Here is a 54986-nt window from a genome sequence, read left to right on the forward strand (position 1 = left end):
CCTGGCTCTGGCGCTTCTGGCGCAATGTGCCGGAGCGCGGCAAGTTCACCATCTTCGACCGCTCCTGGTACGGTCGCGTGCTGGTTGAGCGGGTAGAAGGGTTCTGCACGCCGGAGGAGTGGCTGCGGGCCTATTCGGAGATCAACGACTTCGAGGAGCAGCTCGTCGATGCGGACATCGTGCTGGTGAAGTTCTGGCTGAGCATCGACAAGAAGACCCAGCTCAAGCGCTTCAAGGAGCGCGAGGATACCGCCTTCAAGCGCTTCAAGATCACCGACGAGGATTGGCGCAACCGCGAGCGCTGGGACGATTATGGTCACGCGGTGGCTGATATGGTCGACCGCACCAGTACGGAGATCGCGCCTTGGACGCTGGTGGAGGCTAACGACAAGCGTTTCGCCAGGGTGAAGGTGTTGCGGACGCTGAACGAGGCGCTGGAGGCCGCGATCGAGAAGGGGCGTTAACCAGGATCGGCTCGCCAAGTGCCTGGGAGCGGACTTGTAACTGCAGCGAGGCGCCAGCTAGACGCTGCAACCACCTGCAAGATTGCTCAAAAGCCTGCCCCGGGCGTGTCTGACCCGTGAGGCAATGGCCGTGCATATGCTTGCTGAATGGTCATCGCCACGCTGGCGAGGGCGGAACTATGCTCGGATCACCGTCCACCCTGCGGTCGTGGAACAATCCGTGCGCGCTGCGCCGCCATAACATTCCCGCGACCGCGCCTAGTCTCCGAGGTATGTCATGCGTGAAGTAGTGATCGTCGATAGCGTGCGGACCGGCCTGGCCAAGTCCTTCCGCGGCAAGTTCAACATGACCCGTCCCGACGACATGGCAGCGCATTGCGTCGATGCGCTGCTGTCGCGCAACGATGTCGATCCGGCGCTGGTCGAGGATTGCATCGTCGGGGCCGGTTCCAACGAGGGCGCGCAGGGCTACAACATCGGCCGCAACGTCGCCGTGTTGTCGCGCCTGGGCATCGCCTGTTCCGGCATGACGCTGAACCGCTACTGTTCGTCCGGCCTGCAGGCCATCGCCGTCGCGGCCAACCAGATTGCCTCGGGCTGCAGTGACGTCATCGTCGCCGGCGGGGTGGAGTCCATCACCCTGACGCTCAAGAGCCGCAACACCGATCATCTGTTCAACCCGATCATCCAGGAACGCGTGCCGGGCATCTACCACACCATGGGGCAGACCGCCGAACTCGTGGCGCGGCGCTACAACGTCACCCGCGAGCAGCAGGACCTCTACTCACTGCAGAGCCAGCAGCGCACCGCGCGTGCCCAGGCCGAAGGGCTGTTCAGCGACGAAATCGTGCCGATGAACGTGCAGTATTTCACCGAGGACAAGAATACCGGCGAGCGCACCCTGCATCAGGGTGTGGTCGACCGTGACGACTGCAACCGTCCGGACACTACCCTGGAAAGCCTCGCCGGACTCAAGCCGGCTTTCGCCGAGGACGGTTCGGTGACCGCCGGCAACGCGTCGCAGCTGTCCGACGGCGCCTCGATGACGCTGGTGATGAGCCTAGACAAGGCCATCGAGCTCGGCCTCAAGCCGCGTGCGTTCTTCCGTGGCTTCACCGTGGCCGGTTGTGAACCGGAAGAGATGGGCATCGGTCCCGTCTACGCCGTACCGCGCCTGCTCAAGGCAAAAGGGCTGCAGATCACCGATATCGACCTGTGGGAGCTCAACGAAGCCTTCGCCTCGCAGTGCCTGTATTGCCGCGACACACTGGGTATCGATAACGAGAAGTACAACGTCAACGGCGGCTCGATCTCCATCGGTCACCCGTTCGGCATGACCGGCTCGCGTACTGCCGGTCATATCGTGCGCGAACTGCAGCGCCGCAATCTGCGTTACGGCGTGGTGACCATGTGCGTGGGCGGCGGCATGGGCGCGGCCGGGTTGTTCGAAGCGGTGCGCTGACGCCCTCGAAGCTGCTCACAGAAACGGGCCTGCTACCAAGCTGTAGCAGGCCCGTTTTTTTGCCTGGCTGCGTTCTCCGGGGTACTCGCCGAACCACTTCTGACCGATGCTGCGTGGAGCGCCGTCGCCGACGGCGGTTCGGTTCCGCTGGAGGCATTTGCACGCACGGCGCAATGGCAGGTGCCAAGATACGAAAAAGCCGCAGAGCATCGGTGATGACTCTGCGGCTTTTCTACCCGATCCGGCGATCAGGCCGTGGCGCGCTTAGCGAGACAGGTTGTACTCGGCAGCGGCACCGGTGCCCACGATGCTGGCGGACGGCAGCAGCTGGCTGATGAAGCGGTTCCAGCGGGTGATGTTGGCCGGCCCCACGAACACCACATCCTGCGGCTGCAGCGGGAAGTGCTTGGCCAGAGCGAAGGCGGTCGGCGACTTGGCGTTCAGCTGGAACACCTTGGCCTGACCTTCGGCCATGTTTTCCGCACCGCGGATCACGTACAGCGCCTCGCCATCGGCAGTTTCCTGGCGAATGCCGCCGGCGGTGCCGACCGCGTCCATCAGGTTCATGCTGGTGGCCTTGAAGGTCATGGCTTGCGGCGACATTACCTCACCCAGCACGTAGACCTTGCGCTGGTCGTTGTACGGAAGGTGCAGCTGGTCGCCGTCCTTCAGGTAGACCTGGTGCAGCCAGGAATCCGGGCGGTTGAGGGAGTCCACGTCCAGCATGTACTCGCGACCATCACGCTTGAGGGTCAGACCGGTGAGGTCGGCGGTATCGGTATCGACGCCAGCCTGGCCGATGGCCTGGGTGATGGTCATCGGGGCGGTGGTGATCGGTACTTCGCCGGCAGTATTGAACGCACCGGAGACGACCACGCGCTGGCTACCGAAGCGCAGGATGGAAACGTCCACCTGCGGACTGTCGATGTAGTTGGTCAGACGGCGGGCAATGGTGGCACGCAGCTCTTCGATGGTCTTGCCGGCCGCTTCGACGTTGCCGATGTACGGGTAGAACAGCGTGCCGTCAGGGCGAACCAGGCGTCCGTTGGCATCCAGCTGCTGCTGCGGGCCAGACGGCGCGGTCAGTTCAGGGTGGTCCCAGACGGTGATGTAGAGCAGGTCGTTGGCACCGATGCGGTAGGCGCTCGGCTTGTAGCTGAGCAGTTCCTGCTTGCTCGAGGTGCCCTGGTCGGAAGCCAGCTCACCCCGGAGCATTTCCGGCGTGATACGGACCAGCTGCACCGTGCCGTGTTCGGCTTCGGCGCCTTCCTTGAACTCGTCGGGGTCAAGATACTGGCCGGGGGCGAAAGCACAGCCCTGCAGTGTCAGAGCGGAAGTAAAAGCGAGTGCAATGAATGGTTTCATGGTTTGTTCATCCTTGACGGAGTGGTTGTTGTTCAAAGAGTGAGACGGCTTGATTCACTTTTTTGCCTGAGGCGTTTGAATTGTTCTTTCGCCTTTTCAAGAGGACCGGAGTCATCACTCCACACTCCTCAGCGACCAAATCGGATCGGTAGCCAAAGTTTCTCTCCTTCCTGAATGTTCATCTCCAGCGGCTTTTATATTCAGCTACGCGGAAGCGTTTAGTTCCCTCCTGGTTGTAAAACGGCAGCGGTCGGCTTGGCAGGTTTAATCCCTTACTTGTTTATGCGTGGCTGCTGCATTACGGCCGAGGCGGGACGGCGCTTAATGTTTAGTTCGATGTTGAAATGCCATCCTGTCACGCTCACACAGAAGGGATAGACCGTCTCGATCTGGCTGGGTTCACCGCGGTTCCGTGCAATTCCAGCCATTTTTTCGATGAATGCGTCAGCTGTCCTGTTTTGCTGGCTTGGCCTTGTCCATGCGGTAGTTCTTCTCCCGCCAAAATGCCGGAACAATGAACAGCGCATCATGGACATAGCGTTTGACCAGGCGTTTTGGCTCGGAGAGCATGCGATGCAGCCATTCCAGTTTGCAGTTCTGCATCCATACCGGAGCACGCTTAATACTGCCGGTGGCGAATGAAATCGACGCGCCGATACAAAAGCCCATTCCGGTCCGCTCGTGACTTTCGATCGAACTGGCCAATATTTCCTGGCGCGGTGCACCCACCGCGTAGAACACCAGTTCCGAGGGGTGTTCACGAACGAACTGCAATGCCTTTTGCACTTCATCCGGTCGATTGATGAAGCCCATCGGCGGATTGTGGTGGTAGACCGTGATGCCCGGATAAAGCGCGCGCAACTTGCTGCATTCCTGTTCGGTAGCGCCGATCAGCACGATGCGCAGATGCTCGCGGTTGGCCCAGTCGAGCAGGTCCATGGTCAGGTCGCTGCCGGGAATGACTTCCTCGATCTGCACGCCGAGACGCTGCAGCAGCGGCTGCAGGATCCGGCTGTCGCACAGGCGCAGCCGGGCCTTGGCGTATGCCTCGCGCAGGGCAGGGTTGTCCTGCAGCTGCGCGAGGTGATCGACGTTGGGTGTCACGACGAACGAGTAGGGCTGCTTGACCCCCTCGCGAATGCAGTTCAGCAGCGACGCCTTGCTGCCGGTGTAGAAATTCACACCGAACGCGTGGTTAGTCTCGTTAGACACTCATCGTTACTCCCTTGAAGGCGCCCTTGATGCCGGACCAGGCAAGGCTGGGGTGGTTGAACTCCTTGATGACGGTGATCGCCGATAGGAAACAGGCCGAAGCCAGCGCAAACCCCTGGCCGTAGAAGCGCTTGTTGAAACGGGTGGCCGCACGGTTGCGGTAGTAGTGGTAGAAAGCCGAACGACCGCCCGAGCTGAGCGAGCCGTAGTGGAACAGGCGGCTTTCGGGCACGACGCGGATCGACACGCCTTTCTTCTTTGCCTGGAACTGCCAGTCGACTTCTTCGGAATACATGAAGTACGCCTCGTCCATCATGCCGATGCGGTCGATCAGCTTGGCCGAGAACGCCAGGCTGCAGCCCATCAGGTAATCCGGTTGCTCGCTGGTCTGGGCCATGGCTTCGAGGGTCTGGTCCTTGCCCAGCAGCTTCGCCTTGCCCAGCAGCGGGTACAGCTTGCCGCCGCCATAGCACTCAAGGCGGCCGGTATCGGCGCTGAGGATCACCGAGCCGACGAACTGGCGATCGTTCTGCGCGAGGGCATCGAGCAGCGGGGTGAGGGCGTCGCTGTCGACGTAGGTGTCGTTGTTGACGATCCAGAAGTTGGTCACCGGCAGGTTGTCCAGCGCCCAGCGCAGCCCGTAGTTGTTGCCACCGGCGTAGCCGTTGTTCTCCGGGTTGGCGAGCACGGTGACGTTGTGCCGCGGCTGGGCTTCCAGCCACTGGTTGAATGCCACGACGGAGCCGTCCTGGGAATCGTTGTCGATGACCACCACATGGTTGAGAGCCGGGCAATGAGCGAGCAGGCTCTCAACGCAACTGATGGTTTCAGTAGCTGCCTTGTAGTTGAGGATAAGCGCGACGTTCATGGATAGGTTCCTGGCTGCGGAGGTAACGGGCCCGTAGGGCATGAATGACGAACAACATGGCGATGACCGGCTGGCCGTATTCGAACAGGCCGTTGAGCGGCCAGATGACGAAGAGGGCCAGCATGGTCGCGTAGATGAAGCTCATGTCGCTGGCGATGTTCTTGGCGATGCGGTGATAGACGAACAGCGTCATCGGCACGATCAGGAAGGTCAGGAAGCCGAAGCGGAACAGCGTGCCGATGATGCCGACGTCGGAGAGGAAGAAGTGTTCGCCGAAATAGGGGATGAAGCCGTCCTGCCACATCAGCGAGAGCGAACCGCTGGGTAGCCAGTTGACCTGCTTCAAGTGGTCGAAGATCAGGGCGATGGTGACCGAACGGGCGCCGTCTTCCACGCCTTCCAGGGTGCTGTCGTAGAACTCGACGTTCAGTCCGAGAATTTCCAGCAGGCTCGGATAGAAGTAGAACGGCGACAGCAGAATCGACAGCGAGGCGGCCCAGATGATGGCCTTGGCGCGCAGGCAGAACAGGGTGAAGGCCAGGCACAGCACGATCAGCTGGCGCGTCTGGGTAGCGAACACCAGGGTCAGCAGCAGCACCGCGGCGATCACCAGATAGAAGGTCTTGCTGCGCGCCGCACCGCTGATCGGCGACGCCCCCTTCGACCAGATCTGGATGCAGTAGAAGTACGCCAGGCAGATCAGGAAGGGGCCGATGGAGGATCGGTCCGGGCGGTCATCGGAGCGCACTTCCGGGCGCATGTCCGGAATCACGCCGAACTTGAAGCACCAGGAGAAGAACGCGGCAATCAGCGCGGCATAGAGGAATGCCCGCTCGAACTGCAGGGTGCTGACGCGCTTGCCGAGGAACAGCAGCGGCGCGAAGCCCAGAGCCGCCAGTACCCGGCGTTCCTCGATCAGCCCGAAGACGATCGGCTGTCCGTACGTGTAGTAGGCGAAGATCGCCGGGAGCACCAGAAACACCACGGTGGTGTAGGCGCAGTAGTACATGATGATGCGAAACTCACGCGGAGCGTTTTCCGCCGAAGCCAGCAGCAGCAGGATGGTGAAGATGATGCAGATGGCGAGGTACAGCTCGTTCAGACCCTTGATGCCGTAAGGGTTGTGCGGGCTGTCCCCGAACACGGCGAAGTGCAGCACGATCGCCATGATCAGCAACGGAAAAAAGAAGAAGCGTGAACTGAAATTCGTCATCAACCTGAGTCCTTAGGTATTGGTTCCTTGAGCGCCACAGCCCATCAGGCTGTTTCCAGCGCCCGCTTCTTGATCTTCTTGCGCCGCACCAGCAGACCGGTGAACGCCTTGAAGCTCTGGTAGAACCCGATCTCCTTGGCCCCTTTGCCAAGCTCGAAGCCTTTGTACGAAGGGGTTTTGAGCAACAGCAGCTTCATGGCCAGCAGCCGCGGAAGAATCGTCGTGCGGCGGTAGTACTGGAACGGCTGGATGGCGAAGATGCTGCCCGTATCGAACGCCTCCGCTTTGACAACACCATCGGCCTCCGCGTTGCGAAAAAGTTCGCGGCCTTTTGCGGTGCGTACCAGAATCAGCGAGTTGCCCTCGCGCTCTTCGAACGAGGGGTAGCCTTTTTCATCGCCTTCCCAGCCGTCGGCACAGACGATATCGGCGAACTCGCCGATGCCGTCCGGGCAGATCTTGCAGCGGGTCTGCAGGTGACGGTTGAGCACCTTTCCCCAGGAGTCGTTGTAGGTCATGGTGCGTTCGTCGCCGTTCTTCAGCGTCGCCTTGGTCAGACCCGGCCAGCCGTCGCCGCGGTAGCGGAAGGCGGTGACGTCCTTGCGTTCGACCTCCAGCTTGTCCAGCACCTGCTCGGTACCCTGCAGGCTCGGGGTGCCGGCGCACATGAAGGAGACGATGTAGGGAATGTTTTCCTTCAGGCGGGGATCGTGCTGCTGCATCTGGCGCACCGCTGCGACGTCGCAGGGTTTGCCGATGAACAGGTACTTCTCGGTGGACATGGCCACCCATTTCAGTGCCTCACCGGGGCTTGCCGGCGCGTAGCGCGAGCCGGAGGAGGCGATGATGTTCTGCCGCGAGCGGCTGATGGTGGCGACGTTCTCCAGAGGGTCGGTGTGTGAGGCCTGGATCTGGATGACACCGTCGACCAGGTTCTTCTCCAGGCAATACTGCGCCAGCGCGGAGATCACACCGCCGGAGGAGCCGGCCTGGCGGATCTCGTTATCGGTGGCATAGCCCTTGAGCGTATCGAGGATCTCGCCCCAGATGGGGTGGTAGTTGGCCGACTTGTACGGTCGAATGTCCAGGTTCAGCGCCGGGCAGGACTTGGCGAAGGCGGCGCTGGTCTGCTCGTTGGCAACCGGCTTGTTCTGGTACTGCGCATTGAGCACCGGGCGGTGATAGCCATCGCCGGTCAGACGGATCTTGATGGCATCGTCATCGGCCACCGAGCTGCACATGCCGCAGCCACTGCACAGGTCGTTGTTGAGCACGCGATTGAGTAGAGCTTTCATACCTGCCTTCCCTTGAGCGGCCGGTCGGGCGCGATGCGCGACCGGCAGTATTTAACGAGTTCGGTCATGCGGGCTGGCGCCGCTTGCGGTAGATGGCGAGCACCGCATAACCGTAAATGGCTGTCAGGACGACCATGCCGAGAGTGGACACCCAGGGGGCCGCCTGTATTCCGTGGGACGGAATGAAAATCCAGTAACAGAGCACGGTGATCACGCCCGAGGCGATGATTCCGAAGGTGCGCAAGAAGCCCGTTCCCATGGCCATCAGCTGTACGCCAAGCCCGGCGGCGATGAAGCGCGCGGCGGTGAAGCAGGCGAACGCCAGCCAGAGGGTGTTCAGCTCCGCGTACTCGGCGCCGAGGAAGTAATCGGTAAACAGCGGGCCGATAAAGAAGAACGCCAGCGCGAAGATCAGCCCCATCCCCGTGTATTCGCCGAGGATGCGCAGGCCGTAGCGGGCCAGCCCGGCGGTCTTGTTGTGCAGCTGATAGGCGAAGCGCGGGATATGCACGCTGGCCAGCAGCACGCTGAACGGCACCGCGCCCTGGATCAGCCGCGAGCCGGCGAAGTAGATGCCAGCGGCCTCGCGGCCGGCGAGGTGGTTGACCAGGATGACGTCCAGTTGGGCGAAGATGTTGGTTGCGCCACTGTCCACCGCGAAGCTCGTGGAAGACTTGAAGCGTTCGCCCAGCACCTTCCAGGAATTGCGCAGGATGCCGCCCAGTTCGAGGATCCTCGACAGGGCGCGAAGGGCGAAGGTGGCGTAGATCAGTCGCGACAGGAGAAACGCCACGCCGATGGCCAGGACGTCGTTGCGCAGCAGAATCGCGGCACCGATCAGGACGAAATGCACCAGCGCCGTCGCCACCACGATTCGGGTTTCGCGGTGGAACTGGCCGATGCTGCGAAACACTGTCAGACCCAGGTCGCCGTAGGACGAAGCGAGCGTGCCGAGCAGGAACAGCACCGCGGCGAAACGTTCGATGAGGTGCAGATCGAGCACGAACAGAATCACCGGCAGCAGCACGATGCAGGCCGGCAGCACCAGCACCGACTTCGCCGCCAGGCTGGCCGACATGATCTCGCCGGCCCGCTCGCGTTCGGCACCGATGTCGCGCAGGGCGCGCATGCCGAAGCCATAGTCGGTCACCAGGGCGACGATGGTCGACCAGGTGATGACGATGGAAATGAAGCCGAAGTCGCTCGGCCCCAGCGTGCGCGCGAGGATCAGCAGGGTGCCCAGCTGCACGGCGGTCCGAGCCGCCGTGGTGACCCCCATCAGGGCGTGGTCGCGCATGGTTATCTCTGATACGCGGCCTGAGGCTGGTGCAGCGTCGCCAGGATCTGTTCCAGCGCGGCGCTGTAGGCGTCCAGCTTGCGACGGATGATCGCGCCGCTGGCGGCGACCTCGGCCTTGAGCTGTTCACGGTTGTCCAGGTGCGCCAGTACCAGCTCCAGCGCGCTGTCGGTGTCCTCGGTCTTGAGGTCGACCACGCGGTGGTAGTCCAGCGACTGGTAGAGCCCGGCGAACTTGCGGCTGTAGGCCAGTGGCACGACCGGTACGCCCGCGGAAAAGGCACCAATGGTGGCGTGCATGCGCGCGCCGACGAAGAAGTCCATGCCGCTGATATAGGACTTGGCTTCGATCGGCCCCTTGAAGCGCGGCGCCAGCTTGAGCTCCGGATACTGCTGCTGGAGCTGCTGGGAGACGGTGTAGTCGTCTTCGGCGGGGAACCCGATCGGGATCACGTGGGGCACCAGGTGCACCTCGTGGCCGCGCTCGAGCAGGGTACGGATCAGCCGGTCGGTCAGGGCCTTGTAGTCGGCGCGCAGGCCGAACTGGTTGGCCGTGCCTTCGTAGCCGCCATGATGCAGCAGCGCGGAGACACTCAGGCCCACGGCGAGCTTGCTCGGGTCGCGCTGTTCGCTCTGGCGCTCGAAGGGCAGGGCGAAGGCGACGTCGATCACCTCGTCGCGATTGGGGATGTTCAGCTGCTTGAGCACATCGAAGGACTGGTGATCGCGGGCGAAGACCATGGTGCTCTTCTTCATCGCCCAGGCCGAGGCCTTGGTGCCCCAATCGGACTTGAACGGGCCGATGGTCTGCGGCGACAGGATCAGCGGCACGCGGCCACCCAGTGCCATGCCCTTGCTGACCAGCAGCTTGATCAGGCGCTTGGCGCCATAGATGTCGGAAAAGCTGTCGCCCTCGCCGATGTCGAAGATCGCGTCGCAGGAGGCGATCGCCCGATACAGGCCGTGCGGGTTCTTCAGCAGGGCCTTCTCGTTGAACTCGATGAATTCGTAGTTGAAGCGTTCGGTGGACGGCGGGTAATCACAGGGGCCGGAGGAGCCGATGATCAGGAACTCCGGGGTGATGCCACATTTGCGGGCGGCTTCGTCGATCAGCAGCATGTTGGAAATGCTCAGCGCGCCAACCCCGAGGTTGCCGGATGAGAACGAATGCCACAGCAGTCCGAATTTCATGTTCGAGTCACTCCAGAATCAATCAGCAATTTGCGCAGGTGTAGGGCCGATGGCCGTGCAGTCGTTGGCCAGGTGCTTGCGCATGAGCTCCATCTGCGGACGGTCTTTGCCGTTGCGCGGCTCGATCGCAAGCTTGTAGGTGCCCCAGCCGGGGCCGCCGGCCCAGTACGCGCTGGGCACGCAGTTGTCGTTCAGGTAGGCGAGCAGGTTGTCCATCGCTTGCGCCGCTTCGGGCAGGTCGTCGGGTATGCCGTACTCGCCAAGGAACCCTTTCTGGCCATGCTTCTGCAGCCACTCGATGAATGGCCGCGCGCGTTCGACGCCGATCATCGGATCGATGTTTCGGCTGGTCTGGGCCATGTACTTGCCGGAGAAGTCGTCGTCGAAGTACAGGTGCGCCTCGTAGATGAGGCGGTCGGCCGGGTCGTTGATCAGGAAATTGGCGTTCACCAGCGGCCAGTGATAGGCGCTCGACCAGCGCTCGCCCTCGATGAAGATCAGCGTCTGGTCGTCGACTTCGCGGATCGCATCGACCGCCGCCTGGGCTGCGCCCGGCCAGAGCCCCACGGTGCTGTGCGGCTCGTTCATGATGTCGTAGCCGAGCAGGCCCGGGTGACCTTTGAAGCGCTCGGCCAGCTTGCGCCACACCGAGGCATAGGCTTCGTAGGGCACCTTGCTCGAGCCGATGAGTTCGCCGTGGTAACGACCATAGTTGTGCATGTCCAGAATGACCTTCTGGCCGTTCTGTGCGGCCAGATCCAGGGTCTTCTTCAACAACCGGATCTGGTCGAAGTTCAATCCGGAATCGAGCGAGTGCTGCACGCGCTCCCAGATGAACGGAAAGCGGATCAGGCGGATGCCCTGATCGGCGTAGTACTTGAAGTGTTTCTTCTCGGGGTAGAAGTAGTGAGTGCCGTTCTTGCCCGGCGTGATGTGCGGGGCGAAGCCGGCACCGGAGATGTTGACCCCGTGCAGGGCCAGGCCTCCTTCGTCATTGACAGGCCAGTCGGCGGCGCACACGCCGACAGCCGACAGCGCGGCGGCCAGGGCCACTGCCAGTCGGGTCGAGCGCATTGCAGGCCGGTTGGAGTGTCTGGTCATCGCTAAACACCTATCTTCAAGCAAAAAAAATGTCCGCTGACGCTCGCAAGGTCAGTGTCGGGCAGATACGAAAAAAAATGGGGCGGCGTTCGGCATGGCGACGGGGTTGACCCCGCCGCCGTGCGAATCACTTACTTATTGGTGCTGGCGTATTCGTACTGGTAGTAGCCGTACTCGCCATAGGTGGATGCCTTGCGGACCACGGCGTTGAAGATCACGCCCTTGACCAGCAGGCCGTTCTGCTCGAGGCGCCGCTTGGCCGCTTCGATTTCCTTCAGGCCGTTCAGGCCGTAGCGGGTGACCATCAGCGTGGTACCTGCCTGGCTGCCGACCAGCGCGGCGTCGGTGACCGCCAGGATCGGCGGGGTATCGAAGATCACCAGGTCGTACATGTGGCTGATCTCCTTGACGAAGCGCGAGAAGTTCTCGTGCATCAGCAGTTCCGACGGGTTCGGCGGCAACTGGCCATGGGTGATCACGTGCAGGTTGTTCAGCTGGGTCTTCTGGATGGCATCGAACAGGGTGATGCGACCGGAGAGGATATCGGACAGACCCTTGTCGCCATCGCAACGCATGACCTTGTGCAGGTAACCCTTGCGCATGTCGGCGTCGATCAGCAGTACACGCTTGCCGGACTGAGCGACAACGGCGGCCAGGTTGGTGGTGACGAAGGACTTGCCGACTGCTGGGCTCGGGCCGGTGATCATCAGGACGTTGTTCTTGGCCTCGATCATCGCGAAGTGCAGGCTGGTGCGCAGGCTGCGCATGGCCTCGGTGGCGAGGTCGGCCGGGTCGTTGATGGTCAGCAGGTAGGATGCAGTGCTCTTGTCGCGCTTGAAGTTGGCCAGGCGCTTCTCCAGCGTGGCCTGCTTCTCGGTGAAGGGAATCGAGGCGTAGACCGGAGTGCCGGTGCGTTCGATGTCCTCCGGGTTCTCCACGCCGCGCTTGAGTGCTTCACGCACATAGACGAAGGCGGTGGCGAGCAGGGCGCCGAGCAGGGTGGCGACGATGACGACCAGCGGCTTGTTCGGCTTGACCGGGTTTTCCAGGTCTGCCGCGGCGTGGTCGATGATGCGCACGTTACCCACGGTGCCGGCGCGGATGATGTCCAGCTCCTGGGTCTTGTTTAGCAGCATGGAGTAGGTTTCCGAGGAAACTTCCACGTCGCGGGTCAGGCGCAGCAGTTCCTGCTGGGTCGACGGCAGGGTGTCGATCTGCTTCTCCAGCTGGTCCTTCTGCATCTGCAGCTGGTTGATCTGGTTCATCAGCGCCTGGAAGTTCGGGTGCTGACGAGTGAAGCGACGTTCCATCTCGGTGCGCTTGAGGTTCTGCTCGGAGATCTGCTTTTCCAGGTCGACGATGCGATCGAGCACCGACTGGGTTTCTGCGGTGATATCCACCGAGCGGGAGCCGGTCTGGTACTTGTTCAGCGCGGTCTGGGCAGCCTCGAGGTTGCGGCGTACGGCCGGAACCTGCTCGTTGAGGAATTCCAGGCTCTGGGTCGCTTCCGCAGCGTTACGGGCAACGTTCTGATCGACGTAGCGGTTGGCCACTTCCTCCAGCACGCGGATGGCGTGTTGCGGATCCGGGTCTTCCAGGGTCACGTTGACGATGCCCGACTGCTTGCCGCGCTCGGCGGCGGACAGGCGCTGCTGATAGCTCTCCGTGGTGTTGTAGGTGCGATTCTTGATCACGGTGAAGGTGGTGCCGGGGCGAGCGTTCAGCTCGGCCACGGTGACGCGGTAGCCTTCGTTCTCTACCGGCTCGCCGGTGACGCCCTGTACCACGACTTCACCGTCTTCATCGCGCAGGATGAAGCCGTTGTTCTCGGCGGCTTCCAGCGTCAGCTCCTTGCCATGCACCTTGTCCGGTACTTCCAGCTGGGTGACCTTCAGCACTTCGCCACCCCAGGCGTAAGCGCCGAGGCCGGTCGGGTACCAGCCCAGCTCGCCTTCTTCGGTCGGCTCGAAGCGCCGGGCCATGAAGCCGCCGATGATCGGGAAGTGGTGGGGCTTGATGATGATGTCGAGGTTCAGGTTGCTGACCGCGCCACCCACCACCGAGCGCGACTTGAGCAGCGCGATCTCGGTCTGTGCCGGCGATACCGGCGGGTTGTTGTTGACCACGTCGGTCAGGCTCGGCAAGCCGCTCTTGGGTTCGATCTGGATCATCGCGCTGGCGAGATAGACCGGTGTTGCGAGCAGCGCATAGGCGATGCCCAGGGCCGCGAAGAAGCCGGTGATGCCCAGAATGAGCATGCGGTTGTTGATGAAGGTGTCAAAGAGGTGGGCCAGGTCGATGTCCTTGTCCTCTTTGGTTTCATAGATTGGGCGGGGCATGGTTGTCATCGAAGTTCCTTCTTCATTTCAGGTAAGGAAGCCAGCTCTCGACGGATTTCGTCAGGAGATTGTGGACATGTTCAAACGCGGGTTTGGATTGGCGGTAGGGATCCGGAATTTCCAGGTTGTCCTGCCATTTGCCGATGAGAAACGTCTTGCCGTGGACCTCGGGTGCAATCTGGCGAATGTGTTGAATGTGGCTGTTCTCCATCGCCAGGATCAGGTCAGCCTGGTGCAGCATGTGACTGTCGACCTGGCGCGCACAGTGGGCGGGGAGTTCCAGCCCGTGGTCCTGCAGTACTTCATGGGCGGTTTTGTCCATGGGGTTACCTACTAGTGCGCCAATGCCCGCCGAACTGATCGTCAGGCCCTGGCCGCTGAGTCTGTGCGCGAACAATGCTTCGGCGGTTGGGCTCCGGCAGATGTTCCCGACACAGACGATCAAAATGTTCTTGAACATGGGTTCAACCTCGTGGCTGCAAGGTCGCAGCCGCCGGGATTCGGCCCGTGATGAACGAATGTGAGATTTTGGGCAGTGTCATTAGTTCCTTCCTGTCACGCCTTTGTGCGGCGTGACTTTTTCCAGTCTTTTCGGCGGCGCGCGGAGCGTGCGTCGATCAGTACACGTCCTTGTTCAGCAGCAGCGCCGGCGGGGTGCGTACGAGGATGTAGAGGTCGAACCAGACCGACCAACGCTCGATATAGTCGAGGTCGAACTCGACGCGTTTCTCGATCTTCTCCAGCGTGTCGGTCTCGCCGCGGTAGCCGTTGATCTGCGCCCAGCCGGTGATGCCGGGTTTGACGCGATGACGTGCCGAGTACTCGGCCACGGCGTCCTCGAACAGCACGCCGGCAGCCTTGGTGGCGGTGGCATGTGGGCGCGGACCGACCATGGACATGCTGCCGAGGAAGACGTTCAGCAGCTGTGGCAACTCATCGAGGCTGGTCTTGCGGATGAAGCGGCCGACACGGGTGATGCGATCGTCGCCACGGGTGGTCTGCCGATCGGCGTTGGCGTCGGACTTCTCGTGGTACATCGAGCGGAACTTGAAGACCTCGATCAGCCGGTTGTTGTAGCCGTAGCGCTTTTGCTTGAAGAGCACCGGACCCGGCGAGTCGAGCTTGATCGCCAGCGCGATGAGCAGCATCACCGGCGCGGCAGCGAGCAGGGCGATGCTGGAGATGACGATGTCTTCCAGCCGCTTGAAGAAGGGGGACCAGCCACGCAGCGGCAGGTCCGACGCGATCAGGGTGGGCAGGCCGCCGACTTCGGTGATGCGCTTGTCGGCGTGGCGGAAGGCGACCATGTCCGGTACCAGCAGGACGTTGACCGGCAGCTTGCGCAGTTCGTTGATCAGCTGGCCGATGCGGCTGTCGGCGAACCAGGGCAGGGCGACCAGCACCTGGGTGACCTTTTCCTCGCGGATCATGCGTTCCAGATCGCGGGTGTTGCCGAGCAGGGGCAGGTTGGCCAGTTCCTTCGGCAACCGCTCGAGGCGGTCATCGATGAAGCCCAGCACGCCGGTGCGAATGTCGCGATGGTTCTGCAGGTGTTCGGCCACGCGCAGGCCGTTCTCGGTACCGCCGAGGATTACTGCGTTCTGCAGGAACATGCCCCGCGCCATCAGGCGGCGGAACAGCGCGAGCATGGCCAGGCGCTCGGCGCCGAACAGGACGGCGCTGGTGAAGAACCAGAACACCAGGTGTTTGGTTTCCAGGTAACTGAACAGGCCCATGCCTTGATGCATGAAGATCAGGAAGCTGAACGCTGCGGCCCAGGCCACGAGCATGACGCGGAAGCGCAACAGGGTGCTGAACACTTCTTCGCTATAGATGCCGACGGTCTGGAAGATGATGACGCTGAGTACCGCGAAGAAGCCGAGGAATGCGCTGAACGGGCCGCTGGCGGGAAGTTCCATGAACGCCAGCAGGAGTAGCCCGGGCAGGATCGACGTGAGGCCGTGGATCAGGCGAATGCTGGCAAGGAAGTAATCGACGAAACTCGGGTGAGCATATTCAAGGGTTCCAACAGACTGTACGCGCATACAAGGCTCCATCCTCAGCTCAAAGCTGGCTCAAATCTCGAATTAATCGCCGCGGAACGCGGGGGATTGATAGCAGGCCGCCATCGCAACCGTGATCGGGACTCCTGCTCCGACCGTGCCTCTCCGGATGAGTTCAGTAGGAGTCAGTGGGCCGCCAAAAAAATGAGCGGGCCCGCAAAATGCGCGCAAATAGCTGTTTTGAAAGCGCTTTGAGCGGCGCCCGAGATGAGCGTGGCGGGCTAAGCAGGACGCGGATAATGACGGGCGGTGCGATACATCGAAGTTTTGGATTAATACCGCTGCGCTTGTTGCGCACAACTTCCGACCCCGGCCCCGGTCTTATGCAGCGGTGCCAATTGCGAGGAATGAACTGCCATGGGCGATGCCAAGGCGCTGCTGATACTGCATGGAAAACAGGCGCTCAACGATGAGGTACGCGAGGCGGTTAAACAGCGTCGCGAGGCGGGGTGGGATCTGGCGGTTCGTGTCACCTGGGAGCCAGGCGATGCGCAGCGGCTGGTGCGCGAGGCGCTGGATGCGGGCTATCCGACCCTGATTGCCGGTGGCGGCGACGGCACCTTGCACGAGGTGGCCGCGGCCATGCTGGAGATACAAGCGGACGCCAGCCTCGCGCTACTGCCGCTGGGGAGTGCAAACGACTTCGCCAAGGCTGCCGGCATACCGCTCGACCCGGTCGAGGCACTGGGTCTGCTGGAGCAGCCGGCGCAAGTGATCGATATCGGCGAAATGAACGGCCATCCCTTCGTCAACATGGCCACCGGGGGCTTCGGCTCCAAGGTCACCGCGAGCACCTCCGAGGAGCTCAAGCGGGTGCTGGGTGGCGGCGCCTATCTGCTCACCGGCCTGACGCGCTTTGCCGAGATTCATTCCGCGAAGGGGCGTTTCAGCGGGCCGGGCTTCGATTGGGAAGGAGAGTTCCTGGCGCTGGGCATCGGCAACGGGCGACAGGCTGGCGGTGGCCAGCTGCTCTGCCCGCAGGCGACGATCGACGATGGGCTGCTGGACGTCTGCATCGTGCCGGCACCGGCGGATGCCGTCGGGACCCTGGGCACGCTGCTCAGCGGTGGTCTGCTTGGGGTCGATGCGGTGTCGGTCAGTGCCCGGGTGCCCTGGCTTGAGGTCGAGGCGCCGACGGCGATCAACATCAATCTGGACGGCGAACCCTTCACAGGCGCCTGTCTGCGCTTCGATGTCCGCCCGCGGGCTTTGCGCCTGCACGTGCCCGCGGAGTCGCCGCTGCTGCAACGAAATCTCCGGGCGCAGTGATATGGGCGAAGCCGGCAGCCGGTAAGTTGGGAAAAAAGTGGTGAACGGTACATAAAGCCGAAGGGGATGCGGCCGATATGCCTCTTACCATGTTTTCCCAAGGAGCCTGGAAATGGCCGGCATTCTCGATTCAGTCGATCAACGCACCCGCCTCGTGGGGCAGAATCGCCTGGAAATTCTCATGTTCCGGCTCGGCGGGCGGCAGAAGTTCGCCATCAACGTCTTCAAGGTGCAGGAAGTTGTCCAGCTGCCGAAGATGACGCTGATGCCGCACCGACACAGTTCGGTGTGCGGCGTGGTCAACCTGCGCGGGCAGACCCTGCCGGTGGTCGATCTGTCGCGAGCCATCGGCCTGCGGCCACTGGTGCCGGACGAGCGCAGCACCATCATCGTCACCGAGTACAACCGCACCGTGCAGGCCTTTCTGGTCGGTGGCGTGGACCGCATCGTCAACCTGAACTGGGAAGCGGTGATGCCGCCGCCGACTACCGCCGGCCGGCAGCACTACCTGACTTCGATCACCAAGGTCGACGATGAGCTGGTGGAAGTGATCGACGTGGAGAAGGTGCTCGCCGAGATCGTCCCCTATGACACCAACATCTCCGCCGAGCGGCTGGCCGATCCGATCCTCGAGCGTGCTCGTGGCCGGGAAGTGCTCTGCGTGGACGATTCCTCGGTGGCCCTGGCTCAGCTGCGCGAAACCCTCAGCCAGCTCGGCCTGAAGATCCACACCGCAAGCGACGGCTTGAAGGGCCTGAACATGCTCAAGGCGTGGGCCGACGCCGGCGAAGTGCTCACCGACAAGCTGCTCATGGTGTTCACCGATGCCGAGATGCCGGAGATGGACGGCTATCGCCTGACCACCGAGATTCGCCACGATCCGCGTCTGCGGGACCTCTATGTGGTGCTGCACACGTCACTGTCGGGTAGCTTCAACCTGGCCATGGTGCAGAAGGTCGGTTGTGACAACTTCCTCTCCAAGTTCCAGCCGGAAAAACTGGTGGACGTGATCCAGGACCGCCTGAAGCTGGACGAGCAGGCCTGACAGCCCGCCTGTAGCCGGCTGCTGAACCACGCAGCCGCCCCTGCTATGCTGCTGCGCTTTCCCCCAAGGAGGCGCAGCATGCATCTCTCCTCGCTCTATCGCTTCCCTCTCAAGTCGGCGGCTGGCGAATCGCTGCAGCGCTGCGCCAGCGATTCGCTTGGTCTGCTCGGCGATCGGCGCTGGATGGTGGTTGCCGCCGGCACCGGGCGCTTTCTCACCCAGCGCGTACTGCCGCGTATGGCTTTGCTGCAGGCGCATTGGCAAGGCGATACGGCGTTGAAGCTGGCGGCGCCCGGCATGCCGGAGCTGCTGGTGCGAGTACCGGATGACAAGACGATGCGCTGTGTGCAGGTCTGGAGCGCCAATCCGGTGGTACCGGATGCTGGTGAGACCGCCGCGGCCTGGCTCTCTGACTTTCTCGGTCAGGCCTGCCGGCTCGTGTACCTGCCGGAGGACGACGGCATTCAGGTCGATCTGGATTATGCGCGGCTCGGCGAGCGTACGGCCTTCAGTGACGGGTTTCCTTTTCTGCTGATCGGTCAGGCGTCGCTGGACGATCTGGCCCGGCGTGTAGGGCGTCCACTGGAGATGCTGCGCTTTCGACCGAACCTTGTCGTCAGCGGGGCCGAGCCCTATGCCGAGGATGGCTGGAAGCGCATCCGTATCGGCCAGCTGACCTTCCGTGTGGTCAAGCCCTGTTCGCGCTGCGTCATCCCCACGCTCGACCCGGCCACTGGCGAGCGCGCGCCCGATCGGGAGCCACTGAATACGCTGCTGTCGTATCGCAAAGGGCCGGGCGGGGTGTTTTTCGGCCAGAATCTGATCGCCGAAGGGCGTGGCGAGCTGGAAGTCGGAATGCCGGTCGAGCGGCTGGAGTGAGAAACGGCCGGGCCCGGACGGTGTGCCGTCCGGGCCGGCTGCGCGTCACTGCGATTCGAAATAACGCTCGTGCCACTCCACCAGCGGTTGGGGTGAATTCAGCTTCTGCCCGTAGATCACCGAGTAGGTCAGCACGTTCTGCACGTACTGGCGGGTCTCGTCGAACGGAATGTTCTCTACCCACACATCGAACGACAGGTGCTCGGCGTTCCGCAGCCACTGGCGCACACGACCGGGGCCGGCGTTGTAGGCGGCCGAGGCCAGTACACGGTTGCCGTTGAACTGCCCGTAGATCTGGCTGAGATAGGCAGTGCCCAGCTGGATGTTGGTGGTGGGGTTCAGGACCTGCTGCGGCGAAGCCAGCGGGATGTTGAAGCGCTTGGCGGTTTCCTTGGCGGTTGCGGGCATCAGCTGCATCAGGCCGGTGGCGCCGACATGGGAGCGGGCATCGGCCATGAAGGCGCTTTCCTGGCGGGTTACGGCGAACGCCCAGCTGGGATGGATCTCCCGCGCCCGCGCGGCCTGTACCAGGGTGTTGCGGTGGGCCATGGGGAAGCGGATGTCCAGATCATCCCAGTACTGCGCCTGGCTGATGGTGCGGATGGCCGGGAAGTACCACTCCTTTTCATAGGCGATGCGTGCCTGCGCGACCATCTCGTCGCGGCTGAACAGCCGACTGACGTGATACCACTCGCGGCGGCCATCGACGATCTGCCCGCGGTCGTGGAATTCCAGTGCGCGGCGAATACCGGCGGTATTGCGTACCTTCTGCACGACCTTCGGATCGAGCGCCAGTGGCTGATGGTTCAGCTTGTACGGCGCCTGGATGCGGTCGGCCGACAGGAAGCCGTAGAAATCCCGCTCTTCGGCCACTGGCTTATAGAGCAGGGCCGCCTGCTTGCTCTCCGGTTTGGCCAGCTGCAGGCTGCGCGCCTGCCAGTAGCGCCAGCGATTGGTATTGGCCAGTTCATCGGGAAAACGCTGTGTCAGCCGGTACGCTTCATCCCACTGGCCCTGGCGCAGCAGCAGACGGGTGCGCCACTCGGTTACGGTGTTGTCGCGCAGCTCGGGATCGTACTCGGCCATCACCTTGAGCGCGCGGCTGTCGAAGCGCTTGGCCAGGGTCAGCCCGATCTGCCGGGCAATGGCGACCTTTTCCTCGGGCGAAAACGCAAAGCGGCGGGCGTAGCCGTCGAGCAGATTGAGCGCCTGCTCCGGGTCCTGGCGCGCGAGGCGCCGCAGGCCGATCGAAACGACGTCGGCCATCGCCGGGCTGGTCGGCGAGAAGCGTTCAGACTGGCGAAGCATCTGCGGTTTCTGCGCCACGTCGATCATCAGCTGACCCTGGCTCTGCAGCGTAGGCAGACGTTTCACCAGGAAGCTGGCGACCCCGTAGTTGCCGCTCTCCACGGCCAGCTTGGTGCGTTTCCAGCGCCGGTCTTCGGTCAGGAGACCCTTGGATTCCCAGAGCTCGAACAGCGGGTCGCAGGAGTTGTGCTGCGACTTGCCGACCAGCCACAGCCGCTCGGTTGCGGCGTCAGCGTCCGGGAGACCGTTGCGCAGCTGATACTGCGCGAACAGGCAGTCCAGCTCTGTGAAGTTCATCTTCGGATCGTAATAGCGGGTAAAGGTCTGCCAGTCGCCGCGGGCGGCCAGCAGGCGCAGCCAGCGCAGCTTCATCCAGTTGATCTGAGGCAGGTCGCCGTGTTCGGCGAGAAACTTCTCGACTTCCTGATTGCTGGCCGACTTCAGCCGATGGGTCAGCTCGTCATAGGCGAGGTAGGGCTCGAGCGGATAGTCGCGCAAGGCGCTCTGGTAACGGCGATAGGGACCCGCATCGCCCTTGGCCAGGGCCTGCTTGGCCTCATCGTAATACTGGCGTTGCTGGCTGAGACTGGCGGCGGACGCATCCAGGCCAATGGCAGAAACGAACAGGCAGAAACACAAACTGGAGAGTCGGCCGCGCATGGTACATCCGTAAAACGGGGGGCGTTGAGATGACAGGCGACGTGCTGTACCGGGCGGCACAGGAGACGGCCTGCTGCAGGAGCTAGCTTAGCTTGCCGCACCGGCCAGTTAAACGAGCATTAAGCTCTGGTAACAAACAAAACCACTCTTCCGACGAGCGTACGGCGACAGGGGCGCAAGTCGCCGACAGACGGGAGGCCGGCGCGCCAGCTCGGCAGCGATAAATCTCGGATCCGACCGGGTTCATGGTCGCCATCCTGCTAGAATGCGCGCCCTGTTTTCGGAGGTAGCCATGACCCTGCTCAAGTTCACCGATGTATCTCTCGCCTACGGCACCACGCCGTTGCTGGATGGCGTGTCCTGGCAGATCGCGCGGGGCGAGCGGGTCTGCATCATCGGCCGCAACGGGACAGGCAAATCCAGCATGCTGCGCCTGGTCAAGGGCGATCGCAGCGCAGACGACGGAGAAATCTGGCGCGCGCCGGGACTGAAGATCGGCGAGCTGCCACAGGAGCTGCCGCGGGCCGACGACCGCACGGTCTTCGATGTGGTCGCCGAAGGCCTGTCCGGGGTAGGCGAGCTGCTCGCCGAGTACCATCACCTGAGCATGAACATTCAGGATCAGGACGACCTCGACAAGCTCATGCATGTTCAGCAGGCCCTGGAAGCCAAGGATGGCTGGCGCTTGCAGCAGCTGGTGGAAAGCACGCTCAGCCGCCTGCAGTTGCCCGCCGATCGCACCCTTGCTGAGTTGTCCGGGGGCTGGCGGCGGCGAGTGCTGCTGGCTCAGGCGCTGGTGTCCGAACCCGACCTGCTGCTGCTCGACGAACCCACGAACCACCTGGACATCGGCGCCATCGCCTGGCTGGAGGAAGCGCTGACCGGCTTCAACGGTGCCGTGCTGTTCATCACCCACGACCGCGCCTTCCTGCAGAACCTGGCGACCCGCATTCTGGAGCTGGATCGTGGCCACCTGATCGACTGGAACGGCGATTACGCCAGCTTCCTGGTGCACAAGGAACAGCAGCTGGCCGCGGAGGAAACCGCCAACGCCCTGTTTGACAAGAAGCTCGCCCAGGAGGAAGTGTGGATTCGCCAGGGCATCAAGGCGCGGCGCACCCGTAACGAGGGTCGTGTGCGTGCCCTCAAGGCGCTGCGTGCCGAGCGCAGCGAGCGCCGTAATGTGCAAGGCAAGGCGACTTTCCAGGTGGAAACCGCGGAAAAGTCCGGCAAACAGGTTGTCGTTGCCGAGCACATCAGCTTTGCTCATCTGGGCGGCGAACCGCTGATCCGCGACTTTTCCCTCGTCATTCAGCGCGGCGACCGCATCGGCCTGCTCGGCGCCAACGGTACCGGCAAGACCACGCTGCTCAAGCTGCTGCTGGGTGAACTGCAGCCCAGCAGCGGCTCGATCGAGTTCGGCACCAAGCTGGAAGTGGCGTATTTCGACCAATTGCGTCACCAGCTGGAGCTGGAGAAGACCGTGGTGGACAACCTCGCCGAAGGCCGCGAATTCATCACCATCGATGGGCAGAATCGCCACGTGCTGAGCTACCTGGGCGACTTCCTGTTCAGTCCTCAGCGGGCGCGCACGCCGGTCAAGGCGCTGTCCGGCGGTGAGCGGGCACGGCTCTTGCTGGCGAAGCTGTTCAGCAAGCCGGCCAACCTGCTGGTGCTCGACGAGCCGACCAATGATCTCGATGTGGAAACCCTCGAACTGCTCGAAGAGGTGCTGCTCGGCTTCCAGGGCACGGTGCTGATGGTCAGCCACGATCGGGCCTTCCTCGACAACGTGGTCACCAGCACGCTGGTGTTCCAGGGCGGTGGCGAGGTGCGCGAGTACGTCGGTGGCTATCAAGACTGGCTGCGCCAGGGCGGTTCGCCGCGTCTGCTGGGCGTTGCCGACTCCGCTGCGCAGGCGAAGGAGGCCGGCAAGGCGCAGGGGGCGGCGCCTGCTCCCGCTCCGGCGCCGGCCGAAGCGGCACCGGCGAAGAAGAAGCTCAGCTACAAGCTGCAGCGCGAACTGGAGGCGCTGCCGGGCAAGATCGATGAGGCCGAGAAGGCCATCGAGGCGCTGCAGGCGGACATTTCCGATCCGGCGTTCTATCAGCAGGCGCCCGAGGCGACCGCCGCGGCGCTGGCCCGCCTTGAGGCGCTACAGCTCGAGCTCGACGGGCTGCTGGAGCGTTGGGCCGAACTCGAGGAGTGATCGCACGCTGTGGGCCCCGGCGGCGCCCGCGAAGACGGGAGCCGCTGCACGGCGGAGCGGGTCCCGGTCACGGCTTATGAGATGGATCAATGCCATGCGCGCTGGCGCGTAGTTAAGTATCCGGAAAAGGATCAGCAGTCATGATGGAGCGTTAATGGCAATCGAATACCGCATCACTCTGGATGACGAACACGATTTCAGTTACCGGATCGAGCTGGATCGTGATTACGACCAGGAGGCCGCCGCCCAGGCGCCAAAATGGACCCGCCTCGATCATCAGCGTTGCTCCAACTGCCCGCTCAGCAAGGACGATTTCAGCCATTGTCCCGCCGCCGTGGACCTGCATCGAGTGATCGAGGACTTCCAGGGGCTGCCCGCCGTGCAGAAGGCTCTGGTCTGGGTGCGTACCCCCGAGCGCGAATACACCAAGCAGGTCGGACTGGACGAGGGCTTGCGGGCGCTGCTCGGAGTGATCATGGCGACCAGTGCCTGCCCGGTGCTCGGCCGGCTCAAACCCATGGCCAAGCAGCATCTGCCGTTCGCCAGCAATCATGAGTTCGTGCTGCGGGCCGTGTCGCTCTACCTGGCGCGACAGTATTTCAATCTGCGCGAAGGGCGCCATGCCGATTGGGAGCTGCGGGGGCTGGTGCGCTCGTTCCAGCAACTGCAGCTGGTCAACCAGGCGTTCTGGCAGCGCATTCACGATACCTGCCACGCCGACTCCAACCTCAAGGCCTTTCTGACTTTCTTCTCGATGGCGTCCAGCCTGACCTATTCGCTGGAGACGCAGCTGCAGAAGATCCGCCCCTTGGTGATGAGCGCGGGCGAGGGCGTGGAGCTCTTCTGATCACCGCGACCGCGCAGCGCCATCGCGCTGCGCGGTCGGGGCTGTCATTCCGTTTTTTTCAGGCGCACGGCCAACACGTCGCACGGCGCGCCATGCAGGATGTCGTTGGCGGTGGAGCCGAGCAGCAGCGCAAGGCCGTGGCGGCCGTGGCTGCCGACCACGATCAGGTCGCAGCGCTGCTCCTTGGCCAGTCGATGCACTTCCTGGCGAGGCTGCCCATAAGCCAGATGGCGATTTTCCGGAGCGAGGCCAGGATAGCTATCGGCAAAGCCGTTCATGCGCTCGCGGGCCTGATCGAACTGCTGTTGCTGCAGCATCGAAAGATCCATCGGCACGTCACCGCCGAACGCCATGGCCATCGGTTCGATGATATGCACCAGGCTCAGTTTGGCATTGGAGGTGCTGGCGAGCGACTGCGCGCGAGCGACAACCGGATGGCATTCTTCGGTCAGGTCGATGGCGACCAGTATGTGTTGGTAGGGCATGGCGCGTTTCTCCTTGCGTGCCGGTCGCCAGAGGCAGTGGTCGTCCCGGCGGTATCTGGGTGATTACCCTTTCGTTTAACAGGTTTATACGACCTTGCGTCGGCCCCCGCCAGTGGCTTGTTGTCACCATCGATGACGGTGACCGGGCAGGGGCTGCTATCATGGCCGCCTTCTTTTTTGCGTCGCTGTCATGCTCGCCGCGTCGCCGCAGGTACGAGAAACGCCAATGCCGATGTTCGAATCCGATTATTCGCTTGCCTGGGCCCTGTACGGGCTAGCCGCGCTGGGCTGCCTGTTGTTCTGGTTCCGGGTGACGCGCTGGATGTGGCGCTGGTTGCGCGAGCCGCTGCGATTGATCGCGGCCGTGCTGCTGTTCACGCCGACCATCGTCGACCCGGCGAAGGAACTGTTCGCGCCCGCCGTGGCCATTACTGCCATGGACCTGGCGTTCAAGGTCGGCAACAACGCCTGGCGAGCGGTGGCGGATCTTGCGATGTACGGCTTGATCGCCTTCGCGCTGTATCTGCTGCTGGTCGCCATTCGCTGGCCGCTGGAGCGCAGGTACGGCCGGCGCGACGAAGCCGTTGCGGACGAGGACCCACGCACGCTGCGCGAGCGCATGGAGGATGAGCACGACGATGAGCCGGACTACACCCCATCGCGTGGCCGGATGCGCACCGAGCCGCGGATCTGAGCGCAGCCAAACATAGGTTACGAACCCCCATCGGGAGATGACGCATGTGCGAGCTGCTTGGCATGAGCGCCAACGTGCCCACCGATATCGTGTTCAGCTTCACCGGCCTCATGCAGAGAGGCGGCAAGACCGGGCCGCACAAGGACGGCTGGGGCATCGCCTTCTATGAAGGTCGCGGCCTGCGCCTGTTCCAGGACCCGGTCGCCAGTTGCGAGTCCGAAGTGGCGAAGATGGTGCAACGCTACCTCATCAAGAGCGAAGTGGTGATCGGCCACATCCGCCACGCCAATGTGGGCAAGGTTTCGCTGGTCAATACCCATCCTTTCGTTCGCGAGCTGTGGGGGCAGCACTGGTGCTTCGCGCATAACGGCCAGCTCGCCGACTTCGAGCCGCCTAAGGGCATCTACCGCCCGGTTGGCGACACCGACAGCGAGCGCGCGTTCTGCGACCTGCTGAACCGCATCCGCCTGGATTTCCCGGACCGCTGCCCACCGGACAACCTGCTGCCGGTTCTGCTTGGCGCCTGCGTCGAATACCGCCGCAAGGGAGTCTTCAACTGCCTGCTGAGCAATGGCGAATGGCTGTTCAGCTTCTGCAGCACCAAGCTCGCCGATATCACCCGGCGCGCGCCGTTCGGGCCGGCGCAGCTGAGGGACGCCGAGCTGACGGTGAACTTCCATGCCGAAACCACACCGGACGACGTGGTCACCGTCCTGGCCACCGAGCCGCTGACGAACAACGAACAATGGACGCTGCACGAGCCCGGCCAGTGGAGTCTATGGCGCCTCGGCGAGTGTATCGCTCGGGGGAGGGTGGCCGAGTGTTGAGGAGTTATCTGCGTCTGACCCTGTTCGCCTTCGGCCTGCTGGTCGGCATCCAGGTGCCGGGATTCATCGAGGCCTATGCGCAGCATGTCGAGGCGCGACGGCTGGAGGCTCAGCAGGGCCTGCAGGGCTTTCAGCAGACGGCGCAGCGCTTCTTCGGCGGCGATCTGGATGCCCTGGTGCGGCATTATCAGGACAGCGACGACCCGGTGTTCCAGAGCGATGCGCAGAGCGTGGAGCAGCTGGTGAGCCGGGCGCGGATGCTGGAGCGCGAATGGCAGGCGATGCAGGGGCCGTGGTACGCACGGGCCGCGCACGTCTTGCTTGGCGCACAGCGCAGTTTGCGCGAGCAGGTCTGGAGCAGCTACCGCTTCCAGGTCCTGTTGGCGCCCGAGGCCATCGCTTGGGGCCTGAGCTGTGCGTTGCTGCTGGCCTGGCTGGTGGAGAGCCTGTTGCTGGCCGCCAGTTTCCCGCTTCGCTCGCGGGCGCGACGCTACCGGCCGTATCGCTGAGCGTCATCGCCGTGCGCTCAGCGGTCGCCGCCCAGGTGCCGACCGCTCACTTGGCCAGGAACTTCATCCCTTCCTCGAGCCCACTGAGGGTCAGCGGATACATCCGGTCTTCCACCAGCTCGCGAACGATCCCGGTGGAGGTGGTGTAGCCCCAGGTATCCTTGGGATAGGGGTTGATCCAGATGAGCTTCTTGTACTTCTCCATGAAGCGCTGCATCCACACGTAGCCTGCTTCCTCGTTCCAGTGCTCGACGCTGCCGCCCGGCTGGGTGATCTCATAGGGCGCCATCGCCGCGTCACCGACGAACACCACCTTGTAGTCCGCGCCGTACTTGTGCAGCACATCCAGCGTCGAGGTGCGCTCCGACGTGCGGCGGAAGTTGTTCTTCCACACCGATTCGTAGATGAAATTGTGGAAGTAGAAGTACTCCAGGTGCTTGAACTCGGTCTTGCAGGCAGAGAACAGCTCCTCGCAGACCTTAACGTGGGCGTCCATCGAGCCGCCGATATCGAACAGGATCAGCAGCTTCACCGCGTTGCGCCGCTCCGGTCGCATCTGAATGTTGAGCAGGCCAGCATCGCGCGCGGTATGGTCGATGGTGCCGTCGATGTCCAGTTCGTCCGCCGCGCCCTGACGGGCGAATTTGCGCAGGCGGCGCAGGGCGATCTTGATGTTTCGCGTACCGAGTTCGACCTGGTCGTCGAGGTTCTTGTATTCGCGTTGGTCCCAGACCTTCACCGCCTTGCCCTGGCGTTTGCCGGCATCGCCGATGCGGATGCCTTCGGGGTTGTAGCCGCCGGAGCCGAACGGGCTGGTGCCGCCGGTACCGATCCACTTGTTGCCGCCGGCATGGCGTTCCTTCTGCTCTTCGAGACGCTTCTTGAACTCCTCGATCAGCTTGTCCAGCCCGCCGAGGGACTGGATCTGCGCACGCTCCTCGTCCGTCAGGCTGCGCTCGAACTCCTTGCGCAGCCAGTCTTCGGGGATCAGCGCTTCGAGGTGCTGGTCGAGATTCTCCAGGCCCTTGAAGTAGGCACCGAAGGCCCGGTCGAACTTGTCGAAGTGGCGCTCGTCCTTGACCATCACCGTGCGCGCGAGGAAATAGAACTCGTCCATGTCGGCGAACACGACGCGGTGCTTGAGCGCATCGATCAGATCCAGCAGTTCGCGCACCGATACCGGCACCTTGGCGGCGCGCATCTCGTTGAACAGGCCAAGCAGCATGGCAGAAACCTCTGGCGCCGAGGTCGGCGCGATATACGGGCGCTCAGCGTGGGCTGTCGCCGTTGTGTTGGGGCATCCCGTCGCGAATCGCATACCAGTCGGCCTTCGAGTCGACGTAGATATGCGATTGCGGCGGCTCCGGCAGCGGTGAGTCGAGGGTGCCGGCGGCGACGCCGACCTCGTGTTCGCGGTTGTCGACGAACAGCAGATTGGCACCGCAGCGAATGCAGAAGGTGCGCGTGACGTGCTCGGAGGAATGGTAGACGCCGAGCTGATCCTTGCCGGACATGAAGTGGAAGGCATCCAGCGGTACGCTCGCATAGGTGGCGAATGCGGCGCCGTGGGCCTTGCGGCACATCTTGCAGTGGCAATGGGTCAGCGCGTCGATGGGAGCGTCGATGCGATAGCGCACGACCCCGCACAGGCAACTACCGGTATGCGTTTGCATGGTTTCTTCCTCCAGTGAGTGCACGGCCGGCTCCACCGGAAACCGGCGCCGATCAGCGGCTGTTGGCGCGTCGGCTCATGAAGGCTAGACGCTCGAGCAGCATCACGTCCTGCTCGTTCTTGACCAGCGCACCGGCCAGCGGCGGGATCGCACGGGTCGGGTCGCGCTCGCGCAGCACGGCTTCGCCGATGTTGTCGGCCATCAGCAGCTTCAGCCAGTCGACCAGCTCGGAAGTCGAGGGTTTCTTCTTCAGGCCCGGCACCTTGCGCACGTCGAAGAACACGTCCAGGGCTTCGCTGACCAGCGACTGCTTGATGCCCGGATAGTGCACGTCGACGATCTTCTGCAGCGTCTCGCGGTCCGGGAAGGCGATGTAGTGGAAGAAGCAGCGGCGCAGGAAGGCGTCCGGCAGTTCCTTCTCGTTGTTGGAGGTGATGATGATGATCGGCCGCTGCGTTGCCTTGATGGTTTCGTTGGTCTCGTAGACGTAGAACTCCATCTTGTCGAGTTCCTGCAACAGGTCGTTGGGAAACTCGATGTCGGCCTTGTCGATCTCGTCGATCAGCAGGATGACCCGCTCCTCGCTTTCGAAAGCCTCCCACAGCTTGCCCTTCTTGATGTAGTTCTTCACGTCGTGGACCTTGTCCACGCCCAGCTGCGAATCACGCAGCCGGCTGACCGCGTCGTATTCGTAGAGGCCCTGGTGGGCCTTGGTGGTGGACTTGATGTGCCAGGTGATGAGTTTGGCGCCGAAGGATTCGGCCAGCTGCTCGGCCAGCATGGTCTTGCCGGTGCCCGGTTCGCCCTTTACCAGCAGGGGGCGCTGCAGGGTGATGGCGGCGTTGACCGCGAGTTTCAGGTCGTCGGTGGCGACGTAGGACTGGGTGCCTTCGAATTTCATTGCGGATTCCTTCGGCGGGGCCTAGCACGCAGGCGCTCGTTGTAGTCAGGTGGACGACTATAAGGGAAGGCCGTGTGGCTGTGAACGCGAGCGCATCATTCAGTCACTGAATGGCCGTGTGCGTGTTTCTGGTGACGCCCGCGGATCATTCTTCCTCGTCCAGCGCGCGTTCGAAGCGGGCGGTAAAGGCCTCGACGAAAGCATTGCGCAGGATCGCGACGAACGCCTGGAACGGGCTGACGTCCGTTTCCTTGGTCGTGCCGGACAGCTCGACGCGGGTGGCGAACTGGTCCTTGCGCTGGTTTTTCAGCACTTCCTGGCCGCCGCCGACGACCGCCTCCCACAGGCCGCGGAAGAAACCCTTGTCCTCGTTGGCCACGTCCTGCTCGTAGTCGAAGATGTCGACGTTGCGCAGCAGCGGTTTGATATAGCCGTCGAGCTGGCTGTTGCTGGCCTCGACTTCGACCACCAGGTCGCCGGTGCCGCCGGCGAAATCGAACTTGCCATAGGCCCGGCTGAGGTCGTTCAGCTGCTTGAGCGGCACCCCCGTCACGCGCAGATTCACCTCGAAGTCTTCCCAGTCGGTGAACGGGTCGAAGCGCGCGGTCGCCTCGATCGGCGCCTGATTGAACAGCTTGCCGGTGCCCTCGAAGGTCGCCGTGCGAGTGCCGTCGGCATCGTCGGTGTTGGTCAGGTTGTACAGGCTCGCCTGGATGTCGCTGGCATACACGTGCACCTGCGGGTCGGAGGAAAAATTGCGGAACGACAGCTGGCCGTCCACTACGCGAATCTCGTTGAGCGTGATGGGCACCAGCGCATCGAGCTGGTCGCGCCAGTCGACGCCTTCGCCGCTCTGCGAGTCGCCACTGTCGCCGCCATCGACGAAGTTCAGGTGTGGCTGCTTGAAGACGACCTCGCCGACGATTTCGCGGTGGCGCAGGATCGCGTCCCAGCTGATGGCGATATCGATGCTCGGCGCCTTGAACAGGGGGGCTTGCACCCGCTTGTCCTTCTTTTCGATCAGCAGGCCTTCGACCCGGTAGGCGCCACGCCACCAGACCAGGTCGACATCCTCGACATGGCCCTGATAGTCCCCCATGTCGGCCATCTTCTCGTTCAGGAAGTTGCGCACCAGGTGCGGCAGGGCGAGATGCAGCAGGATCAGCAGCAGGCCGAGCGCTAGCAGGATCCACAGGGGAAGCAGGCGGCGAGTCATGGCATTCCGGGATGTGCGAGGTTATGCACGATGGACCCGGCCGGCAGGCATGAGTTCGGCTGGACTGTCGTCAGGACTGCGCATAGGCTGAACGGTCTGATACTCCTCGGACAGGGCCTTCCCATGAGTCGCATATACGCAGACAACGCACGCTCCATCGGCAACACCCCGCTGGTCATGATCAATCGTCTCGGGCCGAAGGGCGTGAGCATCATGGCCAAGATCGAGGGGCGCAATCCGGCCTATTCGGTGAAGTGTCGGATCGGCGCAGGGATGATCTGGGACGCCGAAGACAGCGGCCGGATCAAGCCCGGCATGACGCTGGTCGAGCCTACCTCGGGCAACACCGGGATCGGCCTGGCATTCGTCGCCGCCGCGCGCGGTTACAAACTGATGCTAACCATGCCGGCTTCGATGAGCCTGGAGCGACGCAAGGTGCTCAAGGCGCTCGGCGCCGAACTGGTACTCACCGAGCCGGCCAAGGGCATGAAGGGTGCTATCGAGAAGGCTGCGGAGATCGCCGCCTCGAACCCGGAGCAGTACTACATGCCCCAGCAGTTCGAGAATCCCTCCAATCCGGCGATTCACGAAAAGACCACCGGGCCGGAAATCTGGAATGACACCGATGGCGGCATCGATGTGCTGGTGGCTGGCGTCGGCACAGGGGGCACCATCACCGGCGTGTCGCGCTATATCAAGAACACCAAGGGCAAGCAGATCCTGAGCGTTGCCGTGGAGCCCACCAGCTCCCCGGTGATCAGCCAGACGCTGGCCGGTGAAGAGGTAAAGCCCAGCCCGCACAAGATCCAGGGCATCGGTGCCGGCTTCGTACCGAAGAACCTCGACCTGTCGATGGTCGACCGCGTCGAGCTGGTCGATGACGACGAGGCCAAGCAGATGGCGCTGCGACTGATGCGCGAAGAGGGCATTCTGTGCGGCATCTCCTGCGGAGCGGCGATGGCGGCGGCGGTACGGCTGGCCGAACGGCCGGAAATGCAGGGCAAGAATATCGTCGTGATCCTGCCGGACTCCGGCGAGCGCTACCTGTCCAGCATGCTGTTCAGCGACATGTTCAGCGAGCAGGAACTGGTGCAGTAATACGCCTCGCGGCGCGGCTGCGATGTCAGCCGCGTCGCAGGTCCGCCTGTGGCTGGGCTGGCGGCGTTGGTCGCAGGATCAGCCACAACGCCAGTGCGATCAGTGCACCGCCCTGGACATAGGCCCAGGACAGCGGTTCATCGAGCAACAGCACGCCCCACAGCACGCCGAATGGCGGAATCAGGAAGGTCACGGTCAGCGTCTTGACCGGGCCGATGTCCGCCAGCAGGCGAAAGTACAGGATGTAGGCGAACGCCGTGCAGACCAGTCCGAGCCCCAGCAGGCTGAGCCAGACGGTCTGGTCGCCCCAGCTCACCGGCGGTGCGTTCAGCACGGAAAGAACGAACAGTGGCAGCAGGCAAAGCGTTGCCCCTGCCTGGCTGCCGAATGCCACCACCTCGCTGTTCACACTGTCGCCCTGCTGGTTGATCCAGCGGCGGGTAAGGAAGCCGCCTACGCCATAGCAGGCCGTCGCGCCCAGGCACGCCAGCGCACCGAGCAGCACGTCCGTGTCGAAGGGCACCGGGCCGATGCGCATCAGCAGGGCAACACCGCCGAGTCCGCTGAGCACGCCAACGATCTTGGCCAGCGTCAGCTCCTCGGCAAAGAACAGGGCGCCGATCAGCACGCCCATCATCGGCGTGGTCGCGTTGAAAATGGCCGAATAGCCGGCCGGCAGCAGCTGTGCCGCTACCGAGTACAGCACGAACGGCACGCCAGAGTTGATCGCGCCGAGCACCAGGCACAGGCCGAGCTTGCCGTGGAAGTCCCAGCGTGTGCGCATCAGAGCCAGGATCGCCATCAGGCCGACGGTCGCCAGCAGTACGCGAAAGAAGGCGGTGGGAAAGGTCCCGAGTACGGGTGCGATGATGCGCAGGAACAGAAAGCTCGCGCCCCAGATGGCGGCAAGGCCGAGCAGGCGAAGCAGGTCAAGCGGTCGCATGGACTGGCTCCATCTCACGAAGCAGCAAGTGTTGTCGCCCTTTGCGCAACTGGCAATCCGAAACCGACTTTCAAACAGCGGGCTGCTAAGCTCGGCGAACCTTCATGTCCGGCAGTGGGTGCATCATGGTGCAGCACGAACTGGCCGCGGAAATCGCGCGGCAGATTCTCCTCGGCTTCGACGATTATCGAGAGCATTTCCGTCTGATCACCGAAGGCGCGCGGGCGCGCTTCGAGCAGGCGCAGTGGCAGGAAGCCCAGCGCGCCTCCGCAGCGCGGATCAGTCTCTACGAGGAGAAGGTGGGGGAAACCCGGCGCCGTTTGCTGGCCAGCTTCGATCATGCCGACCTGCTCCAGGTCGAGGCCTGGCCGCAGATTAAGAGTGCCTACATCGAACTGATCAACCCGCGCTTCGACGATGAACTGTCGGAAACCTGGTACAACTCGATCTTCTGCGGGCTGTTCAGCCACGACTGCATCAGCGACGGCACCATGTTCATCCATACCACCCGGCCTGCGGTGCGTGCTCATGAGCGGCTGGCGCAGACGCGTCGCTACCGCCCGAACGGTGATCTGCGCGGGATGCTGGAGCAGATCCTGCGCGACTATGCGTTCTCGGTGCCGTACTGCGATCTGCCGGGTAATCTTCAACGGTTGCAGACGCAGCTCTGCGAGACGCTGCCTGACTGGGTCTGCAAGGACCCCGAGCTGACCGTCGAGGTGTTCGTGTCGGTGCTCTATCGCAACAAGGGCGCGTATCTGATCGGGCGCATCTTTACCTGCGACGAGCAGTGGCCATTGGCGATTCCGCTGTTGCATCGCGATGGTCAGGGCATCGTGGCCGATGCGCTGATCACGGACGAGGCGGAGGTGTCGATCATCTTTTCCTTCACTCGTTCTTACTTCATGGTCGAGGTGCCGATCCCTGCCGAGTTCGTCGGCTTTCTCAAGCGCATCCTGCCCGGCAAGCACATCGCCGAGCTGTACAGCTCGATCGGCTTCTACAAGCATGGCAAGTCCGAGTTCTACCGCGCACTGATCGACCACCTGGCCAATACCGATGACCGTTTCGTCATGGCGCCCGGGGTGCGCGGCATGGTGATGACGGTGTTCACGCTGCCCGGCTTCAACACGGTGTTCAAGCTGATCAAGGATCGCTTCTCGCCGATCAAGAGCGTCAATCGCGCCAACGTGATCGAGAAGTACCGGCTGGTGAAAAGCGTCGATCGGGTAGGGCGTATGGCCGATACCCAGGAGTTCGCGGACTTCCGTTTCCCCAAAGCCAAGTTCGAGCCTGAATGCCTGGCCGAACTGCTGGAAGTCGCGCCATCGACGGTGGAGGTGCAGGGCGACACCGTGCTGGTGCGGCATTGCTGGACCGAGCGGCGCATGACGCCGCTGAACCTCTATCTGGAAAACGCCAGTGAACAGCAGGTACGCGAGGCGCTGGAAGACTACGGCCTGGCGATCAAGCAGCTGGCGGCAGCCAATATATTTCCCGGCGACATGCTGCTGAAGAACTTCGGCGTCACCCGCCATGGTCGAGTGGTGTTCTACGATTACGACGAGATCAGCTTTCTCACCGAGGTGAATTTCCGCCACATACCGCCGCCGCGCTACCCGGAGGACGAAATGGCGTCCGAGCCCTGGTATTCGGTGGGGCCGAATGACGTCTTTCCCGAGGAATTTCCGCGCTTTCTGTTCGCCGATCTCGGCCAGCGTCGACTCTTCGCCAGCCTGCACGGGGAGCTCTACGACGCCGATTACTGGAAGGGGCTGCAGGATGCCATCCGCCAGGGTAAGGTGATCGACGTCTTCCCCTATCGCCGCAAGGCCGACCGCAACTGACGCAGTGCCGTCCGCGAAGTCGGTGGAACGCCCAAGCGCCCGCTCGGTCGCAGATGTAAAGCGCCGTAACAAAGCGGCGCCCGTGCAGCAACGTATGGCCACATTGCGTGCGAGCACCAGGCCGGAACTTGGATTATGCTGTCCACATAGGCCGCATGGCTCCGATGTAGCCCGTTATCTAGCAGGAGGGTATGACCATGAAAGCATGGCTCAATGAAATGTATTGGAAGCTGGCGGTCGCTCTTGGCTTGATCGAACCGCCTCGTATGCAACCCATCCCTGTACGCGCCCGCCGCGAGCAGGAGCGTCGCGCCCAACGCTGAGCCGCGTCACGCGGTGGGCAGGGCCGGTCCGCCGCGTTCGACGGCTCGTTGATAGGCGGGCCGCTGCTGTATGCGTTCGAGAAAGTCCAGCAGGCGCGGGCGGCTCTGGTCCAGCCCCGCTCTCGAGCGTGCCGCCTCGAGCGGAAAGCTCATCTGAATATCCGCCGCGCTGAAGCTGTCTCCTGCGAACCAGGGGGATTTCTCCAGCTCCGCTTCCATATAGTCCAGATGCGTCTTCAGTTGAGGACCGATGAACGCCTTGTGCGCGCCGTCGGCGATGGCACGGGCTACCGGCTTGATGAAAAACGGCATCGGCCCGCTGGCGACCCGGTCGAACACCAGCTTCAGCAGAAGCGGCGGCATGGCCGACCCTTCCGCGTAATGCATCCAGTAGCGAAACCGTCGGTAGTCGGCGCTTCCCTGGGCCGGCATCAGCCGACCGTTGGCGTAGCGCTCCAGCAGGTATTCGAGAATCGCAGCCGACTCTGCCAGGGTCAGGTCACCGTCAGTGATAACCGGGGATTTGCCCAACGGGTGAACGGCTTTCAGTTCCGGCGGAGCGAGCATTGTTTTCGGATCGCGCTCGTAGCGCTTCAACTCGTACAGCAGCTCCAGTTCCTCCAGCATCCAGAGCACGCGGTGCGAGCGGGAATGGTTCAGGTGGTGGACGGTGATCATGCGGGCTCCTCGGTAGCGGGTCGGGGCAAGCATAGCCGTTCGGCAGAGCACTGCCCGATCTGGCAGACTTCGCGGCTGAGGTGAACCATGTCCCGACCACGCTGCTCCCGCTGCCAACGCCCGTCGCTGCACTGCCTGTGCGCATTGATTCCGTCTCTGGAAAGCCGTACGCAGATCGTCATCCTGCAGCACCTCAGCGAAGCGAGTCATGCACTGAATACTGCGCGCCTGGCGGCGTTGGGCTTGCGCAGCGCGCAGTTGCAGATCGGCGAGCGTTTCGATGAGGTCGCTGATGCAGTGCCGACCTATCTGCTCTTTCCCGGCGAGGACGCCGTGCCGCTGTCAGTCGTCGCCCACGATGACTTGCCGGTGCGCCTGATCGTGCCGGACGGCACCTGGCGCAAGGCGCGCAAGCTCCTGCACCTCAATCCTTGGCTCGCGGCGCTACCGCGGGTCGCGCTACCGGAGGGACTGTCGTCGCGCTATCGGTTGCGCAAGGCACCTATGCCCGGTGCGCTGTCCACCATCGAGGCCATCGTCGCCGCCTTGAACACCCTCGAGGCGCCCGAGCGGTACGATGACCTTCTGCGACCGTTCGAGGCGTTGATCGAAGGGCAGATCGACGCGATGGGGGCGGATGTCTACCGGCGCAATCACGGTGGTTAATAGAGTTCTGGCGGGACAGGCTCCAGCCTGCAGATAGGCTGAGCGTTCAGCGCGGCTCGGGCTGCTTGGCGACCGCCAGGGTTTTCTGCCTGAGGATGTACAGCGTCACCAGTGTCGCGCTCAGCAGCATACCGACGCGTGCCCAGACAAACGGGACCAGCCAGCAGGAGACGCTGATGCTGATCCACATCGTTGCAATGGCGTAGACCTTGCCCTTGAGTGGGATGCCGTTGCCTTCGAGGTAATCGCGAAACCATGGCCCGAGATGCGGGTGATCGACCAGCCAGCCGTAGAACCGCCGCGAGCTGCGCACGAAGCAGGCGGCGGCCAGCAGCAGGAAGGGAGTGGTTGGCAGCACGGGCAGGAAGATGCCGATCACGCCCAGCGCCACGGCGAGCCAGCCTACCGTGAGCAGCGTCATGCGGATGACCGGATTGCGGTGCTGCCGAATGTCGCGATGGGCCATGGCGCTACTCGCTGCTGCCTTGCAGACCGCCACGAATGGGGAACGACAGCCGGGTGCTATCCGGACCCGGGCGGTGCAGAAGCCGAAGGCCTGAGGGCTGGGACATGGACGGCTCCTCCTGGCAGAGAGCGGCGGTTAGGCTTCGCCTGCCGCCGTCGCCTGCGTCCGGCATCGAGCCGCGATCAGTGGCGGCGCGGCTTGAGCAGGGCGGGTTTTTCTTCCGGTGCATGGCAGATCAGGTATAGCGCTGTCAGCAGCTCCGGAATCTGCGCCACCATTTCGTCCACCAGATCGGGATTGTCGGCGATGTCGGCAAATTCCGGCTGTTCGTCGAACAGCCCCGAGCCGACCATGATCGGCAGCAACAGCTCGCTGACCTCCTCCTCGGAGTCTTCGAACCAGACTGCTTCGCGCATGAATACGCCTTCCATGAAGCCGATGCACCAGCCGCGCAGGTCGGACTCGTCCGGGTCTTCGCCGAGGTCCAGTTCGCACGGCAGTTCCATGTCCTCGTCGCTGGCCAGCTGGCGCGCGATATGGGCCTTGAGCTGGACCAGCGTGGCCTCGATGGCCTCGCGTTCCGTGTCGTCCTTGTATTTCGGCGGTTCGGAAAACAATGCATCGATCCACTCGCGCTCGGGTACCTGTTCCGAACAGATGCACAGCGCTGTCAGGTAGCCATGGGCGGCGATGTAATCCAGTGCTTCCTCATGCAGATCATCTGCATCCAGGAAGACTTGCAGGCGGGCGAGTTGCTCGGCGAATGACATCGGGAACTACCTTGGGGTGGGAAGACAACCCGGATTCTAGACGAGGCGCGGTGTCCAGGCTACTCGCGCCTCGTCCGCCGCCTGCGTGCAGCCGATCCGGCAATGGCGCAGCGGTCCTGAACTCCGTGATGCGCTCGCGTATACTGCGCGCCTTGTTTCGGAGACCGGCATGCTCGACCAGGCACAGCGCATCCTCAAAGACGTATTTGGCTACGACGCCTTTCGCGGCAACCAGGGCGCGATCATCGAGCGTGTGGGCAGTGGCGGCGATGCGCTGGTATTGATGCCGACCGGCGGCGGCAAGTCGCTCTGCTATCAGGTTCCGGCGCTCTTGCGCGAGGGGCTGGCGGTGGTGGTTTCGCCGCTCATCGCGCTGATGGACGATCAGGTCGCCACGCTCGATGAGCTAGGCGTCTCGGCCGTCGCCCTCAACTCGACGTTGAGCACGGACGAGCAGCGCGACATCGCCGAGCGTATCCGTCGCGGCGAGATCAAGATGCTCTACCTGGCGCCCGAACGCCTGGTCCAGCCACGCATGCTGGCCTTCCTGCAGCGGCTCGAGATCGCCCTGTTCGCCATCGACGAAGCGCATTGCGTGTCCCAGTGGGGCCATGATTTCCGTCCTGAGTACATGCAGCTGGGCCAGCTCGCCGAGCTGTTTCCCAACGTTCCGCGGATCGCCCTGACCGCCACGGCGGACAAGCGCACCCGCGAGGAAATCGTTCAGCGCCTGCATCTGGAAAATGCCGAGCGGTTCCTCTCCAGCTTCGACCGGCCGAACATCTTCTATCGCATCGTGCCCAAGGAACAGCCACGCAAGCAGCTGCTGGGCTTTCTCGCCGAGCGCCGCGGCGACGCCGGCATCGTCTACTGCATGTCGCGCAAAAAGGTCGATGATCTGGCCGCCTTCCTCACCGAACAGGGCTTTCCGGCGCTGCCTTATCACGCGGGCTTGCCCAATGAGCTGCGCGCCTATCACCAGAAGCGCTTTCTCAACGAGGAAGGGCTGATCATGGTGGCGACCATTGCCTTCGGCATGGGCATCGACAAGCCCAACGTGCGTTTCGTCGCCCACCTCGACCTGCCCAAGTCGCTGGAGGCCTACTATCAGGAAACCGGTCGGGCAGGGCGTGACGGGCTACCGGCCGACGCCTGGATGGCCTATGGCCTGCAAGATGTAATCTTCCTCAAGCAGATGCTCAACAATTCCGAGGGTGATGAGCGGCACAAGCGGGTCGAGCAGCACAAGCTCGATGCAATGCTGGCGCTCTGCGAGGAAACCCGTTGCCGACGCCAGGCGTTGCTGGCGTACTTCGACGAAGAGCTGCCCAGGCCTTGCGGCCATTGCGACAACTGCGTCGACGGGGTGCAGACCTGGGACGCCACCGAGCCCGCTCGCCAAGCGCTTTCAGCCATCTATCGCAGTGGTCAGCGCTATGGCGTCGGGCATCTGGTGGATGTCTTGCTGGGACGCGACAACGACAAGGTACGCGGCCTCGGCCATCAGCATCTGTCAGTGTTCGGCGTCGGCAAGGCGTTGTCCGAGGGTGAATGGCGCTCGCTGTTCCGCCAGCTGGTCGCCCGCGGTTTGGCCGATGTCGATCTCGAAGGCTTCGGCGGCCTGCGGTTGAGCGATAGCTGCCGCCCGCTGCTGCGTGGTGAAGTCACCCTCGAGCTGCGCCGGGATCTATCCAGCAAAGCGCCGAAACCGGCATCCAGTGCCGCCAGCCAATTGGTGCGCAGCGAGGAGCGCGAGACCTGGGAGGCGTTGCGTACGCTGCGGCGCAAGCTGGCCGAAGAGCACAGCGTGCCGCCCTATGTGATCTTTCCGGACGCCACCCTGCTGGAAATGCTGCGCAGCCAGCCGGCGTCGCTCGCGGACATGGCGCGCATCAGCGGCGTCGGCGCGCGCAAGCTGGAGCGCTACGGCCAGGCCTTTCTCGAGGTCTTGCAGGGTACGGTCGAGGTGGTCAGGTCGCCGGCTGACCTGCGTCATGAACTCGTGACACTGGCCCGTGCCGGCATGACGCCGGCGCAGATCGCGCGCCAGCTCGATTGCAGCGAGAAGAACGTCTACACGCTGCTCGCCGAGGCCATCGGCAAGCAGCAGCTGAGCCTGGAGCAGGCGCTCGACCTGCCGGAAGACCTGCTTGGCGAGATTCAGGAAGCCTTTCTCGACGGCGAGGGCGAGCTGCCTCCGGTGGGGGATGTGGCACCGCTGTTCGCCGGACGGGTCCCGGAGCAGGTGCTCTTTTGCGTGCGCGCTGCGCTGCAGGCTGAGTTCGAATTGTAACGGGGTGCATCCGCAGCGCCCGCCTACAGCGGCCGGCGCTGCGGCCCTCGAGCCCAGCCCGACTGTCCCTCTGCCATCATTGCGCCTTTGGCACGCCTATCAGCAACCGAAGGTCGTCTTGCCTGGTCATCGGAGCTGTGGTTAGCTCACTAATAATTAGTTTTTGTAGGAATGGTCGTACATGTACGCCGAGCAACATCGCTTCGCCATGCAGTTGGCGCAACTCTCGCGTGGCTGGCGCGCGGAACTGGATCGGCGCCTGGCCGATCTGGGCCTGTCTCAGGCACGCTGGCTGGTGCTTCTGCACCTGGCCCGTTTCGATCACGAACCCACCCAGCGCGAGCTGGCGCAAAGCGTCGCGGTGGAAGGCCCCACGCTGGCACGCCTGCTCGACAGCCTCGAGGCGCAGGGGCTGGTACATCGCAAGGCATCGGCCGAGGATCGCCGTGCCAAGCGCATTTCCCTCGGGGCTCCGGCGCTGCCGCTGATCGAGAAAATCGAGGCGATTTCGACGCAGGTCCGCCAGGAGGCCTTTGCCGGGATCGACGAAGAGGACCTGCGCAAGTGCCAGCAGGTGCATGCGCGCATCCTCGCCAATCTGGACAAGCGCTAGAAGCTGCGTCCCAGATTCATGTAAAGCGCCTGCTCGTCCTCGTCGTTGATGCCGTAACCGAAGTTCAGTGGGCCCAACGGCGTGTCGTAGCCGAGGAAGATGCTTGCGGCGTTGATGTAGCCGCTGTCGAAGGCGTTGTCGTTGTTCCAGGCCCGGCCGCGCTCGAGCGATCCGCCGAGATAGAGCGGAAAGTCCAGCGGCTGGAATGCGCGCGGCGTCACCCGGCGGTAATACACCATACGCCCGAGGCTGACATTCTGCCCTGACAGCGCGTCCTGACGAAAGCCCGATAGCTGGCGCGCGCCACCGAGCAGGAAGCTCGAGGTGACCACCTCGGCGTCGTCCAGGGTGCGACCGTAGAGACCGCCCAGCACCCAGGTGTTGGCACCATGGCTGAGTGCCTTGTCCAGCTTGATGTTCCACTGTCGATAGCGCTGGTCGGAGCTGAGGCTCGGGTCGTATTGACGCAGGGTCAGACGGATATCCTCGCCCTCGCGGGGAAAGTCGATATTGTCCAGCGTATCGAACGAGTACTGCATCTCGTAATAGCCTTCGGTGAAGCTGAAGTCCGGCAGATCGCGCTCGCCGATCCGCACGTCCGCTTCCCCCCAGGCCTGGCCGATACCGAAGCGGATCTCGCCGTTATTGGCGATCTGCCGGCCGAGATTGAGACCGTAGCCGTAGCGCTGCAGGCGGTATTCGGCGATCGGGTCGTTGTCGAGAATGGCCTCGACGTTCTGCGCCTCGATGAACAGGTTCGGTGCGGCGAACCAGCGTGAACCGGCGTCCAGCGGCTGGTAGAACTCGCTATAGAGCTCCTGGCGATCCCCCAGCTGCAGACGGGTCAGCCATTCGGCGCCGAGCTGGTTGATGCCGTTCTTGCGGTAGCTGGCGCCCAGGTTGAACACGCTGTCGCCCTGAAAATCGTCGGAAAGGCTCAGCCCCAGGCGCAGGTAGTCGGTGCCGCTGCGCTTCTCGCGTGCGTTGATGACCAGGGTGTTGCCGAGTTTTCCGCGCTGGACGCGATATTCGACCCGCTCGAAGTAATCCAGGCCGTAGAGCGTGCCCATGTCCTTTTGCAGGCGCTCCAGGTCCAACGGCTCGCCCAGCGGCTGGCGGATATGCCGCCGGATCACCGCATCGCCGACCTTGGAGTCGTTTTCCACCCGGATTGCGGTTATGACCGGTGTGCGCGGGTCGCCGGAGCGCGCGAGGCTCAATGCCGGATTGCCGCCAGTCGTCGTGCGCATTTCGGCCAGTCGTCCTTGCAGCGCGAGCGTCGCACGATAGCCGGCATCGACCAGCTGCTCGGCGCGGGCGAAGTCGGTAGAGCCGTAGGCGGCCAGCGGCGGCTGGATCAGCACGTCCTGCGGCTGCAGCGTGGCCAGCTGCGCTTCGGAATTACGCCGGGTCATCATGGTGGTGGTCTGGTTGAGCACATCGACCACGGTCACCAGCTCCTTGCGCGGTTTGAGCGGAGTACCGATATCCACCACGATCAAACGGTCGACGCCCATGTCACGCGCCACATCCATGGGGATGTTGTCCACCATGCCGCCGTCGACGAGCAGCCGGTCATCGATCTCCACCGGCGCGAACACCGCGGGGATCGACATGCTCGCGCGGATCACCTGGGGCAGGTGGCCGCGGCGGAAGACCACCTTTTCGTCATTGGCGATGTCGGTGGCCACGGCGCGGAACGGAATCGGCAGCTGGTCGAAATCGCGGGTGTCGCTGGCATGCACCAGCAGGCGTTCGAGCAGCAGTGCGAGGTTCTGACCCTGGATCACGCCCAGTGGCAGGCCGAGGCTGCCGTCGTCGCGAAAGCTGAGCTTTTGCTTGATGAGAAAGTCGCGGTCGTCCTGCTTGCGCCGGTAGGGAATGTCCTGGCGCGGCGGGTCGTCGGACAGCACCTGCTGCCAGTCGAGGGTGAGCGCCAGTCGCTCCAGCTCGGCCACGCTATAGCCCGCCGCGTAGAGCCCGCCGACCACTGCGCCCATGCTGGTGCCGGCGATGGCGTCGATGCGCACGCCCTGTTCCTCCAGGGCTTTCAGCACCCCGACATGGGCCAGCCCGCGCGCGGCGCCGCCGGACAGCACCAGGCCGGTCCTGGGTTGGGCCGTTTCGGCAAAGGCAGCTGGCAGGCAGACAACGAGGAGCAGGAAAGCGAGCAGGCGAAACATGGTCGAACCAGAGGTATGCACGGGAGAGGCGGCTATTATAGGCGGCACTCAACCAGCCGGAGGCGCCGCGCATGAGTCCTGCCAAGCCTGAAATTATCATCACCTATTGCACCCAGTGCCAATGGCTGCTGCGCGCCGCCTGGCTGGCTCAGGAGCTGCTTTCGACCTTTGCCGACGACCTGGGGCGGGTGTCCCTGGTGCCCGCGACCGGCGGGACCTTCCACATCAGCTGCGACGGCGAGCAGATCTGGGAGCGCAAGCGCGACGGCGGCTTCCCCGAGGCGAAGGAACTCAAGCAGCGAGTGCGCGACCGGATCGACCCGCAGCGGTCGCTGGGGCACAACGACCGCTGAACCGGGCCGGGCGATCGCGTAGGTTCAGCTCACTGGCTGGGGCGTGGGCGCCGGGCTCTTCAGGCGGCTGGTGATCACGCTCGCGATGATGATCAAGGCGCCACCGATCAGCATGCGCAGCGTTGGCTGCTCGTTGAACAGCCACCAGGCGAAGGCGATGCCGTAGACGGGCTCCAGAGCGAAGATCACCGAGGTGGTTCGCGCTTTCAGTACCCGCAGGCTGGCAACGAACAGGCTGTGCGCAAGCCCGGTGCAGAGCACTCCCAGCAGGGCGAGCCAGAGCCAGTCCTGCGCCGGGATGGTCGGGATCGCCGCTCCGCAGAAGGGCAGCAGGCCGGCGAAGATCGCCAGGTTCTGCCACAGCGCCGATCGCACCGGATCGAGGCCACGGGTGACGGCGCGATTGAGCAGCGACAGCAGCGCGAACAGCAAACCCGAGAGCACGCCATAGAGCAGTCCGGTAGTCGGGCCGTTGCCGAGATCGAAGGTGGGTGCGACCAGCAGCAGGCCCGCGGTGACGAGGCCAACCATGGCGAACTCCACGGCGCGGGTGCGCTCGCGGAACAGCAGGCCTTCGAGCAGGACGGTGAACGCGGGGAAGCTGGCGAAACCCAGGGTGGCGATGCCGACACCGGCGATCTTCACCGCAATGAAAAAGGTCAGCCAATGCGCGCCGAGCAACAGCCCTCCCAGCGCCAGACCGGCACGCTGACGCCAGCTGGGCAGCGCGCCGCTGGGGCGCAGCAGCTGTGCCACCAACAGCAGGGCAAGCACGGCGAACAGCGCACGGCCAAAGGTGATGACCAGCGCCGAGCTCTCGGCCAGTTTCCCGAGCACGCCGGACAGGCCAAACATCAGCGCGCCGAGATGGATCGCCAGCAGGGCGTTGCGCGGCGTCATGGTGTGAGGAACCGGCGTGAGCTGCGCGTTACGCAGCGAATATGAAGCGAGCTGATCATGGCGAGCTGAACCTTGACGAATCAGTGGCCATGCTAGGCCGCGGGCGAGCGGGTGTCTGTCGCGTCAATCATCGATTTTGTCGCGCAACTCTCGCCGCAGCGCGCGCGGCGTGCAGCCTCGGGCGCGCACCAGGGCGACGGTGAAGGCGCTTTGCGAGCCATAACCGACGCGCGCGGCGATCTCGCCAACCGGCAGGCGGGTGTCGTGCAGCAGCGCCTCGCCCTGTTGCAGGCGGCGCCGGCGAACGTACTCCATGGGCGTGCAGCCGGTCTCGCCTTGAAAGCGCGCGTGCAGCCGTGCCACCGACAGACCGGCGATGCGTGCCAGATCGGCGACCTGCAGCGGGTGTGCGAGATGCTGGTCAATGAAGCTGTCGATGGCGGCCAGCGGCAACGCGGTAGAGTCGGACGCGGCGCCATGTACGCCGTTGAGGCTGGCCAGCAGCAGGACGGCACCCTGCTCGGCGATCACCGAATCGTTGATCGGGCTGCTCGCCAGCCAGCTCACGAGGCTCTGCTGGGTCGGGCCGAGACGCAGCGTGTCCGGGCGGTCCAGCAACCGCAGGCTGCTTTCGCAGTGGTGGCCCAGGCGCTGGCGCAGCCAGCCTTCGGACGGCACATCCAGCACCAGGCAATGGCTGCCGGTCACACTGGCACAGGCGTGATGCACGGCTGCAGGGACGATTGCCAGGCCGCGTTCGCCGATCCGGCTGCCGCGTCCGGCGATCTCGAACTCCAGCTGGCCACTCAGGCCGAACACCAGTTGCGGGTGGTCGTGGCTGTGGGCAATGAGGTCGTGCTGGTAGTTGCGCAGCGATAGCATCGGCGATCTCGAAAGCGGGCTCTGCGGACCGGACACGGTAACCGCACGCTGCCAGCCCGCCAATCAGTAAATCAGAGGATGACCTTGTCGCGGAGTTTCTCGGCGGCCTGTTGCAGCGCCTGGATTACCCGCTCCTTGTCGAAGTTCTGCACGCCGTTGGTGTCCAGGTACATGGAGAACCCTGGCAGCTCGTGCTCGACGAAGCTGTTGGTCGCGCCCAGGTCGCGGCGGAAGTCCACCACCTGGTAGATCTGTACCGGACGGGAGAAACCCTTGACCGCGATCTGCCCCTTGTCGCGGCACATGATCACGTCCTTTACCAGCGAATAGGTTTCGTGAGAGACCAGGATCTCGCTGGCCTCGGCCGCGCTTTCCAGGCGGCTGGCCAGGTTCACTTCGCGGCCGATGATGGTGTAGTCCATGCGGGTGTCGGCACCGAAGTTGCCCACCGTGCAGTAGCCTGTGTTGACGCCCATGCGGATTTCCAGCGGGCGGGTGATGCCCCGCGCGCGCCATTGCTGGCGCAGCACCTTCATGTGCTTGCGCATGGCGATGGCCATGGAAACGGCCGCCACCGCGTCTTTCTTGGCGCCCTGGCTGGACGGGTCGCCGAAGAACACCATCACGCAGTCGCCGACGAACTTGTCGATGGTGCCGCCGTACTTGAGGGCGATCTTCGACATTTCATTGAGGTAGTTGTTGAGCAGGTCGGTCAGGGCTTCTGCTTCCAGCTCTTCGGAGAGCTCGGTGAAGCCCTTGATGTCGGAGAAGAACACCGTCAGCCGCTTGCGCTGGGTTTCCAGGCGAACGCTGCGCTTGCCGGTGAAGATCGATTCCCAGACCTGTGGCGACAGATACTTGGCCAGGTTGCGGGCCAGGCGCGCGGCCTTGGCCTGTTCCAGTTCGATTTCCTTGCGCGCCAGGGCCAGGCGCACGCCCTGCTGGTGAACGAAATAGGCGGTGGCGCAGACGTAGAATGTCGTGAACAGAATGCTGACCAGCGAGACCAGCGGCGGGGTGACGCCCTGGTAATGCAGACTCACCACGGGGTAAGCCAGGCCGATGCCGATGCCCACGCAGAGCAGCGCCATGGCCAGGTTGCGCAGGCTGCCGCTCACCAGGGCGCTGAAGCTGAGGGTCAGCAGGAACATCAGGCTGGGCACGATGGAGAAGCCGAGCAACAGGATGCCGGCACCGGCATTCATGGCGTCCAGGCAGAGCAGGACCTGTGCCGTGCGTTCCGGATGATCGCGCTTGAAGCGGTAGCTCAGGTGATAGGCCAGGTGCGGATAGAGCAGGGCGTACGGCACCATCCACAGCAGGTCCATCGAGAAGTACTGGATGTAGGTACCGGCGGCAATGGTCGCGGCGCAGATCAGATAGGCGAGCACGCGGGAGTAGTACTCGCGCAACGGGCGAGTGGCGAGGCCATTGCGGCGCTCAACCCTGGTGGAAGTCATTATGCGTACGATCCCTGGTAGATTTATCGACGCCTTTTTCTATGCGCCTTGCAGACTGCCACCGGGCGGGATCGGCGCCAGGCATCGATGATGGTGGCTCCGGCCGAATCGCGCAGGTTTCAGTCTCGCCGTCGCGGAGCCAGCTCGGCGATGACCGGTCCGGGCGACAGCCGACAGATCATAACCAAGCCGCGCCGCATCGCCAAACCAGAGCGTCGAAAGTGCGCATACGCTGGTCGGATATGCTGCTGGCGTCGCACTCAGAAGCGGACGCGGCCGGTCAGCATGTCCTTGAACATGACCCAGTCGCCGAGAAGGCTGTACAGCGGATACTGAAAGGTCGCGGGACGATTCTTCTCGAAGACGAAATGGCCGACCCAGGCGAAACCGTAACCGGCCACAGGCATCGCCAGCAGCCACAGCCACTGCTGGGTGATCAGGGCGTAGCCGAGAATCGCCAGGACCAGCAGGCTGCCAACGAAATGCAGACGGCGACAGGTCGGGTTGCTGTGCTCGGCCAGGTAGAACGGATAGAAATCGGCAAAGCGGGTGAAGCGTTCGGCGGTTTGCGTACTCATGGCGTACCTCCTGTTATTGTCGCGGACAGCTTAGTGAGCGCGAAGCTTGCGAGTCAGTGACAATCACGGCCAGTTTAGTAGCCTTGTGCGCAGCCGCCCGACCATTCGAAGAACAACAACATGACTGAACGCACCACATCCTCGAGCTGGGCACAGGGAATCGTCCAGGCGCTGGAGTCGGCCGGGCTCGATTGCCGTGCGCTGTTCGCCGAGCTCGGGTTGGACTATGGGGCACTGCAGGACCCCGACGCGCGTTTCGCGCAGGACGACATGACCCGGCTCTGGCATCGCGCCGTGGCGGTTTCCGGCGACCCGGCAGTCGGCCTGAACATGGCGCGGCAGGTACGACCTGCGGCGCTGAATGTGGTGGGCTACGCGCTGATGTCCAGCCGGAATCTGAAAGAGGGCTTCGCCCGTCTGGTGCGCTATCAGCGAATCATCGCCGAGGGTGCCGATCTCGACTTTCAGCCATGCGCCCAGGGTTATCGATTGAGCCTGACCATTCAGGGCGACCGTCTGCCACCTGCTCCGCAGAGCGCGGAAGGCTCGCTTGCCGGTTGCCTGACCTTCTGCCGCTGGTTGACCGGAGACGCGCTGCGGCCGCTGGAGGTCTGCTTTCAGGGGCCGCAGCCGGCCGATCTCGAACCCTATCGTCAGCTGTTCCAGGCGCCGCTGCGCTTCGGCGCGCCGCGCTATGCCCTGCTGTTCCGCGAGGCCGATGTGAACACGCCGCTGCCGACCGCCAACGAGGCGCTGGCGCAACTGCATGACCGCTTCGCCGGGGAATACCTGTCGCGCTTCGCCGACAGCCGGGTGATGCACCGTGCGCGACAGATCCTGTGCCGTCTGTTGCCGCAAGGCGAACCCCGGCGCGAGGCGGTCGCCCAGGCCCTGTGCCTGTCGGAAAGAACGCTGCAGCGGCGCCTGCAGGAGGAGGGCGGCAGCTTCCAGCAGTTGCTGGACGACACGCGACGCGACCTGGCAGAGCAGTATCTTGCGCAACCTGACCTGGCGCCGCTGGAAATTGCCTACTTGCTCGGCTTCGCCGATCCGAGCAATTTCTATCGGGCCTTCAAGCGCTGGTTCGGCGTGACGCCTGGAGAATACCGCCTGGCCGCTCGCGCGCGGCGCTAGGAACCTGTATCCGTAGTCGAAGCCTTAGCTAAGGCGCTCTGCACATCAACACGATGGAGAACGAAATTGGCCAGCAGCCTGCTTGCGCTGATCGATGATATTGCGACCGTGCTCGACGATGTGTCGGTCATGACAAAGGTCGCGGCGAAGAAAACCGCCGGGGTGCTGGGCGACGACCTCGCCCTCAACGCCCAACAGGTAACCGGCGTGAAGGCTGACCGCGAGCTGCCAGTGGTATGGGCTGTGGCCAAAGGGTCGCTGCGCAACAAGGCGATCCTGGTGCCGGCGGCATTGTTGATCAGCGCCTTCGCCCCCTGGGCAATCACGCCGCTGCTGATGCTCGGCGGGGCGTTTCTCTGCTACGAGGGATTCGAGAAGCTGGCGCATCGCTTCCTGCACAAGGAAGACGGCGAACATGCCGAGACGGCGAGAGCGCTGGCCGACCCAGCGGTGGACATGGTGGCTTTCGAGAAACGCAAGATCGCCGGCGCGGTGCGCACCGACTTCATCCTTTCCGCAGAGATCATCGCGATCACCCTGGGTACGGTAGCGGCGGCTTCGTTCAACCAGCAGGTGGCGGTCCTGGTCGGCATCGCGATTCTGATGACGGTGGGCGTCTATGGCCTGGTGGCGGCGATCGTGAAGCTCGATGACCTGGGTCTCGCCTTGAGCAAGCGGGCCAGTGGCCTGGCCAGTTCAACGGGGCGGGGCATCCTGCGGGTAGCGCCCTGGCTGATGAAATCGCTGTCGGTCATCGGTACCGCGGCGATGTTCATGGTGGGCGGCGGCATCCTTACTCATGGCATCCGCGCACTGCATCATTTCATCGAGACCAGCGCCCACGAAGCACTTGGGCTGCCTTACGTCGGTGCGGTACTGGGCGGGTTGCTGCCGACCTTGCTGGATGCCGCATTCGGCATCCTCGTCGGCGCTGTCGTGCTGGGGCTGGTGACGCTGGGTGGCCGCTTGTTCAAGCGCGGCTCCGGCGCCGCGGCCTGATCAGTGACGCCAGAAGGCCGGGGTCAGTAGCACCAGCACGGTGATGATTTCCAGGCGGCCGAGCAGCATGCCGATCGACAGCAGCCACTTGGCGGTGTCCGGCAATGTGGAGAAGTTGCCGGCCGGCCCGATGATCTCGCCCAGCCCGGGGCCGACGTTGCATACGGCGGTCGCCGCGCCGGTCAGTGCGGTGATCGGGTCCAGGCCCAGCAGTGCCAGACACAGCGCCAGCACACCGATGGTCATCGTGATGAAGAACGAGAAGGTGAGGATCGAACGGACGATTTCCTCGTCGAGGTTGTGGCCGTTGTACTGCTGACGGATCACCGCGCGGGGATGGATCAGCTGCTTGAAGTTGGCGCGCAGCAGCGAATAGGCCACCTGGAAGCGGAACATCTTCAGGCCGCCTGAGGTCGAGCCCGAGCAGCCGCCGATAAAGGTCAGGTAGAAGAACGCCATGACCGCGAAGCCGCCCCACTGGGTGTAGTCGTCCACCGCGAAGCCGGTTGTGGTGACCACCGATACCACGCTGAAAGTGACGATGCGCAGTGCATCCAGCGCCGGTACATCGTTGTTCAGCCAGTACCAGCCGCTGAACAGCACGCTGGTGATGGCCAGCATGAGCACGAAGCCACGCACCTGCTGATCCCTGAACAGCGCAGTGCGGTGGCCGCGCAGGGTCATCACGTACAGCGTGAACGGCAGGCTGCCGACGATCATGAAGAACACCGCGACCCAGTGGGCGGAGGGGCCGAACTTGCCCATCGAGGCGTCCGAGGTGGAGAAGCCGCCGGTGGCGACGGTGGACATGGCATGGTTGATGGCGTCGAAGGCGCCCATGCCGGTCAGCAGGAAAGCGATGAAGGCCGCGATGGTGAAGGTCACGTAGATCACCAGCAGATACTGCCCGGCCACGTGCGAGCGCGGCATGACCTTCTCCGACCAGTCCGAGGATTCGGTCTGGAACAGCCGCATGCCGCCTACGCGCAGCAGCGGCAGGATCGCGATGGCCATGCCGATGAAGCCGATGCCGCCCAGCCAGTGCAGCAGTGACCGCCACATCAGCAGGCCGGGCGACGCGCTGTCCAGGCCCGAGAGCACCGTCGCGCCGGTGGTGGTGATGCCCGACATGGTCTCGAAGAAGGCATCCGAATAGCTGATGTGCTGGATCAGCATCAGCGGCAGCGCGGCGAAGCAGCAAACCACCACCCAGCTGATGGTCGTCAGGAAGTACATGTCGCGCGGGCGCAGGTGGGTATTGGCCGGCTTGCCCGGGGCGACCAGGGCGAAGCCGCAGGAGAAGGTGATCAGGCTGCCCCAGATGAAGGCCTGCAGGTCGTCGGTGCGCTCGTAGGCCAGCAGTGTCAGCATCGGGATGATCATGCTGACGGCAAGGGTGATGAGGAAAATGCCGAGGATGAAACCGATGATGCGCAGGGTCGGCAGGGCCATGTAGAAGGTGCTCGGCACGGGTGAAAGAGGGGCCGACATTCTACTCGCGTCGCGGTGGCAGTAAACCGCTCGGCGGTTCATTGAAAAATGTTTTCGCGGCGTGGCCCCGGCCCCTTCCCAAGCCCATCGGCATGAATAGAATAGCCGCCCGGGCGCCGGCCCATTCCGGTCTCTGGGTGTTCACCTGCCATGTCCATCGACAATCCCTGCCTCACGTGCGGCGCCTGCTGCGCGTACTTTCGTGTGTCCTTCTATTTTGGCGAATGCGTATCGGCGGGTGGTGCAGTGCCGGACCATCTGACCGTTCAGGTGTCGCCGTTCCATGTCGCCATGCTCGGCACCGACAGCAAGCCCGCACGCTGCGTCGGTCTGCTGGGAGACGTGGGCTGCGGCGTGCGTTGCAGCATGTACGAGCAGCGTTCGAGCACCTGTCGCGAGTTCGAGGCCTCCTGGGAGAATGGCGAGCACAACCCGCACTGCGATGCCGCCCGTGCCGCCCATGGCCTGCCGCCGCTGGTGCCGCCGCTGCAGCCCCATCTGTCGCCGGATCGGGTCGCCTGAGCCGGGGCATCGGCTGAGCTGTCGGCCAGCCATCACTCGCGATAAGGCGGCAACAGCCTCTAGAATGTCCGACCGCCTTAGGAGGTAATGGATGGACGCTCTGGATCTGCTGCTCAATCGCGTTTCGGTCACTCGCCTGTGCGAGCCGGCCCCCACTGCCGATCAACTCGACCTGATGTTCCGCGCCGGGCTGCGCGCTCCGGATCATGGTCAGCTACACCCGTGGCGCTTCCTCATCATCGAAGGCGATGCCCGCCACAAGCTTGGCGAGCTGTTCGCCGCGGCCCTGCGCGAGCGGGATGCCGGTGCCGCCGAGGAGGCGCTGCAGAAGGCACGCAACATGCCACTGCGCGCACCGATGCTGGTACTGGTGATCGCCAGCGTGAAGCCGCATCCGAAGGTGCCCGAAGGCGAGCAGCTGCTGGCTGCAGGCTGCGCGGCTCATGGCCTGCTGCTCGCGGCGCATGCCCAGGGCATCGGAGCGGTGTGGCGCACCGGGGAGTTTTCCTACGATCCGCGGGTGCTCGAGGGCCTCGGATTGACCGAGCAGGAGCGCCTGCTGGGCTTTCTCTATATGGGTACGCCGGAAGGGCGCGTGCGCAGCGCGCCGGTTCTGGAGCCCAAGGACTTCGTCCAGCGGTGGAACGCTCAGTGAGACGCCAGATCGTCTGAGGTTCTGCTCGCCGGGCCGGCCAGCGGCAGACGCAGGCGGGCGACGAAGCCGCCGTCGGGGTGATTGGCCAGTTGCAGCTGGCCGCCGTGGCGCTCGGCGGCGCGTCGGGCGATGGCCAGCCCCAGGCCATGCCCGGCCGCGGTCTGGCCCGGGGCCCGGAAGAAAGGCTCGCTGAGCTGGGGCAAGTGCTCGTCGGCCACGCCGGGGCCATGGTCGCGAACGCTGATCACCAAGTCCTGGCCGTCGCGCTGGGCGCGCAGCTCCACCGGCACCCCTTCTGGATTGAAGCGCAGGGCATTGCGCAGCAGATTGTCCAGCGCACGCTCGAGCATATCCGGCCAGCCCGTGTAGCGGATGCCGGGTTCGACGCGACTGTCGATACGTTGCGTGGGGGCGACGATACGGGCGTTGTCCTTCAGCTGTTCGAACATATCGGGCAGATCGACGTCGATTGCCGCGCCGGGCTCGGCATCCAGCCGCGAGAGTTCCAGAATCTCGCTGATCAACGCCTCCAAGCGGTCGCATTCCTTGGCCAGCCGTGGCCAGATCACCTCGCGTTCGGTGGGCGTGGCGCGCTCGGCCAGGCCCAGGGCAATGCGCAGTCGCGCCAGCGGCGAGCGCAATTCGTGGGACACGTCGCGCAGCAACTGTCGCTGGCTGCCGATCAGTGCCTGCAAGCGCGCACCCATGCGATTGAAATCGCTGGCCAGCACGCCGAGCTCGTCGCGGCGGGTCGCCAGGCGCGCCAGCGACTGCTGCTGATAGGTCGTCTGGCCGAGGTCGTGCACGGCACGGCGCAGGCGATCCAGCGGTCGGGTGATGGAGAGCGTCAGCAGCAGGCTGAAGCCGGTCAGCACCACCAGAGCGATGCCCAGCGCACTCAGCGGCCAGGCCAGGCTGCCGCGGTGCCAGGCCTGCAGTTCGGGATGCGGAATACGGTAGATGAACAGGTAGGTTTCGCCGGTGGTCGGGCTGGTGTAGTCGGCGGTCAGGCGTCGCCAGGGCAGTGGACGCTCGCGATCCTGATGGCGCGCCTCGAAGGCGGCAGCGCGGGCGGGGAAGGTACCGCGGATGATCGGCTGGCCGTTTTCCGCCAGGACCTGTACATCGACCCGTGCACGATGGCGGTGCTGTTCGAGCAGCCGCTGAGCGGCCAGCGGGCCCTGGCGCTCGTAGACTTCGGTCCAGGTCTCGGCCAGGCCCTGCAAGGCGGGATGCCGACCGAGAATCCAGGCATCCTGGTTCAGTGCATGGCCGAGCAGCATCGCCAGGCCGGCGACCAGGGCAATGGCCAGCCAGAAGGTTGCGAGTATGCGCCAGAAAAGTGATCGCACCGGGTCTCTCCACGGCAAAAAGCCCGGCACGCTTCGCCCATCACATGACGGGCGGACGCTGCCGGGCGGGGTATCAGATGGACCGCCGGATCAGTTCTTCTGATCGCGCTCGGCCTTCCACTTGAGGAATTCGGCGCGTTCGGCGCGCTTTTCTTCCATTTTCTTCAGGCCTTCATCGAAGGCTTTCTGCTGCTCCGGCTTGAGCAGGGCGCGCATGCTCTGGTGAGTCTTTTCTCGACTGGCGTCCAGATCCTTCTGCATGGCCTGGCGTTCGGCTTCGGGCAACTTGTCGAGGTAGCGCTGGGTGATCGCCTGGCGCTGCTTCATCTGTTCGCCCATCAGCTTGCGCATTTCGCGCTGCTGTTCCTTTGTCAGGTCCAGCTCCTGGAACATGTGCGGGGCTCTTTTGCCGCCATGGGGGCCGTCGTGCATGCCACCGGGCATGGCAAAGGCGAGGGTCGGCAGGGCGGCTGCGAACACTAGGGCTACGAGTGATTTGCGCATGATGAAACTCTCCTATGTAGGGAAACCGGTCGTGCCGCCGCGGCATCGAAGAAGCTGGCGGCTGGTCGGTGACCGGATGAGTTCAGTCTACGCAGCGCAAGGTCAAGGGCGGTCAGCCCAGGGTAAAGCCTCGGTAAAGACGATCAGCCGGGCACGATCAGGCCGAATAGAGATAGCCACGGCTGCGCAGGGCGACGATCCGCGGGCTGCCGTCGGCGTGCGGGCCCAGTTTGCGGCGCAGGTTGCTGACATGCATGTCCAGGCTGCGGTCGTAGAGCGTGAGCTTGCGACCCAGGGCGTGCTGGGCCAGGGCCTGCTTGTCGATCGGCTCGCCGGCCTGGGCCAGCAGGGCCTCAAGGATGCGGCCTTCGGACAGCGTCAGGCTGACGTCATGCCCGCCGACACTGGCAACGCCGCGGGCGGGGCTGTAGCTGAGGTCGCCGAGTTCGAGCTGGCTGGGCGCGGCTGCCGGTTGGCTGCGGCGCAGCACAGCTCGCAAACGCGCGGTCAGTTCGCGCGGGTCGCAGGGCTTGGCCAGATAGTCGTCGGCACCGAGTTCGAGGCCGAGAATGCGGTCCAGCGGTTCGCCACGGCCGGACAGCATCAACACCGGCAGGTCCGGATGTTCGCTGCGCAGCTGCTTGAGCAGTTCAAGGCCGCTGCCGTCCGGCAGCATCACATCCAGTACTACCGCGGCGGGCTGATACTGCGCCAACGCCTGCTTCGCGCTCTGCCCGTCATGGCAGGCATGGGCGACGAAGCCTTCCTGTGCGAGCCAGCTGATCAGCAGCTCGCACAGCTCCTGATCATCATCGATAAGCAGCAATTCGCTCATGTTTGCCTGTTACTCAATTGAGCCACTGGCGCCGACGCCGGCCGCGCGTCACCAGCAGGCCCAGTAAGAAGCTGGTGACGCCAACGGCTCCGCCCACCGCGAACCATTGCTGCTGCTCGTTCAGCAGCGCCGGCAGAACCTTCGACTGCTCGGCTTGCAACTGCATGCGCAGCCGGCGGTTTTCCTCGCGCAGACGCAGCAGCAGGGCTTCGGTGGTATCGCTGGCCAGGCGTGCCGCGCGGGGCTCGGTGGCGGTCTGCTGCGCTTCGATCGGTGCGGCTTCGCTGGCTTCGTCAACCGGCACGGTCGGTACGCTTGATGTTTCTTCAGCCTGCAGCGCAGGGGCCAGCAGGGTCAGGGCAAGCAGCAGGGAAAGCGGTCGTTGACGCATCGGAACTCCTATTTCCTTACGAGGCCGTGGAAGACCAGCAGCCGGGCGGATTCGCTATCCCCGCTGTGTCGGCTCAGGGCAGCACTTTCTTGAAGGGCTTGACCACCACATTCACGTAAACGCCGGCGGCCTTGTATGGATCGGCATCGGCCCACTGTTGTGCAGCTTCCAGCGAATCGAACTCGGCGACCACCAGGCTACCGCTGAAACCGGCTTCGCCCGGGTCGTTGCTGTCGATGGCAGGATGCGGGCCGGCGAGCACCAGGCGACCTTCGTTCTTGAGCTGCTCCAGGCGCGCCAGGTGGGCCGGGCGGGTGGCGAGGCGGTCCTGCAGGGAATTCGGTGCGTCGGTGGCGATAACGGCGTACAGCATGGTCGTTCCTCTTTCGCGTGGGTTGCGGCGTAAAAAAAGTATTGCATCCACGCCGGGTGGGGCTGGCGTGTGCCAGCCAGGGCGTCGACGCCCACAGGCCAGCAGCGCGGCATCATAGCAAACGGCGCCTGGCGGGAAACTGCCAAGGATGCATCGCACGGCAAGCAGGATCGGCGGTCGAAGCAGAAGGTTTCGCGGCGCCGGGTGCCGCTGGTGCAAGCCAAAGCCCCGGCGCGGCGTTAGACTAGCCGGCCGTTCGCCCGCGCTGTCTTGCTGAACCGGGCTT

At 63.7% G+C, this 54986-nt stretch carries 53 protein-coding genes (1 of these 53 only partly in view); 21 read left to right on the top strand and 32 right to left on the bottom strand.

The window, feature by feature from the left end; genetic code table 11:
• Positions 1 to 464, top strand: partial view of a polyphosphate:AMP phosphotransferase gene (gene pap / locus ACVRRC_RS09125; protein ID WP_019406833.1) — the end only. It extends 1036 nt beyond the left edge of the window; 464 of the gene's 1500 nt are visible here — the last part of the coding sequence; its start codon lies off the left edge, out of view; the stop codon is at positions 462 to 464.
• A 277-nt stretch (positions 465 to 741) separates the two neighbouring features.
• Entirely contained in the window at positions 742 to 1926 is a 1185-nt protein-coding gene (locus tag ACVRRC_RS09130; RefSeq protein WP_207238717.1) for a thiolase family protein, read from the top strand.
• Positions 1927 to 2190: 264 nt separating this feature from the next.
• On the opposite strand, the gene ACVRRC_RS09135 is transcribed toward ACVRRC_RS09130, so the two are convergent.
• The 11 genes from ACVRRC_RS09135 to ACVRRC_RS09185 form a co-directional block, all read right to left on the bottom strand.
• On the bottom strand, positions 2191 to 3291 hold the full coding sequence (locus ACVRRC_RS09135) for a polysaccharide biosynthesis/export family protein (RefSeq protein WP_041755556.1): 1101 nt from the start codon (positions 3289 to 3291) through the stop codon (positions 2191 to 2193).
• A gap of 444 nt (positions 3292 to 3735) precedes the next feature.
• The gene (locus ACVRRC_RS09140; RefSeq protein WP_011913614.1) at positions 3736 to 4503 is read right to left on the bottom strand and encodes a WecB/TagA/CpsF family glycosyltransferase; all 768 of its coding nucleotides are present in this window, start codon (positions 4501 to 4503) and stop codon (positions 3736 to 3738) included.
• Positions 4496 to 5371, bottom strand: coding sequence for a glycosyltransferase family 2 protein (locus ACVRRC_RS09145; RefSeq protein WP_013983099.1), 876 nt, complete (start codon positions 5369 to 5371; stop codon positions 4496 to 4498). The genes ACVRRC_RS09140 and ACVRRC_RS09145 overlap by 8 nt, the downstream gene beginning before the upstream one ends.
• Entirely contained in the window at positions 5331 to 6584 is a 1254-nt protein-coding gene (locus tag ACVRRC_RS09150; protein ID WP_011913612.1) for a hypothetical protein, read from the bottom strand. The genes ACVRRC_RS09145 and ACVRRC_RS09150 overlap by 41 nt, the downstream gene beginning before the upstream one ends.
• A 44-nt stretch (positions 6585 to 6628) precedes the next feature.
• Positions 6629 to 7879 carry a Coenzyme F420 hydrogenase/dehydrogenase, beta subunit C-terminal domain gene (locus ACVRRC_RS09155; RefSeq protein WP_013983097.1) on the bottom strand — a complete coding sequence of 417 codons (1251 nt, stop codon included), beginning with the start codon at positions 7877 to 7879 and terminating at the stop codon, positions 6629 to 6631.
• Between the two features lie 64 nt (positions 7880 to 7943).
• Entirely contained in the window at positions 7944 to 9176 is a 1233-nt protein-coding gene (locus tag ACVRRC_RS09160; protein WP_084904720.1) for an oligosaccharide flippase family protein, read from the bottom strand.
• Between the two features lie 2 nt (positions 9177 to 9178).
• On the bottom strand, positions 9179 to 10366 hold the full coding sequence (locus ACVRRC_RS09165; protein ID WP_011913609.1) for a polysaccharide pyruvyl transferase family protein: 1188 nt from the start codon (positions 10364 to 10366) through the stop codon (positions 9179 to 9181).
• A gap of 18 nt (positions 10367 to 10384) precedes the next feature.
• Positions 10385 to 11467 (bottom strand): glycoside hydrolase family 5 protein, encoded by a 1083-nt coding sequence (locus ACVRRC_RS09170; protein ID WP_011913608.1) that lies wholly within the window; start codon positions 11465 to 11467, stop codon positions 10385 to 10387.
• A gap of 131 nt (positions 11468 to 11598) precedes the next feature.
• A complete protein-coding gene (locus ACVRRC_RS09175; protein ID WP_020307907.1) occupies positions 11599 to 13815 on the bottom strand; it encodes a polysaccharide biosynthesis tyrosine autokinase in 2217 nt (738 codons plus the stop codon).
• A 13-nt stretch (positions 13816 to 13828) separates the two neighbouring features.
• A complete protein-coding gene (locus tag ACVRRC_RS09180) occupies positions 13829 to 14266 on the bottom strand; it encodes a low molecular weight protein-tyrosine-phosphatase (protein ID WP_014597010.1) in 438 nt (145 codons plus the stop codon).
• 157 nt (positions 14267 to 14423) lie between these two features.
• Positions 14424 to 15851, bottom strand: coding sequence for an undecaprenyl-phosphate glucose phosphotransferase (locus ACVRRC_RS09185; RefSeq protein WP_013983092.1), 1428 nt, complete (start codon positions 15849 to 15851; stop codon positions 14424 to 14426).
• A 375-nt stretch (positions 15852 to 16226) separates the two neighbouring features.
• Between ACVRRC_RS09185 and yegS the strand changes: the two genes are divergently transcribed.
• From yegS to ACVRRC_RS09200, 3 genes are all read left to right on the top strand, one after another.
• Positions 16227 to 17138: a lipid kinase YegS gene (yegS, locus tag ACVRRC_RS09190; protein ID WP_472996898.1), complete on the top strand. Its 912-nt coding sequence runs from the start codon at positions 16227 to 16229 to the stop codon at positions 17136 to 17138.
• 112 nt (positions 17139 to 17250) lie between these two features.
• On the top strand, positions 17251 to 18183 hold the full coding sequence (locus tag ACVRRC_RS09195) for a chemotaxis protein CheV (RefSeq protein ID WP_011913602.1): 933 nt from the start codon (positions 17251 to 17253) through the stop codon (positions 18181 to 18183).
• A gap of 78 nt (positions 18184 to 18261) precedes the next feature.
• A complete protein-coding gene (locus ACVRRC_RS09200; protein WP_011913601.1) occupies positions 18262 to 19062 on the top strand; it encodes an MOSC domain-containing protein in 801 nt (266 codons plus the stop codon).
• Between the two features lie 45 nt (positions 19063 to 19107).
• Here the strand turns inward: ACVRRC_RS09200 and ACVRRC_RS09205 are convergent, their stop codons facing one another.
• On the bottom strand, positions 19108 to 21030 hold the full coding sequence (locus ACVRRC_RS09205) for a transglycosylase SLT domain-containing protein (protein ID WP_151320014.1): 1923 nt from the start codon (positions 21028 to 21030) through the stop codon (positions 19108 to 19110).
• A 292-nt stretch (positions 21031 to 21322) separates the two neighbouring features.
• Between ACVRRC_RS09205 and ACVRRC_RS09210 the strand changes: the two genes are divergently transcribed.
• Both ACVRRC_RS09210 and ACVRRC_RS09215 read left to right on the top strand, forming a co-directional pair.
• On the top strand, positions 21323 to 23239 hold the full coding sequence (locus tag ACVRRC_RS09210) for an ATP-binding cassette domain-containing protein (RefSeq protein ID WP_472996899.1): 1917 nt from the start codon (positions 21323 to 21325) through the stop codon (positions 23237 to 23239).
• Between the two features lie 154 nt (positions 23240 to 23393).
• Positions 23394 to 24086, top strand: a complete 693-nt coding sequence (locus tag ACVRRC_RS09215) for a DUF6901 family protein (protein ID WP_011913598.1) — start codon at positions 23394 to 23396, stop codon at positions 24084 to 24086.
• A gap of 44 nt (positions 24087 to 24130) precedes the next feature.
• Here the strand turns inward: ACVRRC_RS09215 and ACVRRC_RS09220 are convergent, their stop codons facing one another.
• A complete protein-coding gene (locus ACVRRC_RS09220) occupies positions 24131 to 24571 on the bottom strand; it encodes a universal stress protein (RefSeq protein WP_011913597.1) in 441 nt (146 codons plus the stop codon).
• A gap of 226 nt (positions 24572 to 24797) precedes the next feature.
• Here ACVRRC_RS09220 and ACVRRC_RS09225 point away from each other — a divergent pair, with 226 nt between their 5' ends.
• From ACVRRC_RS09225 to ACVRRC_RS09235, 3 genes are read left to right on the top strand one after another with little or no spacing between them, the layout of a single operon-like run.
• Positions 24798 to 25265: a hypothetical protein gene (locus ACVRRC_RS09225; RefSeq protein WP_017245246.1), complete on the top strand. Its 468-nt coding sequence runs from the start codon at positions 24798 to 24800 to the stop codon at positions 25263 to 25265.
• A gap of 44 nt (positions 25266 to 25309) precedes the next feature.
• A complete protein-coding gene (locus tag ACVRRC_RS09230) occupies positions 25310 to 26092 on the top strand; it encodes a class II glutamine amidotransferase (RefSeq protein ID WP_472996900.1) in 783 nt (260 codons plus the stop codon).
• Positions 26086 to 26601, top strand: a complete 516-nt coding sequence (locus ACVRRC_RS09235; protein WP_019407003.1) for a DUF2937 family protein — start codon at positions 26086 to 26088, stop codon at positions 26599 to 26601. Before ACVRRC_RS09230 ends, ACVRRC_RS09235 begins: the two co-directional genes overlap by 7 nt.
• Before the next feature lie 46 nt (positions 26602 to 26647).
• On the opposite strand, the gene ACVRRC_RS09240 is transcribed toward ACVRRC_RS09235, so the two are convergent.
• The 4 genes from ACVRRC_RS09240 to ACVRRC_RS09255 all read right to left on the bottom strand — a co-directional run bounded on the left by ACVRRC_RS09240 (position 26648) and on the right by ACVRRC_RS09255 (position 30391).
• Positions 26648 to 27826 (bottom strand): vWA domain-containing protein, encoded by a 1179-nt coding sequence (locus ACVRRC_RS09240; RefSeq protein ID WP_011913593.1) that lies wholly within the window; start codon positions 27824 to 27826, stop codon positions 26648 to 26650.
• 43 nt (positions 27827 to 27869) lie between these two features.
• A complete protein-coding gene (locus ACVRRC_RS09245) occupies positions 27870 to 28274 on the bottom strand; it encodes a GFA family protein (protein ID WP_011913592.1) in 405 nt (134 codons plus the stop codon).
• 52 nt (positions 28275 to 28326) lie between these two features.
• Positions 28327 to 29175 (bottom strand): AAA family ATPase, encoded by an 849-nt coding sequence (locus ACVRRC_RS09250; RefSeq protein WP_011913591.1) that lies wholly within the window; start codon positions 29173 to 29175, stop codon positions 28327 to 28329.
• A 145-nt stretch (positions 29176 to 29320) separates the two neighbouring features.
• Complete coding sequence (locus tag ACVRRC_RS09255; protein ID WP_013983085.1) at positions 29321 to 30391, bottom strand: DUF748 domain-containing protein; 1071 nt, start codon at positions 30389 to 30391, stop codon at positions 29321 to 29323.
• A 123-nt stretch (positions 30392 to 30514) separates the two neighbouring features.
• Here ACVRRC_RS09255 and cysK point away from each other — a divergent pair, with 123 nt between their 5' ends.
• Positions 30515 to 31489: a cysteine synthase A gene (gene cysK / locus ACVRRC_RS09260; protein WP_019406109.1), complete on the top strand. Its 975-nt coding sequence runs from the start codon at positions 30515 to 30517 to the stop codon at positions 31487 to 31489.
• A 25-nt stretch (positions 31490 to 31514) separates the two neighbouring features.
• On the opposite strand, the gene ACVRRC_RS09265 is transcribed toward cysK, so the two are convergent.
• Positions 31515 to 32432, bottom strand: coding sequence for a DMT family transporter (locus ACVRRC_RS09265; RefSeq protein ID WP_472996901.1), 918 nt, complete (start codon positions 32430 to 32432; stop codon positions 31515 to 31517).
• Positions 32433 to 32557: 125 nt separating this feature from the next.
• Here ACVRRC_RS09265 and aceK point away from each other — a divergent pair, with 125 nt between their 5' ends.
• Together aceK and ACVRRC_RS09275 are read left to right on the top strand one after the other, a co-directional pair.
• Entirely contained in the window at positions 32558 to 34279 is a 1722-nt protein-coding gene (gene aceK, locus ACVRRC_RS09270; RefSeq protein ID WP_472996998.1) for a bifunctional isocitrate dehydrogenase kinase/phosphatase, read from the top strand.
• 197 nt (positions 34280 to 34476) lie between these two features.
• Positions 34477 to 34602 (top strand): PA1414 family protein, encoded by a 126-nt coding sequence (locus tag ACVRRC_RS09275; RefSeq protein ID WP_011913586.1) that lies wholly within the window; start codon positions 34477 to 34479, stop codon positions 34600 to 34602.
• A 6-nt stretch (positions 34603 to 34608) separates the two neighbouring features.
• Here ACVRRC_RS09275 and ACVRRC_RS09280 read toward each other — a convergent pair whose 3' ends face one another.
• On the bottom strand, positions 34609 to 35280 hold the full coding sequence (locus ACVRRC_RS09280) for a glutathione S-transferase (protein WP_045158368.1): 672 nt from the start codon (positions 35278 to 35280) through the stop codon (positions 34609 to 34611).
• A gap of 87 nt (positions 35281 to 35367) precedes the next feature.
• Between ACVRRC_RS09280 and ACVRRC_RS09285 the strand changes: the two genes are divergently transcribed.
• A complete protein-coding gene (locus tag ACVRRC_RS09285; protein ID WP_045158367.1) occupies positions 35368 to 35946 on the top strand; it encodes a tRNA-uridine aminocarboxypropyltransferase in 579 nt (192 codons plus the stop codon).
• 46 nt (positions 35947 to 35992) lie between these two features.
• Here the strand turns inward: ACVRRC_RS09285 and ACVRRC_RS09290 are convergent, their stop codons facing one another.
• Positions 35993 to 36412 carry a YbaN family protein gene (locus ACVRRC_RS09290; RefSeq protein ID WP_011913583.1) on the bottom strand — a complete coding sequence of 140 codons (420 nt, stop codon included), beginning with the start codon at positions 36410 to 36412 and terminating at the stop codon, positions 35993 to 35995.
• Between the two features lie 182 nt (positions 36413 to 36594).
• Positions 36595 to 37182 (bottom strand): UPF0149 family protein, encoded by a 588-nt coding sequence (locus ACVRRC_RS09295; protein ID WP_011913582.1) that lies wholly within the window; start codon positions 37180 to 37182, stop codon positions 36595 to 36597.
• Positions 37183 to 37351: 169 nt separating this feature from the next.
• Here ACVRRC_RS09295 and recQ point away from each other — a divergent pair, with 169 nt between their 5' ends.
• Complete coding sequence (recQ, locus tag ACVRRC_RS09300) at positions 37352 to 39475, top strand: DNA helicase RecQ (RefSeq protein ID WP_061373229.1); 2124 nt, start codon at positions 37352 to 37354, stop codon at positions 39473 to 39475.
• Between the two features lie 181 nt (positions 39476 to 39656).
• Positions 39657 to 40088, top strand: coding sequence for a MarR family transcriptional regulator (locus ACVRRC_RS09305; RefSeq protein WP_013983076.1), 432 nt, complete (start codon positions 39657 to 39659; stop codon positions 40086 to 40088).
• Here ACVRRC_RS09305 and ACVRRC_RS09310 read toward each other — a convergent pair.
• Entirely contained in the window at positions 40085 to 42271 is a 2187-nt protein-coding gene (locus ACVRRC_RS09310) for a patatin-like phospholipase family protein (RefSeq protein ID WP_084904744.1), read from the bottom strand. The two genes, ACVRRC_RS09305 and ACVRRC_RS09310, sit on opposite strands and share 4 nt — an antisense overlap.
• Before the next feature lie 71 nt (positions 42272 to 42342).
• On the opposite strand from ACVRRC_RS09310, the gene ACVRRC_RS09315 reads away from it, so the two are divergent.
• Positions 42343 to 42624, top strand: a complete 282-nt coding sequence (locus tag ACVRRC_RS09315; protein WP_011913578.1) for an Rdx family protein — start codon at positions 42343 to 42345, stop codon at positions 42622 to 42624.
• A gap of 24 nt (positions 42625 to 42648) precedes the next feature.
• On the opposite strand, the gene ACVRRC_RS09320 is transcribed toward ACVRRC_RS09315, so the two are convergent.
• The 4 genes from ACVRRC_RS09320 to ACVRRC_RS09335 form a co-directional block, all read right to left on the bottom strand.
• On the bottom strand, positions 42649 to 43524 hold the full coding sequence (locus ACVRRC_RS09320; RefSeq protein WP_013983072.1) for a DMT family transporter: 876 nt from the start codon (positions 43522 to 43524) through the stop codon (positions 42649 to 42651).
• A 123-nt stretch (positions 43525 to 43647) separates the two neighbouring features.
• On the bottom strand, positions 43648 to 44406 hold the full coding sequence (locus ACVRRC_RS09325; RefSeq protein ID WP_019406104.1) for an AraC family transcriptional regulator: 759 nt from the start codon (positions 44404 to 44406) through the stop codon (positions 43648 to 43650).
• Between the two features lie 71 nt (positions 44407 to 44477).
• Positions 44478 to 45866: an adenylate/guanylate cyclase domain-containing protein gene (locus ACVRRC_RS09330; RefSeq protein ID WP_011913575.1), complete on the bottom strand. Its 1389-nt coding sequence runs from the start codon at positions 45864 to 45866 to the stop codon at positions 44478 to 44480.
• A 260-nt stretch (positions 45867 to 46126) separates the two neighbouring features.
• Complete coding sequence (locus tag ACVRRC_RS09335; RefSeq protein ID WP_020307891.1) at positions 46127 to 46444, bottom strand: Mpo1-like protein; 318 nt, start codon at positions 46442 to 46444, stop codon at positions 46127 to 46129.
• Positions 46445 to 46564: 120 nt separating this feature from the next.
• Between ACVRRC_RS09335 and ACVRRC_RS09340 the strand changes: the two genes are divergently transcribed.
• Both ACVRRC_RS09340 and ACVRRC_RS09345 read left to right on the top strand, forming a co-directional pair.
• A complete protein-coding gene (locus ACVRRC_RS09340; RefSeq protein ID WP_283259062.1) occupies positions 46565 to 47578 on the top strand; it encodes an AraC family transcriptional regulator in 1014 nt (337 codons plus the stop codon).
• A gap of 66 nt (positions 47579 to 47644) precedes the next feature.
• The gene (locus tag ACVRRC_RS09345; protein WP_013983069.1) at positions 47645 to 48577 is read left to right on the top strand and encodes a DUF808 domain-containing protein; all 933 of its coding nucleotides are present in this window, start codon (positions 47645 to 47647) and stop codon (positions 48575 to 48577) included.
• Here the strand turns inward: ACVRRC_RS09345 and ACVRRC_RS09350 are convergent, their stop codons facing one another.
• A complete protein-coding gene (locus tag ACVRRC_RS09350) occupies positions 48578 to 50029 on the bottom strand; it encodes a TrkH family potassium uptake protein (protein ID WP_014596988.1) in 1452 nt (483 codons plus the stop codon). It abuts the gene before it with no gap.
• Between the two features lie 189 nt (positions 50030 to 50218).
• Between ACVRRC_RS09350 and ACVRRC_RS09355 the strand changes: the two genes are divergently transcribed.
• Together ACVRRC_RS09355 and ACVRRC_RS09360 are read left to right on the top strand one after the other, a co-directional pair.
• Positions 50219 to 50590, top strand: coding sequence for a YkgJ family cysteine cluster protein (locus ACVRRC_RS09355; protein WP_011913570.1), 372 nt, complete (start codon positions 50219 to 50221; stop codon positions 50588 to 50590).
• A gap of 91 nt (positions 50591 to 50681) precedes the next feature.
• On the top strand, positions 50682 to 51245 hold the full coding sequence (locus tag ACVRRC_RS09360; protein ID WP_014596986.1) for an NAD(P)H nitroreductase: 564 nt from the start codon (positions 50682 to 50684) through the stop codon (positions 51243 to 51245).
• Here the strand turns inward: ACVRRC_RS09360 and ACVRRC_RS09365 are convergent.
• The 5 genes from ACVRRC_RS09365 to ACVRRC_RS09385 all read right to left on the bottom strand — a co-directional run bounded on the left by ACVRRC_RS09365 (position 51239) and on the right by ACVRRC_RS09385 (position 54700).
• On the bottom strand, positions 51239 to 52597 hold the full coding sequence (locus ACVRRC_RS09365; RefSeq protein WP_336316362.1) for a sensor histidine kinase: 1359 nt from the start codon (positions 52595 to 52597) through the stop codon (positions 51239 to 51241). The genes ACVRRC_RS09360 and ACVRRC_RS09365 overlap by 7 nt on opposite strands.
• A 90-nt stretch (positions 52598 to 52687) precedes the next feature.
• Positions 52688 to 53101: a Spy/CpxP family protein refolding chaperone gene (locus ACVRRC_RS09370; protein WP_011913567.1), complete on the bottom strand. Its 414-nt coding sequence runs from the start codon at positions 53099 to 53101 to the stop codon at positions 52688 to 52690.
• Positions 53102 to 53258: 157 nt separating this feature from the next.
• Positions 53259 to 53936, bottom strand: a complete 678-nt coding sequence (locus ACVRRC_RS09375; protein ID WP_011913566.1) for a response regulator transcription factor — start codon at positions 53934 to 53936, stop codon at positions 53259 to 53261.
• 13 nt (positions 53937 to 53949) lie between these two features.
• Positions 53950 to 54327: a hypothetical protein gene (locus ACVRRC_RS09380; protein WP_106443091.1), complete on the bottom strand. Its 378-nt coding sequence runs from the start codon at positions 54325 to 54327 to the stop codon at positions 53950 to 53952.
• A gap of 73 nt (positions 54328 to 54400) precedes the next feature.
• The gene (locus ACVRRC_RS09385; RefSeq protein ID WP_003294265.1) at positions 54401 to 54700 is read right to left on the bottom strand and encodes a YciI family protein; all 300 of its coding nucleotides are present in this window, start codon (positions 54698 to 54700) and stop codon (positions 54401 to 54403) included.
• Positions 54701 to 54986 lie beyond the last annotated feature (286 nt).

Source organism: Stutzerimonas sp. LR2, assembly GCF_055755175.1.

Excerpts from the sequence above, each read along its gene's own strand:
- ACVRRC_RS09175 (WP_020307907.1), bottom strand. The coding sequence starts at position 13,815 with ATGACAACCATGCCCCGCCCAATCTATGAAACCAAAGAGGACAAGGAC.
- ACVRRC_RS09230 (WP_472996900.1), top strand. The coding sequence starts at position 25,310 with ATGTGCGAGCTGCTTGGCATGAGCGCCAACGTGCCCACCGATATCGTG.
- ACVRRC_RS09315 (WP_011913578.1), top strand. The coding sequence starts at position 42,343 with ATGAGTCCTGCCAAGCCTGAAATTATCATCACCTATTGCACCCAGTGC.
- ACVRRC_RS09385 (WP_003294265.1), bottom strand. The coding sequence starts at position 54,700 with ATGCTGTACGCCGTTATCGCCACCGACGCACCGAATTCCCTGCAGGAC.
- ACVRRC_RS09380 (WP_106443091.1), bottom strand. The coding sequence starts at position 54,327 with ATGCGTCAACGACCGCTTTCCCTGCTGCTTGCCCTGACCCTGCTGGCC.
- ACVRRC_RS09280 (WP_045158368.1), bottom strand. The coding sequence starts at position 35,280 with ATGATCACCGTCCACCACCTGAACCATTCCCGCTCGCACCGCGTGCTC.
- ACVRRC_RS09215 (WP_011913598.1), top strand. The coding sequence starts at position 23,394 with ATGGCAATCGAATACCGCATCACTCTGGATGACGAACACGATTTCAGT.
- ACVRRC_RS09185 (WP_013983092.1), bottom strand. The coding sequence starts at position 15,851 with ATGCGCGTACAGTCTGTTGGAACCCTTGAATATGCTCACCCGAGTTTC.
- ACVRRC_RS09130 (WP_207238717.1), top strand. The coding sequence starts at position 742 with ATGCGTGAAGTAGTGATCGTCGATAGCGTGCGGACCGGCCTGGCCAAG.
- ACVRRC_RS09295 (WP_011913582.1), bottom strand. The coding sequence starts at position 37,182 with ATGTCATTCGCCGAGCAACTCGCCCGCCTGCAAGTCTTCCTGGATGCA.
- ACVRRC_RS09165 (WP_011913609.1), bottom strand. The coding sequence starts at position 10,366 with ATGAAATTCGGACTGCTGTGGCATTCGTTCTCATCCGGCAACCTCGGG.
- ACVRRC_RS09195 (WP_011913602.1), top strand. The coding sequence starts at position 17,251 with ATGGCCGGCATTCTCGATTCAGTCGATCAACGCACCCGCCTCGTGGGG.
- ACVRRC_RS09290 (WP_011913583.1), bottom strand. The coding sequence starts at position 36,412 with ATGGCCCATCGCGACATTCGGCAGCACCGCAATCCGGTCATCCGCATG.
- ACVRRC_RS09325 (WP_019406104.1), bottom strand. The coding sequence starts at position 44,406 with ATGCTATCGCTGCGCAACTACCAGCACGACCTCATTGCCCACAGCCAC.
- ACVRRC_RS09355 (WP_011913570.1), top strand. The coding sequence starts at position 50,219 with ATGTCCATCGACAATCCCTGCCTCACGTGCGGCGCCTGCTGCGCGTAC.
- ACVRRC_RS09330 (WP_011913575.1), bottom strand. The coding sequence starts at position 45,866 with ATGACTTCCACCAGGGTTGAGCGCCGCAATGGCCTCGCCACTCGCCCG.
- recQ (WP_061373229.1), top strand. The coding sequence starts at position 37,352 with ATGCTCGACCAGGCACAGCGCATCCTCAAAGACGTATTTGGCTACGAC.
- ACVRRC_RS09275 (WP_011913586.1), top strand. The coding sequence starts at position 34,477 with ATGAAAGCATGGCTCAATGAAATGTATTGGAAGCTGGCGGTCGCTCTT.
- ACVRRC_RS09335 (WP_020307891.1), bottom strand. The coding sequence starts at position 46,444 with ATGAGTACGCAAACCGCCGAACGCTTCACCCGCTTTGCCGATTTCTAT.
- ACVRRC_RS09340 (WP_283259062.1), top strand. The coding sequence starts at position 46,565 with ATGACTGAACGCACCACATCCTCGAGCTGGGCACAGGGAATCGTCCAG.
- ACVRRC_RS09370 (WP_011913567.1), bottom strand. The coding sequence starts at position 53,101 with ATGCGCAAATCACTCGTAGCCCTAGTGTTCGCAGCCGCCCTGCCGACC.
- ACVRRC_RS09150 (WP_011913612.1), bottom strand. The coding sequence starts at position 6,584 with ATGACGAATTTCAGTTCACGCTTCTTCTTTTTTCCGTTGCTGATCATG.
- ACVRRC_RS09180 (WP_014597010.1), bottom strand. The coding sequence starts at position 14,266 with ATGTTCAAGAACATTTTGATCGTCTGTGTCGGGAACATCTGCCGGAGC.
- ACVRRC_RS09220 (WP_011913597.1), bottom strand. The coding sequence starts at position 24,571 with ATGCCCTACCAACACATACTGGTCGCCATCGACCTGACCGAAGAATGC.
- ACVRRC_RS09210 (WP_472996899.1), top strand. The coding sequence starts at position 21,323 with ATGACCCTGCTCAAGTTCACCGATGTATCTCTCGCCTACGGCACCACG.
- ACVRRC_RS09255 (WP_013983085.1), bottom strand. The coding sequence starts at position 30,391 with ATGACTCGCCGCCTGCTTCCCCTGTGGATCCTGCTAGCGCTCGGCCTG.
- cysK (WP_019406109.1), top strand. The coding sequence starts at position 30,515 with ATGAGTCGCATATACGCAGACAACGCACGCTCCATCGGCAACACCCCG.
- ACVRRC_RS09360 (WP_014596986.1), top strand. The coding sequence starts at position 50,682 with ATGGACGCTCTGGATCTGCTGCTCAATCGCGTTTCGGTCACTCGCCTG.
- aceK (WP_472996998.1), top strand. The coding sequence starts at position 32,558 with ATGGTGCAGCACGAACTGGCCGCGGAAATCGCGCGGCAGATTCTCCTC.
- ACVRRC_RS09135 (WP_041755556.1), bottom strand. The coding sequence starts at position 3,291 with ATGAAACCATTCATTGCACTCGCTTTTACTTCCGCTCTGACACTGCAG.
- ACVRRC_RS09240 (WP_011913593.1), bottom strand. The coding sequence starts at position 27,826 with ATGCTGCTTGGCCTGTTCAACGAGATGCGCGCCGCCAAGGTGCCGGTA.
- ACVRRC_RS09245 (WP_011913592.1), bottom strand. The coding sequence starts at position 28,274 with ATGCAAACGCATACCGGTAGTTGCCTGTGCGGGGTCGTGCGCTATCGC.
- ACVRRC_RS09205 (WP_151320014.1), bottom strand. The coding sequence starts at position 21,030 with ATGCGCGGCCGACTCTCCAGTTTGTGTTTCTGCCTGTTCGTTTCTGCC.
- ACVRRC_RS09320 (WP_013983072.1), bottom strand. The coding sequence starts at position 43,524 with ATGACGCCGCGCAACGCCCTGCTGGCGATCCATCTCGGCGCGCTGATG.
- ACVRRC_RS09305 (WP_013983076.1), top strand. The coding sequence starts at position 39,657 with ATGTACGCCGAGCAACATCGCTTCGCCATGCAGTTGGCGCAACTCTCG.
- ACVRRC_RS09310 (WP_084904744.1), bottom strand. The coding sequence starts at position 42,271 with ATGTTTCGCCTGCTCGCTTTCCTGCTCCTCGTTGTCTGCCTGCCAGCT.
- ACVRRC_RS09145 (WP_013983099.1), bottom strand. The coding sequence starts at position 5,371 with ATGAACGTCGCGCTTATCCTCAACTACAAGGCAGCTACTGAAACCATC.
- ACVRRC_RS09170 (WP_011913608.1), bottom strand. The coding sequence starts at position 11,467 with ATGACCAGACACTCCAACCGGCCTGCAATGCGCTCGACCCGACTGGCA.
- ACVRRC_RS09155 (WP_013983097.1), bottom strand. The coding sequence starts at position 7,879 with ATGAAAGCTCTACTCAATCGCGTGCTCAACAACGACCTGTGCAGTGGC.
- ACVRRC_RS09265 (WP_472996901.1), bottom strand. The coding sequence starts at position 32,432 with ATGCGACCGCTTGACCTGCTTCGCCTGCTCGGCCTTGCCGCCATCTGG.
- yegS (WP_472996898.1), top strand. The coding sequence starts at position 16,227 with ATGGGCGATGCCAAGGCGCTGCTGATACTGCATGGAAAACAGGCGCTC.
- ACVRRC_RS09375 (WP_011913566.1), bottom strand. The coding sequence starts at position 53,936 with ATGAGCGAATTGCTGCTTATCGATGATGATCAGGAGCTGTGCGAGCTG.
- ACVRRC_RS09200 (WP_011913601.1), top strand. The coding sequence starts at position 18,262 with ATGCATCTCTCCTCGCTCTATCGCTTCCCTCTCAAGTCGGCGGCTGGC.
- ACVRRC_RS09160 (WP_084904720.1), bottom strand. The coding sequence starts at position 9,176 with ATGCGCGACCACGCCCTGATGGGGGTCACCACGGCGGCTCGGACCGCC.
- ACVRRC_RS09350 (WP_014596988.1), bottom strand. The coding sequence starts at position 50,029 with ATGGCCCTGCCGACCCTGCGCATCATCGGTTTCATCCTCGGCATTTTC.
- ACVRRC_RS09250 (WP_011913591.1), bottom strand. The coding sequence starts at position 29,175 with ATGAAATTCGAAGGCACCCAGTCCTACGTCGCCACCGACGACCTGAAA.
- ACVRRC_RS09225 (WP_017245246.1), top strand. The coding sequence starts at position 24,798 with ATGCCGATGTTCGAATCCGATTATTCGCTTGCCTGGGCCCTGTACGGG.
- ACVRRC_RS09285 (WP_045158367.1), top strand. The coding sequence starts at position 35,368 with ATGTCCCGACCACGCTGCTCCCGCTGCCAACGCCCGTCGCTGCACTGC.